Consider the following 57,671-nt stretch of genomic DNA (forward strand, 5'->3'; position numbering starts at 1 on the left):
GAAGGAATTCTCCTTCCAGTTTCGGTTCAAGAAACTCGTATAGATTAAAATAAGTTATTGTCATAATTAACATTGGCAAAATTGCTCCGAGAATCCCAAGCCACATACCTTCAAAGAGGAATGGAATTCGGACGAAATTTCTTGTTGCACCGACAAGCTTCATAATTTCGATTTCCCTTCCTCGTGCAACAATCGTAATACGAATCGTATTCGAAATGAGGAACATTGCCGTAAAAAAGAGCGCAACGATAAGAACGAGACCAACATTACGGCCTGTATTCAACACTTTAAACAATTTCTCGATTTTTCCTTCACCGTAAATAACTTTGTACGCATCATCGTACAATCCAATTTCCTTTGCGATAGTTGCCGTTTGCTGCGGATTCGATGCTTTCACGTAAAACACATGACGAAGGGGGTTATCTTGTTTATATAAACCAAGTTCGTCTCCATATCCTTTGATCATCTTTTCTAGTTCCTCAGCATTAGAAATAAATTGGATGCTTTCTACACCGTTTGTCTCAATAATCTTTTGTTCAAGTACCGACACCGCCGATTCATCAGCAGCAAGATCTATTAAAACTTTTATTTCCACATCTTTTTCAATATCATCTGCCACTTTATTTAAATTCATCATAAGGACAATAAAGACACCGACGAGGAGAAGTGTGACAGTAACTGCGCTAACAGACGCTAAAGTCATCCATCTGTTACGATCTAGGCTTTTGAAACTCTCCCGAAGATGTCGTCTGAATGTTCTAGCTTTCATAGCCATAGCCACCTCCGACTTCATCTCGGGTGATTAATCCACCTTCAATCGCAATGACTCGGTGCTTCATCGTATTGACAATCTCTTTATTATGAGTAGCCATCACAATCGTCGTACCGCGGGCATTAATTCGTTCAAGCATCTCCATAATCTCCCATGATATGGCTGGGTCGAGGTTGCCTGTCGGCTCATCTGCAATAACGACTTTTGGGGTGTTAACAATTGAACGTGCAATGGATACACGTTGCTGCTCTCCGCCTGACAATTCATTCGGAAACATCCGTGACTTATGCGTAAGTCCGACAAGTCCTAGAACATCATTCACTTTTTTTCGAATTTGTTCTGGCGATTCCTCGATTACTTCAAGTGCGAATGCTATGTTTTCATATACATTGAGTTTTGGCAAAAGCTTAAAGTCTTGAAACACGACGCCGACTTTTCTTCGCAAATAAGGAACCTGACTATTTCGTAGCGTCGCTAAATTAATATCATCTATGATGATGTCACCACTTGTTGGCACTTCTTCACGGTACATCATTTTTATAAATGTCGATTTTCCAGCGCCACTGGGACCGACAACAAATACAAATTCTCCACGTTTAATTTCTATATTTATGCCGTTTGATGCAACGACACCGTTCGGGTATTTCTTGTAAACCTTTTTCATTATAATCATCCTAATACCGCCTTAATATTAATCTACATCTTTTAAACAAGCATTATGTTTAAGTTTCTCCCCCACTGATGCACTTGCGACTAATAACTATTTTTCAAGACTATCTCTCCTCCTTACAGAATTTTATTTTACTCTGTATTTATGCACTTTTAAGGGAGAAGCTAAGATAAGTTCGTAAAAAAGAAATTGCGAGAGCCCTTAATAGCTCCAAAAGGAAGTTATCAAGGGCTCTTTGAGTAAAATTAATATTAATGACCAGGGTGTCCGGCGCCGATGCCGATTTAGAAAGCCGGAATTACTCATATTTTTAAATTTTTGACACTTGGATCATGTATGTTTAATCCTATTTAAACTAATTAAAGAACAGTGTTGAAAAAGCGATACTTCAATGTCTGATTTTGTCCTATTTAAGTAAAACTTGAGAGACAGCCTTTGCAAGTACAGCCGTTGTCCTATTTAGTTCTGCTTCATCATTTCCAATTCCACCTATTTCAACGAGCATAAGACGTTTATGAAGATCCTGATTATATTTTCCATCTACACCATGCCCTGATTTAAATACGATTTTCTTAGTTATATTTGGAACGATCTGTTCCATTTCGAGCATCAGTCTTTCAGCTAATTCCTGATTCAATTTGAAATTAGCGTGATCACCACCGATAACGAAAACAACTTGCGCAAACTTTTCTCCTTTATAAGTGACTGTCGTCCTATCCGCTTTAAGCGAATCCCGATGAATGTCGACTATTATATCGTAATCCCCATCATTCAAGGCTTTCTGTACATATGGCCGAACAACATCATACGATTTATGATACGGAATTCCCGCTTTATTCATTTCGGCCGTAACATCAACGTCAATAATATCCGTCCCCACTCCATTAACCTCCAACTGGGTTTTTACTTTTTCACTGAGAGCCATAATATTCACTTCCTGATGGGAAACAGCAATTTTCCCATCATGCTCTAGAGTGATCGGTTCAAATGCTTCATGTGAATGAGTATTATATAAAAGGGCACGCATGTCTGTTTGTACTTCGGATTCTGTTTCGAAGATGTTTGCTGCATAAACTAATTTTCCCTCATCGGTATGAACAACTACTCCCTCTTCAGGTGTTGTCTTCGGAATCATTTCCAAAATGATAGGGAATAAGAAGAGGATAAAAATGAGTGAGCACCAGATTTTCAACGATTTTTTCATGGACAACCCTCCGTCAACCAATATATGTAGCTTGGGTATGTTAAAGTATTTAAGCTACAATAAATCGTCCAATCATCCCTAATTCCTCATGCCCTGGAATCGTACAATAAAATTCATAAATGCCAGATTCAGTTAAAGTAAATGTTAATGTCTCCGTTTTTTCAGGTGCAGCATGTAGATGCAACATATCTTTATTTCCCCCATGATTGTGTTTGGTTCCCTTTATCATGCTAAAGGAGGAAGTCCGGATTTCAATGTCGTGCTCAACCTTATCCAGATTTGTAAGAGCTAGTGTGACTGGTTTATTTTTTTCTACAATAATTTCATTTTTTGAGTACTTCATTTCAGCAGTTTCTATAGCAATAACTTGGCTATTCTGATTAAATTCCTCTGTATTATTAATTGTCGGTGAGTGTCCGCTATGATGTAAATCCGAATTCATCAGTTTCTCGTTCCCTTCCGCCAATGAATTTCCCGCTATCATATACACTACGATTAAAAATGAAAGCAAGAGTGGTTTTAACAACCATCTTTTATTTTTTATTTTAGTTTTTTGAGGAGTTTTTAAAATGATAATCACAAAAACTGTACTAATGGATAGAAATAAAAATATCTGTATTAAGTTGATTGACTCGCTTACATTAATCATTTCACCTAACATTGCCCCCATCATGCCACCCATCAATCCGGCCATTACTCCTTCTAACACGGAGAGGATTCCGAAACAAAACCCACACAAAGCACCCGCAAGTATGCCTATGGCAATTGATAGTATTGTTGAAAAATATAAATTCCCTTGATAGGTTACACCTAATAGAACGCCGGCGGTCAAACCAACATTCATCCCAAAAAACATTGATATAATCATTCCTTGCATAGATCGAAATGTTTTTTTCCAGATTATCGCTAGCGTAACGACGACAAATGTTAACAAACCAAGCGAACCTAATATAAATAATTCATAGTTCCCCATCATACCCCACCTTTTTTAAGCTATAAAATATTTATGTTTACCTAGTGCAACGAAAGGTTATATACCTTATAAGGGTATGTAATATGAACAGTCTAAATGACTGATATGCGGGAATATTTGTGTGTTCCATAGGATAAAAACTACTTAGGTTGTGCATAATTTCTGCATCTTTAATGAGTATACTCAAGAAATACTGGTAATTAGATAAATCAGAAAGGAGTTAATTGTATGTCAAATCATTCACATCATCACCATGAAACTAATGGGAACCATCATCACGAGGAAATAGATTCTCATGAAGGGCATCACGGACACCATGATCATCACGCACATATGGTAGAGGATTTCAAAAAGCGATTTTACATTTCACTAATTATTACAATCCCTATTTTGATTCTGTCACCGATGATTCAAATGTTTCTTAGTGTTGACTGGCGCTTCGCGGGAGACTTGTACATTTTATTTGCACTCTCAACATTTGTATTCTTTTATGGAGGATGGCCTTTCCTTACAGGGGCAAAGGACGAGCTGAAAGATAGAAATCCCGGCATGATGACGCTGATTACATTGGCTATAATCGTGGCTTACGTATACAGTACAGCTGCGGTATTTGGTTTTGCAGAAAACGATTTCTTTTGGGAATTGGCTACACTAGTTGATATTATGCTTCTTGGTCACTGGATTGAAATGCGTTCTGTAATGGGGGCTTCAAAAGCTTTGGAAGAGCTTGCCAAGCTGATGCCTTCTGAAGCGCATCTGATTGACGAGGACGGCAATATTAAAGAAGTTGACGTAACCGAGTTAAAACATGGGGATCATGTACTCGTCAAGCCTGGAGAGAAAATACCGGTGGATGGACAAATACTTGAAGGCAAGTCAACAATTGATGAGTCAATGCTGACAGGTGAATCGGTTCCAGTTGATAAGGAAGCAGGTTTGGAAGCCATTGGCGGATCAATAAACGGCGAAGGTTCGCTTGTCATTTCCGTTATGAAGATAGGGAGCGAGTCTTATCTCTCACAAGTAATTACCTTAGTTAAGGAAGCTCAAGAATCCAAATCACGAGCCCAGGACCTTGCCAATAGGGCTGCAAAGTGGTTGTTCTACGGCGCACTGGCGGCAGGTCTGATTACTTTCTTGATTTGGACTTCACTTGGGTATCCTGTTTCATTCGCTATGGAAAGAATGGTGACAGTTCTAATCATTGCGTGTCCACATGCTTTAGGGCTAGCAGCCCCGTTAGTAGTTGCCGTCTCAACATCCATTGCAGCTAAAAATGGACTTCTCATACGAAATCGAGCAGCTTTTGAAGGCGCCCGAAATATTGAAGCTGTCGTTTTCGATAAAACAGGTACACTTACGAAAGGTGAGTTCGGTGTAACGAATATCTACACATTTGGAGATTTCAGTGAAGAAAATGTCATTTCCTATGCCGCCGCAGTCGAGGCTCAATCCCAACACCCCCTTGCAAAAGGTGTAACCAGGAAAGCCGATGAAATGGGCATCTCTCTTCAACGAGTGGAGAATTTCCAATCATTGACCGGTAAAGGTCTTGAAGGGACAGTAGATGGAAAGCAGGTCTTAGTCGTCAGTCCCAGCTATGTAAAAGAACTGAACCTTGAATTTGATAACGTTCAATTCGATAAGTGGTCATCGGAAGGAAAAACTGTGGTATTCACGTTGATTGACAGCAAACTTTCCGGGATGATCGCCCTTGCAGATATTGTCCGCGAAACAGCTGTAGATGCCATTAACAAGCTAAAAGAAATGAACGTCAAATCAATTATGCTGACAGGCGATAATGTAAAAGTGGCACATTATGTAGGTGAGCAACTTGGAATGGAAGAAATTTTTGCTGAAGTCCTTCCGCATGAGAAGTCTGAGAAAATTGAGCATATCCAAAATGTTGAGCGTCTTCGAACTGCAATGACTGGAGATGGGGTAAACGATGCCCCCGCTCTAGCGAAAGCAGATCTCGGTATTGCGGTAGGCGCTGGAACTGATGTAGCCATTGAAACAGCTGATGTCGTTCTTGTCAAAAGCAATCCGCTTGATGTTGTAAATATTATAAAGCTTTCGAGGGCTACCTATCGCAAAATGACGCAAAACTTGTGGTGGGCTGCTGGTTATAATATTCTTGCAATTCCGTTGGCTGCGGGTGCTCTCTACAAATTCGGAATTGTTCTGAGCCCGGCAGTCGGTGCTATATTAATGTCCCTAAGCACCGTTATCGTAGCGATTAATGCACGCTTGTTGAAAATCTGATGTAGTGATAATAATTGTATAGCATTTTCCGATACAAAAACTCCATGGATATTCTCCATGGAGTTTTGTCTGCTTCTTTCTCAATTGTGTAATTTTGTTTATTGCTAATAAAAACCTGGTTCCCCTCTAGAAGCGATTCTAATTACAAAAGTACTTTTCTAATCATCTTGGTAATTTACATCCACTTTCTGGATATAACGCCTGATAATAAAAATGACGACTGCGGTGACAACAGCTACTACAGACACAAGCTGCGCCGCCCGAAGTTCACCTAAGACATATAGGCTATCCGTCCGGATCCCTTCGATGAAGAACCGCCCGATGGAATACCAAACGAGGTAAAACAAGAATATTTCGCCGCGCTTTAAGTTCACTCTGCGCAACAAAATAATGATGATAAGCCCCACAAGGTTCCATAGCGATTCGTAAAGGAATGTCGGATGATACGTCACGCCTTCAATCGTCATTTGATTCATGATCCAATCCGGAATAATTGTCGTCTCAAGAAACTTTTCGGAAACGGGGCCACCGTGCGCTTCTTGGTTCATGAAATTGCCCCAACGGCCGATTAATTGGCCGATCAGAAGCCCAGCAGCAGCAATGTCGACTGTTTTCCAGAAGGAAATGCCCCGGCGTTTAGTATAAACATACGTCGTAATAAATGCACCGATCAGCGCACCATGGATAGCGATGCCACCTTCCCAAATTTGAATGATTTGCCCCGGGTTTTCTTTGTAATAATCCCAGGAGAAGATGACATAGTAGATCCGTGCACTGATGATTGAAATCGGAACCGCCCAAATAAGTAGATCCGTCAGAAAATCTGGATGCATCCCACGTTTCACCATTTCCTTCTGGACAACAATAAATGCAAGGACTATACCGAGCGCGATTAGAATCCCATACCAACGAATCCCTATGGGTCCAAGTGAAAATGCGACCGGATTAATTGTAAGTAGATTAATCATGTATCAACCTCTCTCCTCCCGATTTGATTTATCTGAGGTGTGTCTTTGTCATGCGTATGAATGCAGTCCCGCAATAATCAAGTTAACAGCAATTAAGTTGAACATGATGATGATGAAACCAATGACTGCGAGCCATGCCGATTTCTTGCCTTCCCATCCACGGGAGAGCCGTAGATGAAGATAGGCTGCATAGAATAGCCATGTAATAAGTGCCCATACTTCTTTCGGGTCCCATCCCCAAAATCTGGACCACGCTTCATGTGCCCAAATCATTGCGAAAATAAGCGCCCCAAGTGTGAAAACTGGGAATCCGATTAAGACAGAACGGTAACCAATTTCGTCCATAACTTGAGAATTTGCCTTTTTCGCAAACGGCTGGAACAATGTCGCGACTGGACGACGTAAAATAAGTCTAAGCAACAAATAAAGCACAATACCCGTTGCAACCGACCATACAAGCGTCGTTAATGTCTTTCCGTTGACGATTGCAGGCATTTCCGCAAGTGGCGTCATTTTATCTGGTGTAAGCGATTCGTACTCATTCATACCGAATAACGGCGGATAATTATAGACAACTTGGGCTTGTTGTTCATTTTGATTAACATAAGTGAATTTCGCTTCATATCCCATAACAGCAAATGTCGAAGAAGATAAGATGAAACCGACAACAAGTATTAGTGTGAACATAACTGATTCCAACCAAAACCGCTGCTTCGACTTTTTCGTCAAGTCGATATTTTTCAACAGGTACACGAGTCCTGCCACTGCACTGATTGCAAGAATCGCCTCACCGATTGCAGCTGTAATTACGTGAACCGTCAACCAATAGCTTTGTAACGCTGGGATGAGCGGTGAAAGTTCCCTCGGGAACATACTTGCATATCCGATGATAATGACTGCAAGTGGCAACGCGAACAAGCCAAGCGATGGCGTTCTGTAAATGAAAAACAATAAGATGAACGCCCCAACAATCATCATTCCAAATGCAGTCGTAAACTCAAACATATTACTAACTGGGGCTTGTCCGTGTCCAGTAGCTATCCAACGTAAAACAAAGTATCCCAAATGCGATATGAATCCAATGATTGTAATTACAATCGCAATATTTCCCCATCGGTTGTTTTGATAGGTTGCTTCCGAATTTGTACCTTTTACCGCTCCACCAAAAAACATCGTGGCAACAAGATAGGCAATAAATGAGACTAGAAGCAAATTAGCACTTAAAGACGCAAGTTCCATTATGAATTGTCCCCTTTCACTTCATCCGAACTGGACTCAGCATCTTGCCTATCTTCGTACAGTGGCAGGTTTGCAAAATCTTTCACTTTATCCAGATCCTTTTTTAACCCAAACCAGTTTTTATTTGTATGGCCAGCAACGAATAGTTCATCACCTTCGCCTTTTTGAATCCATATCCTTCTATGATTCCAATAAGATCCTTGAGCGACTCCAATCATAAAAATAATTCCTCCAAGAAGTAAAATATATAATGTCTTGTCTTTACGGATTACGAGTCCGGTAGCATCACGTGTTTCAGCACTAAGAAACGTTGCTTTGTAATCATTCATTTCCGTTTCAAGTGTATGACGTATCTCTACAAAACTCATTTCACCATCCGGTTTTGCAGGTGTTACCATTTTGAAAATGAATGCAGGATTGTTCGGTATTGGTGACTTTGATTTCGGCTCACCATCTTCCATGCCATCAAAATCCGGATAAAAATCCTTCAATTCCACATACGTGCCTTCTCCTAGACGGTAAGTTGGTTCGGGATTGATAAGGTCAACAGTGAATTCCCCAAGTGATGTATCCGATGCTTTTTCTGTTAGCTGGAAAGTCATCGATTTCAGTTCATCGAGTTGATAATCCATCTGGAAAACATTAAATCCGTCAAAATTAAGCGGTTTGTTTACGATGATTGAATAATCTTTGACAAACTCCAACTGTTCGGACTGACCTGGAAGGCCACTCTCCGTTTCTTTATATAACGTGACATCCGATTGGTAATTACTCACGATTGTTCCAACTCGGTCTATTGCCTGACTGAAAACAGCGTCGTCTTCTTTTGAATAAGTATCGAGAATGAATTGATTGTTTTCTAAATAGTATCCCGGTGCACCTGGGATAGCACGTGTCTCTCCCTCGCGAAGCCACAGTGTTTCATCGACATAAAAACCCGGAAGGCCTCGCAGTAGCACACCAAGAAGAAAGATGATTAGCCCAGTATGGTTGACGTATGGACCCCATCTTGAAAATCGACCTCTTTCTGCTAAAATCGCCCCATCTTCCGTTTTCACTTTGTAACGAAGCGCTTTTAGTTTCTCTTCCGCTTTTGTCATTGACATATCGGCATCAGCAACTGTGCCTAAACCGTAAATCCGTTGTCTTCTCATGAATGAGACATGGCGCTTCGTGCGTTGCTTTTTCAATGATTTGTATAACGGAATCACCCTATCAATACTAGCAATGATGATGGAAATACCGAGCATTCCAATCAACGTAATAAACCACCAGCTGTTGTACATATCATAAAATCCAAGTTTATAATACAGAACGCCGGCAGTACCATAATGCTTTTCATAATAGGCCGCGATGTCCACTTCTCTTACAGCAGGAACAAATAATTTTTGCGGGAACAGTGTTCCAATTGCTGAAGTGGCAAGAACTACAATAATAATACTAACGCCTATTTTAACACTAGAGAAAAAGTTCCAAATTTTATCGACAATAGACTTTTTATATGTTTGGGATCTTCTTGCAGAACCTTCGTATCTCATGTCGATAAGCTTACTTTTTTTCGCCTCTTCTGTTTGTGGCCTTCCACATCGCTCACAAAGTACTGTACCAAATGGGTTTTCGTGGCCACATTGGCATGTGATTTTGCTCATTTTGAATTGACTCCTTCATCTTTTTCATATTTATGAATGAGAGTATCTAGCGGTATATTAGAACTCCATAATCCTCCTGAATCTAATGGTACAGAAAAATTATGCAGTATTAGTGCAATGCATTAGACAAGTATGTGAACGACTTTAATCAAGACCCTCTTATTTATAAATTCCTTCAGCAATATATAAAAGTCCATAGAAAAAAGCCCGTACATGCGACGGACTTTAAATGTGAACTATTACATAATTGACTGTACCTTTTATAACACGATAAAAACCAATTATCCTTAGGGCTAATTTCATCAGAATCCCATAAATCCACCGAAAAATGGGCTAATCCATATAATGATGTATGTTAAACCATCGAAGAAAAGGAGAATACCGAGTGCAATCATTAAGTAGCCCCCGACTTTCGTTATTATTCGGTTGTATTTCTGGATCCATTTAACACGAGTGATAAAAATTGAGAGCAAGAAAAATGGAATTGCAAACCCTAAAACATAGACAAGCATATACCACATTCCAGACCCCGGATTTTGTGCGGCCATCATGAAAACAGCTCCCGTGATAGGTCCAGTACATGGAGTCCATCCCGCTGCAAATGCAAGTCCTATAAGGAATGTGCCAAAATAACCGGCCGGTCGATTCTTAAATTGTAATTTCTTCTCCTTCATAAGAAACTTAGGCGTAAAGAAACCTAAAATCATCAAACCAAAGATGACAATAAAAATCGCACCTATCTGACGGAGTAAATCTTGATACTGATAAAAAAACGTACCGACAAGCGATGAGCTATAACCGAGAAAAATGAAGATAACCGAAAAACCGACTAGGAAAACAATCGTATGGAGGATTCCACTTTTCCGAGACTTCCCTTTATCCGTGTTCATCTCATCAAGTGACATTCCCGTTATATAAGATATAAAAGCTGGATATAACGGTAGTGTGCACGGGGATATAAAGTTTAAAAGACCAGCGCCAAATGCAAGAAACAAGTTCAAATCTGCCAACATCTATATTAATCTCCTCTCTGCCGAATACCCAAAAGTTGTAGACAATTTCCCGCTTGCCCAGTGCAAGAAACTTTATCGATCAAATTCCCCAATAAGTGATGGTATCTGCTATTCCTATGATGATAAGGATAGCACCAGCCAAACGTTGCACAATTCTTCCTGCCTTCATGCTTTTCTTCATAATGAGTCGCTTCGCATCAAAGAGCCATATTAAAAGAAATAGGACAATGAGCGGAAGCGATGTTGCCACACCGAAAACAACGGGCAAGACAAGACCATAGGAAGTAGTCACAACCAAGGGCATAAGCCAAACGAAAAAAAGTACAAACATAGTTGGACAGAAGGCAAGCGAAAAACTTGCGCCCAACATAAAAGAACCTAACTTCCCATTCCGTAGACGCATAGGAATGCGCATCGTTATTTTTTGAAGGAATCCTAGCTTAAGGATACCAAGCAAAACAAGACCGGTAATGATAATAAGCGGACCTATCACTTTACGGAACAATGGAAAGTATTCTGTTAATGAATTTTCGAATGATTCACCAAAGAACCATACGAATAGTCCAAGAAAACTGAACACGACTACTTTCCCAATAATAAAGGCCACAATTTCTCCCATGTCATTCTTCATTTGAATGGTACGGTTTCCATATAAAGTAATTGCGCTCATATTTCCTGTAAGCTGGCAAGGAGCGACAGCCCCAATCAAGCCCAAAAGAAGCGCAACCACAAGAGGATATTGTTCAAAGGAATTTATAAGAATGGTCACCGGTTCAGTTATTACTTGACTGATTTTCGACATCAATCCATACATTTAGTAAGCACCGTCCATTTTCTTATTTCATCAATTCACTATTTTCAGCAAGTGTATTCCAATTGGCCCCTTCATCCATTGTCAAGAAAATATCATTATTATACGTTGCGATGACAATCTCTTTCTCATCCTCCGGATTAACTGCAATAAAAACGATAGGACTCATTTTTTCATCGGGAAGTTGAATCGACATTTCTTTATCGTTCGCAAATGAGAATGATTGGAGTTGTACCGTTTCATTTTCATAGCTCGAATAGTACCCTCCACCTTCAGTCAAAGTTACAGCTAGAACCATTTTCGCATCGTTAAAAAGTGCAAAATTTTCGCCGTAGTCACTCGAAAGGAATATACCATCTTTACTTCCGATGGCAATCATCTCTTTCTGTGACGGGTGAGCCGCCAAATTCGAGATGAATTCCGAGTTGAATTCATTCATAGAGGCCTCATTCCAAGTGGATCCTTCATCCAAAGTATAATGAAGTCCTCCTGTCATCTCTTCTGTAGGCATTTCATTCAGTACATAGATAGCGTTTGAGTCATAACCTGCTGCAAGGTAGTGAAAATCAATTTCCCCATAGAATGCTAATTGTTCAAAGCTAGCACCCCTATCCGTACTTTTGACAAGACCAAGTGGATTTTTATAGTCAGATCCTGGCTCTGGATGACCACTTGAGAAAAAACCTTCACGTATGGCTTGGAAACCCATATAATCGTGCTTTTCGCTGTTTGCTTCTTTCCAACCTTCTTCATCATATTCATAAAGGCCATCATGAGTAGAAATTACAATTTTTGGCCCCCCATTTATATATCCCAAGCCATGTAAGTGTTCAAATTTACTATTTTCCACTTTTTCAAAAGCATACGGTTCACTTTCTTTGCTACAAGCCGAGATGACGACGAGCAGTGATAGTAATCCGGCGACAATTCTCATTTTTTTCATCATGATATTTCTCCCTTAACTCCATTTATATCCAATTCCCCATACTGTCTTTAAAAATTCATCAATGGGAAATCCAGTAGTTTTTAATTTGTCTCTCAGGTTACGTATATGCGAGTCCACTGTCCGGATATCCGTGTACGTGTTATAATCCCATGCAGCATGTAATAATTGTTCCCGTGTATAAGTCTTTGTTGGCCGCGAGATCAAAGCTTCAACAATAAAAAACTCTTTTAGCGTCAGCGGCACTTTCAAGTCCCTATATTGTAATGAATATGTTTCTTTATCTAGCCTAAAGTCACCATAAATAATCATTTCTGTCTCTTTTTCTTCCTTGGGAAAACGGCGCAACAGTGCATTTACCCTTGCCGACAATTCTCGTTCATCAAAAGGTTTTGTAATATAATCGTCAGCGCCGCTCTCTAATCCTTTTACCAAATCAAGCTTATCGGTCCTAGCCGTCAACATGATGACAGGGACATCAGAAAACTCGCGGATTTTTTCGCACACCTCCCAACCATCCATTTCCGGCATCATAATATCCAAAAGTACAAGACTAACTTTCTCCTTCTTAAGTATTCCTAATGCCTTCTTTCCACTTGTCTCTTTGATACATTTGAAGCCATGGGGAATTAGAAATAATTCAATGAGATCTAACATCCTTTGCTCATCATCAATTAGTAAGATTGTTCTCATGTAGGTGTATCCCCCTCATATTATGATGGTGAACGTACTCCCTCTTCCTAAGGTACTTTCCACTTCAATGCTTCCATTGTGGGCATCGACAAGTTCTTTTACGATTGCCAGACCAATACCTGACCCACCTGATGTACGAGAGCGTGATTTTTCCACTCGATAAAGTTTTTCAAAAATGAACGGGGTCTCTTCGGACGGGATTCCGATTCCGAAATCCGCAACGGAAATGGCTACTTTCTCCCCTTTCTTGAAAACCTTTATTGTGACTACCGATTGCTCTATTGAATATTTCAAAGCATTATCAAGTAAGTTCAAAATTATTTGCTCTAATCTCAAAGGATCTGCATGGATTTCGAAATCCTCGTCACAAATTACCTCTAGGCTCAGTTTCTTCAAATTAAAAGAAGGTCCAACAAGCTGGAGGATATCTTCAAAGAACGGACATACCTTAAAATATTCCTTCGACACCGTGAAAGTATTTTCATCCATTTTCGCTAAATCCAATAAGTTTTTAACAAGTTCTTTCATACGGTCCGACTCTTCCGCGATAATTTCAAGATAATGTTTACGATCCTTCTCATTTACCCCTTGTCTCATAGCCACTTTCGAATAGCCGATTAAGTACGTCAACGGCGTACTTAATTCATGAGCAATTGAGGCTAAGAACTCATTACGTTCCGTTTTTAATCGCTCCAAGTCGTTCGCAAGCTTTTGAATAGAACCTGACAATTCGCCAAGCTCGTCATTACCAATGAACGGAAGGCTTACATCGAAATCTCCTTCGCTCAATTTCTCCGTCGCTTCCTTCATTCGGATTAATGGACGTGTAAGGAATTTGGAAAGAGCAGCGTAAATAATAAGTAAAACGACTATACTCGTCACACCTGCCAAACCAAAATACATGTTCAACTTACCGACTAACTGTTCAATTGGACGTGTACTTTGAAACATGATTATATAACCTGAATGGCTTGAATCTACTTTATATGGATGTGCACTAATGATATATGGCAACCCTTCCCAGTCCGAAGCTAGAATCTGATCGTTCTTCAAATCAATATCTTTTGCTGTAGGAAGGTATTTTTCCAGTACCTCTATGTTTTCTTCTGAGCTTTGAATGATATCGCCTTGGCTATCTGTAATTATGACTTCCCGATCTCCGCCTTTTTCCATCAATACAATATGTTTCATTGTTGTATCTGAATAATGTTCGATAAGTACATCCCGATGATTTGAACCCACTGCCAATAATCGGGAGAACTCCTCGTCGATCCGTGAATGAATGATATTCTGATGGAGATATCCAATAAGGGATATTTCCATGATCAGTACAGCAATGAAAAAATAAGCAGTTAGCTTGGTAGAGATTCTGTTCAATTGAACATTCGCCCCTCTCCTGAAATTTAGTATAAAGAACAATTATGAAATAAATATGCAGAAACGGCTGAATATGACGAAAAGAAATGATTCTATCTACAATCATGACAGATTTGTGACTGCATAGTTTTTTGATAGATCTTTAGTATAATAATAATCATAAATAAAGACAGTCCAGGTATGCCGTTCATATCCTGCAAGTTCTTGAAGGGAGCAACCGTAAGTTGAATAACAAAAAGAAGAATCGTTTCATGATGCGGTTAATTGTTTTAATCGTATTGACAAGTGCTATAGTATTTACAATATACAACAGCTTAACAAAAGAAAAACATGATGTATTAAAAGTTGGAGATGATGCGCCTGATTTCGCATTAGTTGACTTAAACGGTGAAAGCCATCAACTCTCTGATTATAAAGGTCAAGGCGTCTTCCTAAACTTTTGGGGGACTTGGTGTGCACCGTGTAAAAAGGAAATGCCTGCGATGGGGCGACAATATGAGGTTTATAAAGATCAAGGGGTTCAAATATTAGCTGTCAATATCGCAGAGTCTGACTTGAAAGTTCGAACATTCGCCGAACAATACGGAATGGTTTTCCCGACCTTAATTGATAAAACAAAAGGTGTAATGCAGTCTTATAACATTAAACCTCTGCCCACTACTCTCCTTATCAATCCAGAAGGCAAGATTGTAAAGATTATAACAGGAGAAATGTCCGAAGAGGACATTAAAGGATATATGGAGCAAATAAAGCCTATTTAAAACAGGCATAAATCATTCTGATATTGTCACGGGGTATTAGAAAAAAGGCAATCATTCCATCAACGTGATTATTGCGGATGAATTGAGCCACTTGTGCGGAGTTTTGAGCCAGTGATTGCGGAAGATAGAGCCACCGTTTGCGGACGGGAGAGCCAGCAATATAAATAAGAACAAACTCTTGTATAATAAAAGTTGCATGCAATCAAGCAGGACACTATTGTGGATTTAAAATAAAGTCACGACGTTTATAAAAAAGTTGCGAAACTTTACCCCTTTGGATTTTTTATCTAAAGGGGTATTTCCTTGTAAAAGACTTACTTAATTAAGTAGTTCAGTGTAAACTGAATTTATAGGAATAATTGAAATGATATATGTAATTTGTGAATGATTTCACTTAAACTAACTGGCAGTAGAGTTGAACAAGGACTAAAAATCACGTAAAACACAAAAAAGGACACCCTATGCTCCTTTTGGATGTCCTTTACTAAACATCTATCTACTTGATTCAAACGTACGTACTCGATGTGCAGATTCTTTTTTGCCGTGTAGGAAGTAGTAAAGGACAGACATTGCAAAGACGAGGATACCCAAAATTGCATACAGTCCATTAAAACCAGTTATTGGAATGACTAATCCAAGAATAGTCGGACCAAATCCATTACCTAAATCAAAAAAGATAAAGAAGGTTGCTGTGGCAAGCCCCATACGGTGGGGTTCAGCCAAATTAACCGCTATTGTCTGACTGACTGACGAAATGTTACCAAAACCAAGACCGATTAAAGCACCTGCCAATAAGAAGGTTATGCTATTGCTTGCTGAACTGAGAAGTAGCATTCCGGCTCCAAACAGGATAATGGCGGGATACATGATAAAGTTTGCTCCTTTTTTGTCCATCATCCGGCCGGTGAATGGTCGTGAAACTAATACAGAAGCCGTATATACAATAAAGAAAAAGCTTGCCGTATCCACCAAATCCAACTCGATAGCATATAAATTTATATATGAAAGAACGCTGGAGAAACTGAAGGTCATCGTAAGGATAATGATGGCAATGGGAAGTGCTTTAGGCTCAATGAAGCTGGAAAGCTTAAATCCTGCATTTGATTTCTCCACTTTCGGTGTTTTTGATACAGGGATATTAACGAAAAATCCGGTTACTAAACTAATAATCCCTAAAACAAGGCCAAGACTAAAAATCATGTTGAAGCTTGTATGCTGAGTCATGTAAAGGCCGATGAATGGACCGAGTCCAGTAGCCAGTGCTGTACTTACAGCAAAGTAGCCAATTCCTTCCCCTCTCCGCGATTTCGGGAGTGTAAGGGCGACAATCGTACCAATCACGGTAGTCGCTATCCCCACTGTAATACCGTTTAAAAGCCGGCTCATTATGAGAAAGGAAATCCCGTAATCTATAAAGTATAACAATGTAGTTAATGTGAAAAAGATTAACCCGATGATTAATATTCTTTTTTGTCCAATTTTATTCATTATAGGACTAGTAAACAAGCGACCGATTAATGCCCCGATAATGAAAATCCCGGCAACAAGACCAGCTTGACCTGTAGATGCATTGAATTCATTTACGGCATAAAGGGCGATGGTTGCATTTAATAAAAAGAATATTAACGTTAAGAAAAAATTCACTAAAGAAAGAATGATAAAATCTTTCGTCCACAATCTAGGTTTTGTTTCCATTCGTTTATCTCCTTTCTCTAAAATAACTTGTCCATTTTTAAAACTAGAAGGAGTATGATTCGCCGTCCTCTGGTACTAAAACATGGGTAGACATTCCCTTTTCCTCAATAAAACCTTTTAATTCTTCTCTGGATAATGTCCAATGATTGACGGCTTCCATATGGACAGAAATAATTTTTGCGTTCGGTGCAGCTTTATGCACATCATAGATATCCTCTTTCCCCATAACTAGGGAACCACCTTCAAGGAATTGATTATCTCCACCATTTACTACAATGATGTCTGGATCATGTGTATTAATTACTTCTTGGACGCCTTCATACCAAACTGTATCACCAGCCACATATAGAGTTTTTTCAGTTGGGTGTTTGAAGACAACGCCACAGACCTTGCCAGCAAGTTCTACCATTTCTCCTCTTCCATGCTCGCCTTTCGTTTTAATTAAATGAATGTCCTCAAAGATTGAGTCCTTCTGTAAAACTTCTATATTTTGGAAACCAGCATTTCTAATCTCTTTCTCATCTTCTTCATTTTGCACAAACATTTTGATCTCTTTTGACAATGCCTCCTTAGCAGCATCATCCCAATGGTCATAATGTAAATGAGTAATAATGACAGCATCAACATTAATGATATTCTCAATGGATGTGGGTAAGCTGACTAAAGGATTGTTTTGAACTTGTCTTGCTGAATGTGGAAAAGGTGGGTAAGCCCCCTTTTCTGCTAAAAATGGATCTATTAAAAATCTTTTGCCTGCATATTCGACAACTAATGTTGCATTACGAATGTGGTGTATATTCATGATTGATTAACTCCTTTTCTTTGAACTACGTATATTATATACTGTAATCAAATCACGAATACATAGATGAATTAAAGTCTTTTCACCGTTTGACTTTACTATTGAAAGGAGTTAAATAAATGTTAGATAAAACAGATATGCTTATCTTAGATGAACTATCTCAGAATAGTCGAATCACGATGAAAGGATTGGGTGAAAAAGTCCATCTGACTGGACCTGCTACTTCGGCTAGAGTTGCGAAGTTAGAAGAAAATGGAGTGATTGAGGGTTATTCAATTAAAGTAAATAATGTAAAATTAGGTTGTTCTATACATGCCTTTATTACAATTTTTAACAAAAACGATTATCACCAACCTTTCCTATCATTCATAAAAACACAAGAACAGTACGTATTGAATAATTATAAAATCAGTGGCGATGGTTGTTATCTTCTTGAATGTAGATTTCCGTCCAATGAACTATTAGATAAATTTTTAATGGAATTAAATAAATATACAAATTATAAATTATCTATTGTTATTAATAAATCATAGTTAAATGAGGGTTTGTGAATAAATGTACTTAAATTAACTGGTGCTTTAGTGGAATATTCGCTTTCCGAAATAATCAATCTTTTTTTAAAAAAACCAAACTTAAATCTGCTGGATAAGAACCCATTTTGATCAATCTTTTGTTATTAAAATGGGTTCTTATTACTTATTGTAAAATAGGGTTTGGGAGGTGCTTATGATCAAACCTCTTTTTAAAGCTACACAAGTGGCTCCCTCACCCGCATTCACTGGCTCTATTGTCCGCAACTCCGCACAGCTGGCTCAATCTGTCCGCAATACTCAATCAACGGAATGATTGCCTTCCTCCTTTTATAAGAATCAATTAACAACTTGCACGCTAAAGACTTCTGACACTTGTATTCTCTTTATTCCAAATGGATTTTCGAGAATAACAACATTAGATTGTAAATCAATATCTTCAACTATCCCTTGATGTTGAATGATTAATCCGTTAGCCCATGTTTTAACTAGGGTTTCGCATTTCTTCTTATATGCTAATTCGAGCTCTTCTTGAACCAATTGAAAATCCCACTCGTTCAGTTCCGGTCTTTCAGTATAATGATCCTGATCCATCCATTTTCGTAATTCGACTACATGCTCAGGTAGCATCATTCCCTGCCACTTGATGTTCCCACGGTCGCGAATCATACTACTATCACCTATCCTTTATGTCCACCGACTAATTTTGATCTTTTAATAGCCGTCCCTGCATCTGTTAGTGAAACAGCCCTTAGGATTGCTGTTGACCCATAACGAGTCCTGATTTCATCCATAGTTGTACCAAGTTGTCGCACTTGCCATTTTTTCGTATCAAATAAACTCAATTGCATCGAATGCTCATCTTCCAATTTTGTAATCGAAACGGATATTTGACGAACTGCTCGCTTATCATAGTTTTCATTCAATAAAACCATACAGACTTTGTAAATTTTCATTGTATCGTTGGTCGCTTCATCAATCGTGCGAGATCGTTGAAACCCGCCACCAAAGGCATTTTTACTATAGCCGATACCGAGCGATATTGTGCGTCCAGCCTGGTAATTCTCTCTAGCTCTTCTTGCTACGTCCTCACACATTTCTAGAAGAACCGCATTCACTTCTTCTCGCGAATTATAGTCCCTAAGAAGAATTTGGCTCTTCCCATAACTAACTTGACCTTCGAGGATTGGTGCACCCATCTCGGAAAGGTCAATTCCCCATGCGTGATGGTACAATTGATTTCCCAATACGCCAAACTTCTTTTCAAGATTTTGTAAATTGGCATGAGCCAAGTCGCCAACCGAAAATATCCCCATATTGTTCAAAGACTTTTCCGTTTGGCGACCAATCCCCCACATTTCACTTAATGGGGAAACTGACCATAGTTTTGTTGGTACATCCTCAAAGGTCCATTTCGAAAAGCCTGTTTTCTTCGCTTCTAAATCAAGTGCAAGCTTTGCCATTAACATGTTCGGTCCCATACCAGCCGTGGATGGTAATTTTAGCGTCTCCAATATTTCTTTTTGAATATCTTTAACAGTTTGTACTGGGTCTCCCCACAACTTCTCGGTTCCTGTAAGATCAATGAAGCTTTCATCAATACTATATACGTGGATTGCTTCAACAGGAACATATTTATGAAGTATGCGGGTAACAGCCATCGACATTTCTAAAAAATAACCCATTTTTGGATCGAATAACTTAATGTCCGGGTGGTGTGGGATTTCGTACATACGAGTACCTGTTTTCACGCGAAATCTTTTTTTCATTGAAGGAGACGCTGCAAGCACGACAGAACCTTTTCGCTCTAGATTACCAACGACCGCAATCGGCACTTTTTGAACATCCAAATTATGCAGTGAAGCCATACAACTAGCGTAAAAACTCATCATATCTATACATGCGATGTTTCGGTTTGGAAATTTATCGTAGTCAATCATACAACCATCCGCTCTCTTGAAGTGACGGGAACGAGCGCAAGGATGTTATCAATTTTAAATGTACGATTGGATTTTCGTAAATAGCAATAAGCCCTGAATGAAACCTCGCCAACCTGCATCACTTTGATTCTTCGCTTACTAATTGCACCGCCTTTCGACATGTATATCATATCTAAGATGTAATTCCGTTCCACCGACTTAATCAACTCAATACGCATGTTTGTTCCCTCCTCTTTTAATCAGTATACGGAATGTACGTTCGTAACACAACGAAAAATAAACACTTAACAAAAGTTACCAGAAGTGGACTCTTTGTTAAGTGTTGTACTCGATTGTTTTCTTTTCTCTCAATACACTGGAAGTTAATTAATAAAAATATTACTATTGAGAACGTTAAATAAACTGTAAGGTTTCCCTTTCTCAATAGCATTTTTCCTTCCTTATGCTACAACTTTATTCGTTTGGGGCCTCTTCGTTCGAATCAGATGATATTGTTATATCATACAAATCCTCGATACTGTTCAGAATCCTGACGCCAGGTCTTCCTTCTCTTCCGATGTCACCAAAATGAAGGTGAAATCCATTAGGATTATCATCAATGAATTTGCGATCAAAATTACGGGCAGGTGTGTAAATCCTTAACTCTTGTTGATTATCAAAGTTCTGACGTCTTTTAACCGCATACCCTAATTCTGGATGTTTGTCATACTCCGTTTCCGAATATAAAGGTGCATCATCCAAACCTTTATATTCTACCGCATGCATCCATCCCCCCTTAAATCTAGGATCGTTTTCTAGTAACCCTTGTTCCAAATCTTTTACACCATGAAAAAAAGCAATTCTTCTTCCTTGAAATTCATTTTTGAAGGAATCTATGATATCTGAAGGAATTCGTTTTTCTTGAAACTGATCAACCGTAATGTAAAAGAAACAACTCATGTAAACATCAAGCATGTCCCGATCAATTTTCGCCAGAAACTCCCGGTCAAATTTTCCCTTTTGTCCTCGTCGAATGTTCAAGTAATTATTTCTCGGCTTTGGAGGATGAATATAATATCCATCTAATCGATCTCCAAATGCTCCATTTACTCCGTCTTCTCCCCATTTGCGGAAAATATCAGCGTGAGAAAAGTAAAGGTTATGTCTTTCCTCGATATCATCCACATGTTGAGGATCATCCCTGATGGCTTTCAGAAGTAATAACGGCGTGTTTGATAATGCGGGTTTTCTGTTCAAATTCAAATCGGTTACCCTATTTCATCTAATTTGCAAAATGTTTTTTTAATGCCTTTATTAAATATTCAACCTTCGAAATCTTTATTAAACTTAAGCATCAGTAAAAGTGTACAACTAAGCAAGTATCCTTATTAAAGACGATTCATTTTCTCCAACATTTCTTTTTTTGTGGGGTTTGTATATAACATCGTCGTATGAATATTTGAATGTCCGGCTTGATTCGCCACTTCATGAATACTCATGCCTTTCTCAATCGCATTTGAACAGAAAAAATGCCGTAGATCATGTGGAGTTATATCTTTTCCAATCTTGGCTGAATAAGTATTAAACAACCTATTCACAACAGTACGATCTAACCTTCTGTTTCGATTGCTTGGAAAAAGGAATTCGCAATCTATTCCTTTATCTTTTCTTTCCCCCAGCCAAGACTGTAAGGCAATTTTCACTTTCTCCCCCATAAAAACTGTTCTAGATTTATCTCCCTTCCCGTCTACAATAAGTATTTCACGGGATACCAAGTTAATATCAGTTACTTTTAAATTGAGTGTCTCTGAAATGCGTAATCCGCCATAGGCTAGAACAGTTACGATTGCATAATTTCTTGCCTTTCCACTATCCAGTACTAACTGACGAAACATTTCTGCATCCTGAAATTCAACTTTTGCAAGGGACGCATACTGCTGCTGAACTTTAACGAAATCACTTTTTTCAATAACCAGATCCGATTGTTTTTTTGTATGAATTAAAAACTCGTTGAATTTTACCAAACCGCTTAATTTCGTGTTAATCGTTTTAGGTCCTACGGCTTCAATTGTTTTAAGATAAGATATATATTCCCGCATATTTTCCCGGTGCAACTTTGTGAATGAAACGCCTTTTGATTCATCGAACCATTTTATATATCCATTAACGGATTGAGTGTATCCTTTGATGGTATTTTCACTTAGGTCACTTGAATTTAAATATTCCTGGAAAGCTTCCATCATAATATCATCTCCTGTAAATTATGTTGCATTTATTTTTCATTATAATTTATAAACTATGTTGCATTATAACCTTAATCCTATCTAATAAAACACAAAAATACAACATAATTTATTTTATGTTGCAAAAATAAAACACTCACTATTTACTCTGAATGTTTATGATTATCTCTTCCGATACGCCAAAGCGATTTTCGAAAGTATATTTCATACGCATAACCCTCTCTTTAAATAAAAGAGTTGAATGTTTATCAATGCTAGATAAGGTATACAAAAAATTCAAGAACTTCATTATAAAACTTAGATAGACAACTGAATGAGCTGGAAGTATATCTAAAACATTAGCTTAAATGGATGTGCGGTCTATTGTTGTTTTGAATAAACTTTGATTATAAGAATTGTGGAAAGCCATATTTAGTAGCAAAGAACCCATTTTTAACAAAGAATGATCAAAATGGGTTTAATGTATTAGTTGATGACTCTTTTTAAAAAAGCTTGATTACTATTTATAATTTATAATTCTTTTGAAATTAGGGCATTATTAAATTCGTTCCAATTATAATACTTAAAATTAAAATCATTCGAAGTTAAATAGAAATTTTCTCGTGCAGTAATAATTAATGATTCTACCTTATACTCATCATCGTAATCTATTTGCCAAAAACGTGTTACAGATTTTATATTTAATTCTAAAATTTCATGTCTAGCATTTACCTTCTCAATAGTTTTCTTACTAGTTAACCGTCTTGTATCCTTACTTATCATTTCTTTAAATGAAATTGCTGGCTGATAATACTTAACTTCAATATTATAAATAATCTTTTTGTCTTTATCAACAGCTAGAATATCAATATCACCTAAATGGTATAGAACATTCTCTTCACTATCATTAAGTATACTTTTTATTTCAAATCTGGGAAGAGTAACTCTTTCACCTTTGATTCTCCTTTTCTCAACAGGTAAGGTATACCCATTTTCTAACAAAACGTCTGCGACACTCGCTACAAAGTAACTTGTCATATGTTGATTTATTTCATTTAACTCACTATTCATTAATTCTAAATTATTTTTATAGCTATCTATAAAGTAATATGTGAAGTGACTTGAATGATGAAGTGCTTTAAAAATCGCTGCATTTTGAAATAAATCATATGCCCCAAAAATTAATAGGTTATCCACAATATTGATAGATTTCAATTCATAAAGTATTCTCTTAGAATTTAGATCTTCTTCGCTATTAACTTCTTTTAAGGAAAATAAGTCTATTACTTTTTCAAACTGTGAGTATTTGATTTCAAATGATTCTTTAACAATTTCATAGAATTCCCGTTTGTCTATTATAATTAACTGACATGAATGAATTTCAAATCTATAAGAATCAAATAACTTGTTGTTTTTAAAAGCAGTAAGGGAGACAGCATTAATTTCTTCTGAAGTCAGACCATATTTTTCATTCAAAAACTTATCTACTTTATTTTTCAAAGTTGCTAAATCCTTATCTTCATCTATTAACTTTAGCTGCAACGCTTTGTTTTTTATTGTATAATTTTCAGGTTTTTCAATATGAGGACTAGATCTTGCTTTTTCATAATATACATCGATTATTTCCTCTTGTTTTTGACGCTTTAAAATTTCTGATATAGTAATTTCTTCACTAACATTTTTAAAAACACCAAATTTCATATTCTCTAAATTGGTTAATACTCTTGCTAAAGAAATGGCTGTTATTAGATTACAATACCCATCTTCACGCTCCCCAATTGATGCCCCCCTGTACTCGATAATTTTATGAGCTAGCTCTATTAATAAATTAGCTACACTGTACTCATTCATTAATAACCAATAGCTTTCATCGGCAGAATCTATTCCAGCTCTAAAATATTGACGTTGCATAAGTATTACCGCTAATAAATCTCCACGTGTATAAAATGATAAATGTAATTTAATAATACTTCTTATTTCTTTGTAAAGATCCTCAATTGTTGCAGTACTATATGTTCTTTCTGAAAAACGTAGTTTTAGATATTCTTCTGTTTTTATAAAGAGAACACCTTCTTTTTCTATTGAATCAAACCATGATATTAGCCCATTAGAAAGAGAGTATTTTAAAAACTCCCGATTGCAATCACTACAATATGGTGTGTTGGAACTTATTGAAATTACATTTCGACATTCTAAACAATTCATATGCGATGCGCCTCCATTTGTATAAATTGATCATTTCTACTTGACGGTTACACAAACCAATCATCCCACCCAATTGCTAAACTATCTACCAAACCCTGACTAACTTTTTAATTATGATCCTAATATATGACACCCTAGGAACCTATTCTTTGGCATCTCCGATTGAGGCGTCAAAACCCAAAAGTATGGCACCCGAAAGTGTTTTAGATAAAGACACAGTTCAGGAGTACTCTATTTTGGAATTTGTAAATATTGTTGCTTTAGAATAAAGTTTGATCAAATTGATCCTAATAACTTTACTAAATGAACAAAAGGAAAGAGAGTGTTTCGAAAAAAGAAGAATCACTTCTGTGACCCTTCTTCTGTTAAAACACCCTTTAATGGAAGAATACTTTACTGGTATAAGTTAGTATTATTCTTAACTAATTTGCTCAAATATCAGTTGAAAACTCAATGGTATTTGCGGTACGGTTAGACATTGATTCATCAAAGAGTTTCTTTACTACATGTAAGGTCATATTTATACCTGCTGAGATTCCGGCTGCAGTTACAACATTTCCTTGATCCACATATTTTACTTCCTTGACGACGTTTATGTCTGGATAACTTTTCTCTAAAAAACTTAATGCTGCTTTATTGGTTGTTGCTGACCTTTCTTGTAATAATCCAGCTTTAGCAAGAAAGAAAGCTCCTGTGCACACTGATATAACTAATTTTTCTTTACCATAACTCGCAATCCAGTTAATAATACTTTGATTTTCTTGAACAGTTATTATAGCCCCTAAAGGACCACCCGGAACAACTATTACATCAAAATCTGGAGCATTTTGAAAACTAAAATCTGGTTGTACTATTAAACCATTATGTACCTTAATTGATTCACCATTTTCTGATATAGTATTTACTAAGAATGGTTTTTCTTTCAGATCTAATTGATTCATAAATAACTTTCGTACATCCTCATCCTTGTAAGTAGACATGTTAAAAACTTCGTAGGGACCTGTAAAATCTAAAGCATCAACATCATCAAATAATAATATCCCAACACTGAACTGTTTCATAATTCCGAAAACCTCCTTTTAACAAGCATATACCCGCCAAGGGTAATTGTAAAAGATTATTTCCACCCGCGGTTATTCAATAATATGATCCTGTACCACGATTGGGGTTTTACAACCCCAACAAAGGAATAAAAGAAAATCCTATTTAATTTAAACCAGATTTTTGGTCAAACTTTATTACAATTCATCAAACTTTTTCCTTAACGATTAGACATTTTCATAAATTATAAAACTTTATTTCAAAGCCACAAACATACAGAAAAAGGTCGTATTGCTAAAATGACATCCTAAAGAAATTGATTACGCACATGCCAAAGAAGTTAAAGCTACATATGAAAATACACCTAAGATTTCGACTGAACAGTAGAGTATCAGTAACAAAATCTTAGGTGTATAATTTTCGGAATCTTGCTATATATGTAATTAATACGGTCCTAAGAAACGTACTCCATTGAAATGAATCATATGGGAAGGCGCATCAGCAACCCAAACTTCTGTCTCCCAAGCTATGTCGCTTAAATACCTAGCCATTAATGCTCGGCTTGGAAATGCCGTTACATAGACAATACCGACTTTTGAGTCTTTGAATAACTTCTCTAACTCACCATGTCGTTTTCCATCAACAGGTCCATGACTTGTTACTGATTCTACTAATATCAACCACTCTCTTTCAGCACAGTAGATTATTACATCAGGCATCTTACCATGAGCATTTACCTCTATGCCCAATTCTTTAAGACCTGATTCATCGAAATAACCTAGCTTCTCACCCGTATCCCCCGCATATATGAGGACACCGCCGGGTACGAAACGAGGTCCAAAGTCTTCGATGATTGATTTAATCAACTCACTATGTTCACCCGGAGTAATAAGTATTTCCTTTCCTGGTGCGATTTGAACCGGAATTTTGTTTTGCTCTCTTTCTTTTGCATACCTTTCCACTAACGTCTTTCGACCTTCAAGATACTCTGAAAGTGCCAGCTCCCACTCAACAGTACCGTACTTCTTAATGAGTTCTAATGTTTCTTCCTCAATTTGATAAACTGCCTTGGGGCTATTTACAGGTCTATCCGGTTTATCAGGGTTGTATCTTGCAATTCCCGCATCCACGAATTGATGCATTGAAGCTCTTCTAAAGGTCTCACGTGTATTCGGGGCATATACCTTACCGTACTGCTCTTTACTGAAGTCCATCATGGGCGTGATTCCAATCAATCTTTTTTTTGATTGATGCCACATCTCCTCTGGACTAAGATCTAGTAATGCCAATAAACAAAGGCCTGATCTTTCGTTCTGTTGGGCTTTTGGTAAACCAAGTTCCTTTAATATTTCCATTGCCTGGGTGATATTTGAATGTATTGTTTCCACTACAATACCTCCTTCAACTTATTATCAATGTCTTCTTGTGTTATATCATCTTTTGAAGATAAAGACCAACTTCCAAGAAGAACCAAAATTTCAGTTGAAGGGAAAAACATTGCTCTAAGATCGGTCGCATTCACTTGTGTATGCCCATTAAATAATCTAAAATACTTATCCACCAAAGTAGAGCTTAAATAAACATCTAAGCCAAAAGCCAGTTCCCGTTGCATACCATTTTTCTCTTTATGCAACACATTTAAGCCATTGTCAAAACCGAGTACGGGCGAGTTAAATATATCTGGAATGACAACCCCAGATATCACTCTTTTACGCTCTTCCTTTGAAGAACGTCTTCTAATGATGGTATAAAATCCATTTGGATAAAACATTTTTTCAGTATCGTCATTTCTTACAATCGCATTAGGCTTTTTCGAATTTTCTTTTACCCATTTAACACCGTCTGGCTCGATATGTGTTGGATAGAGCAAAGGAACAGTTCCATCTTCTGGCATCATCCGTAGATTTTCTTTTGTTCTGAAACCTACAACAGGTCCAGTTGATACACTTATACCCAAATCCTTTAATGAGTACTTAACGGACGGGAACAATTCCACAATACTTTCCTCCTGTGATGTAGGAATGTGGAAAAAGCTCTCTTCATCACCTTTTTGAACAACCTTATCAAATGGATAATAGGTCTCATTATAATCGGTAAAGCTGTCGTCCTTTGATGTGGAAATCTTCACCTGACCCTGATTCCCTCCACGCTCTAACATCATGATCACATTTTCTTGTAGAACTGCATCGTCTTTGAATGCTTTATCACGGGATTCAAATAAGTGGAGATGTTTTATTGTTGTTTTTTCTAATATTAATTGTCTAAATGGCTTGTAGTACGGTCCGTTACAGAAACTACGGGGGATAATTGCTACAACTTGCCCACCTTCAGCTAACAATTTGATTGCTAGACTTACAAAGGCCGAATATAAATTGACTGTCTCAATCTCTACACTTCTAAGTAATTTGCGATGTAATGAATTACTTCTAATCTTCCTGTATGGAGGATTTAAAATCGCGTGAGTAAACCCAAAATCCAATTGACGAAACATACCGAGTTGTTTATCTAATACGCTGACTCCCCATTCGATAAAATCTTCGGGTACTTCTAGTGACTCAAGAGCCAATTTACCACGAAAAGGAGAAAGTGTATCTTGTATACGATGTCCTAAAATATTGTCTACCTCGACTAATGTACACTCCGCACTGAAAGTTTTCTGTTCCGATACTAATCTCTCCATTAGTGCGGCTGTTAGTGTTCCAATCCCCGCACCTGCATCTAATATCTTAGGGTTCTCTAACTTATCTTTATCAAACAATGATGCCATGAATCTTGCTACAGAAACTGGCGTTAGATACTGACTATACTCCGCTTTATTGACAAGCAAATTATTTAGTTCTATACGCTCCCTATCAAGCACTTCAATCGTTTCACTCATGACTTCACCTTCTTTATGTTTTTATGATTTAATATATCTCTTTCCATTATAACATCGAAATCAAGCTTCTTTGTTATTTAATGCAGTTTGCTTCGAGTTTAACGGTTACCTGAAATCGCTTGTAACATTTTCGACTCTATTTGTTAGCTGTTGTAGTATAGTTTTATTGTTTTTACAAAGCATAAAAGTATAGATAACAAAAACAGAGGGAACTTGGTATGAGTCCCCTCTGCTGAGTATGCTGTTTTACAATTTACTTAATATTTTCAGAAACGCATCTATCGTTAAAGATTTTGTAACAATTTTAAATCATTACCATGTCCAGTCTTATCCCCCCACTAAATTGTCAATACTCTTCGGGTAACATTGCGATACAGACTAACTCATCACCGTAGTCGTCAGTTACCAACCAAATATTTTCAGGTATGTTTAATTCAGTTAGATCCAATTCGCCAAAGATATTTTCATTTCCATCTGTTATGATCACTTTATCGCCTTCCTTTTTGAAGGTAATAAAATAACTTTGTTCGTAAAACTCTCTAGCAATCCGAAACATAACAGCAAGAATATTAGTGTATTTTCCGTCCTCTTCAATCAAACCATTTATTCCTCTTGTTAGCAAAGGTCTGAATGCCTTCTCCATATTTGTTTTCCTCCAATTTTATTAACACCCATATTTTTCATCTGTTAAAACTGGCTACTCACTTCGCTAAAACCGTCCATGCCTTCATGTCATAGTCGTCTAGTTCTTCCACAGTCAATTCACGTTCGTATGCAACGATCCCGTGTCTCCCTTCAGCTTCAATCACTTCTACGAAACCCTTTGGCTGGCATCCAATTGATACAGGACGTAGCAGCATTTCATACCAATACTTCATACAAATCATCCTTTCAAATGTATTAATAAAAAAACAAAAGACGTTCCATTGAATACACAAGGAACGCCTTTCACATAAATTTAGTCAATCATACCAAATATGTTTTCTTTGATCTAAAGCTCTTACGCAATCTATCGTTTGACACTTTCCAATTTCCTTAGTCAATCCACCGGTACTTTCTCCATCTCGGCAAGTTAAATAAAGTACCTCTACCCCATTGGGGGTATTTAAGATGGCTACCCACGACGAGTCATATCCTTGACGTAATTCAGTTCGGAACAAGTGCAACAAGGAAATACTTTCTGTCGGAACTTGAATCTGCAATACCATACCCTTTATTTTTTCATCCATAAGGCTTTTTGTTTCCATTACCTTTCTCTTGGATTCATTTATTACATATTGCAAATCCTTTTTTCTTTTTCCAACTTCACAATTCTTTTCTCCCGATACGTTGATATAACCCATTCCACGTTGTACGAATTAGTTAACCGGAAATTTTCTTGATCAAGTGCTTTATTTGCTTCCTGTAATTTTTCAATTTCTATGTTCTTTCTATTAAAATGGTTCCATACTTTTGAAAATAAGTTTTTCATTTTGCATTCTCCTCGGATCTAATTTTGATGAAAAATAAAGAGCGTAAATTAATACGCTCTTTGTCAGATTTTATTTACATATACCCTTTTTCTTTAAGTGATAAGAATTGATGGTCTCCTATAATCACATGATCTAAAAGCTCGACTCCCATCACACTGCCAGCTTCAGCCAGTCTCTTAGTAACTTCAATGTCTTCCGGTGAAGGATCTGGCGATCCGCTGGGATGATTGTGCCCGCAAATTATGGATGCAGCACTATGTTTTACAGCTTCGCGATAGATCTCGCGTGGATGTACTATCGAGGAATTTAAGCTACCGATAAAAATCGTCTTTTTATGAAGCACTTCATTTTTTACATTTAAAAATAATACTACAAAATGCTCCTGCGTAAGAGATGTCATGTCGGCCATTAAATAAGACGCTGCATCTTCAGGCGACCTAATTGTATAACGTTTTTCATTCTTTCCAGCATTCCGTACTTTTTTAGCAAGAAGCATTCCCGAATGAACCTTCAGAGCTTCATTATGTGTCATGCCTTCCTCTTCTAATTCCGAAACAGTCATTTCGACTAAGGCTCTTATCCCGCGCCCCGCTAATCGACCTGTAAATTCAGGTGTTGAAGATGGTCCGATTAGCACGGCAAGAATGTCTTGCAACTCTATGACGCTTTCTGAACCAATTGCATTGTATGTTGCGACTGCTTCACGAGCAGAAGTAATATATTTTATTGTTGTCATTTTTGATAGTCCTCTCTCACACAAAGCTAGTACCGAGTGGCACTAGCGTTCATGTGCCACTCATTCCTTGCCCGGTGGAAGGCTTTTTATGTTATAATGAATCTACATTGTTTTAAAGAATTACTTTTTACGAGACGAGAATCTTCTTGTCTCTTTTTTTTCGCCCATTTTTGCTACAATGGCATCATCCCAACCCAACTTTTTCAGGTTAGAAGCAGTAATGTTCAACACTTTCCATGGATTAACACCTTCAAGAACCATGTTCTGCGCTAATTCTTTCAGCCCTTCTTCATTGAAACTCCATGATGCAGATATGCTATAATCCCAAATCACGTCACCGGTATCAATTGGACCATTAACATCAACGAATGCTTTCAATTCAACTTTCATTGCTTTCGCAGCTGCTTCGACCCGTTCAATTTCCTTACCTAGTTTTATTGCATAATCCATGCTTTTAACTTCTTCTGTTTTTGCGAGTACCATGATTAAACTCCTCCTTTAAATTCCAATACTTCCGCTACCAATAACCTTCACATCACCGTTTTCAATGGACAAGAAAATATCTTGAATATCGGTAAGCAAATTCAGCTTTTTAACTTCTCCTTTGCCATCCAGTTGGTAGATACCACCAAACTTAAAGACAAGAAATTTCCGTTCTTTCTTTTCATCTATATAACAGATGAAAGATTTCTTCACACCTCCTTTTTTAACATTGGAAATAAGACTCTCTAATTGTTTTCCAACCATTTAAATCACTCCATTCCCTCTTTATTTTTAAAAACAAAAAAAGCCGACCGCATCCCGAAGGATTCAATCGACTTTTAATATATATCACGCAAAAATGCGTAAATACCCCATGTGATTATGCCCGAAAGCAATTTTTTGACGTGCAATTACATCTGCCTAGCTTTTCTCGAAATGAGAATTCAAAGGCTGCAACATTTGTGTCGAATCTCCTTTTAGAAAATTAAAAGGTATAACGACTTTCATCAAAATGCGATGACTTGGAAACTAATAGAATATAGATTAAGTTTATCAAATCAAAGTAGCAGTCGCAACACTTTGGAATACGTGTATCTAGTAACCCCCATAGATATTGTTTTACTAATGACCTTATGAGAAAAAGAGGCTGGCTGAATGGTAGTCAATCAATTCGACTTTGATTTTTAATATTTCAAAACCCATTCACTTTTCCTAAACTCTAAGTTTACGAACCGTCAATAAACCTGCTGAGTATTTCATTCTTCTTTTTAAAATCAGGATTACTTAGGATTGTATCAATAAAGGCAGTATCAGTTAGATTAAACAAATTAATTCTCTGTAATCCATAATCTCCCAATGGAGTAGGGTTTTATATCTGCATTAGTTCTTAACCATTCAGCAAAGTATCTTGATTCATCATTGGTACTTTTCACACACTCTAATTTTGTTCTCTGTATATATAACTTAGATTTAGAGATATTCAGTGGTATTAATTTGCTCCATTGAATTTTGTATAACAGAGGCATCATTTGGCTCAAACAGAACTAAATTTGTACCATTTTGATGAACAGTACTTCTAAATATCATTCCTGCATACCCTTGCTCATTCATATAATTAGCAAGAGCATGGAAAGGAGCATACTCATATTTTTTTACTTCTTGCTCATTACTATTAATAGGTTTAAAAATCTGGTCATTAGCAAACATATTAAAGTAAACATTAGCTAGTATATAAGATAGTTTTTCTTTATCTACTGAAAAGCCATTCACTGCATGTTTATATATGTATTCAATTAACCCTGCCTCTGAATTAGGAATACTGCTGTCACCACAGATATTTATTACTTTCTTGTTTTTTGCTGATTCATTAATTTTAAACTTACATATTGTAGCTACAGAATTTTCAGTTGCTCTAATTTCTTTCAAAACAGTTTTTACTGAATGTTTTTTAGTTATATTTTCATCTTTGCCTGAAATACCTGCATAGAGAAATGCTTTTCCTGGGGGATTCATTCTGTTATTACCTTTTGCAAATTCAATTTTAGGTACCATTCTTTCATAATTATCAAGGTCAATGTCCTCTGATACTCCTCTATACATATGTTTTATGTCAGAAAGATTAACCTCAAAGAGTTTACAAGTCACCTTGAAAAAGTTATCAAATACTTCAAAGAAAATATAGTCATTTATTAACCTATTCAAATCATCATATTCAACTACACCATTATGTAAGTCCTCTTTTAAACTGATCCATTGCTCAGTCATTAGCTGAACATTACTATCAAAATCCTTTTTAGCCACTTATCTAACCTCACTTAGCTTTTATATATGTCCATCAGGAAAAGCCCCGTAAAAATCAATGGTACTTTTTATATTTGGTATTTCTTCTAGCAATTCGAAAGCTCTCTCAACAGCATCCTCAGGTAAAGCATTATAAAAATGCTGCCCTAAGTGTCCTTTTTCTTCATTTAATGTTGAAAGCAATATAACAAGGTCCTGATATTTCTTTTCTACTCTAGGTAAAGCATTTTTATATGCCCATTGGATTGCTTGACTATATTTAAAATTAGCTGTAGATGAATCCAATTCTAAATGATTAGACTGATTTACCCTTTGGTAAAAAACATTTCTTTCATCCTCACTTAAATAATCAGCTACTTTATTTAAAGCACTGGCTTTTTTTATTTTTAATTTATTCTCATTATCCTCATATTTTCTTATGTTCTCAATCTCAATAGTTACTTTCTGAGCTTGTTCTTCTGTTACACCGTAACCTAAGTACTCTATTGCCTTTCTTACAAAGTTATCTGTCCTATACATATAAAATTTCTGTTGGGTTTTATTTAGAAACTCCTGAATTAGTTGAGGATGAGGTCTTTTAATTTTACCTCCATGTATCTCCCACCAATCCTCTTTCCTATCCTCAGTAATATAAATTATAGGTTTTGGATTTTCCTCAGTTTTTGCTTTGTCAATCAACTGATTCCATACTATTAAATCACCATATAACTGCTGATACCTAAAATCACCATAGGTTCTATAGACTTGTTTATCATCAGTTTTGTCTTTAAATCCCGGAGGAATATTATGTTGGTATCTTTCTTTCCCCTCTTTCTCAATAGCATTAATTTTTTCTTGAGAGTATGGTTCACCAACAATTCCATCAAGCAAATCCAATAAATCCTGTTGAATAGTATTAGAGTTTGGCAATTCCCCAATTTCTCCCTCTATCATTTCTTGGAGTTTCTTATTTGATTGTTCCATGTCATCAATAAAAAACTCGTATTTTTCTGTCATTATGTAAGGATGTTTACTTTTTACTTTACCTAAAGTCTTTTTAGCTTCCTCTTTTAGTTTCCTTAAATCTTTTTCTAATAAATCATAGCCCTCCTTTTGTTTGTACATATTGTCCTCATAATTAAAAAAGTATTCTAGGGCTACTTGATGAGGAATCCATAACCTTTCATTTACTTTTAATTTCTTTAATATATCTAATAAGCTCTTAGTAGACTCCTTAGATGTATATTTGTAAAAGTTTATCAATATATTTGTATCAACTACAATGATTGCTTTTTCCCATAAATCTTTAAATTCTTCTTCTGTATAACCAATAAATCCTTTAAATTGCTCTAACAAAGATATTCACCCACTTATTTTACCATTTACATAATGATAACAGAAAAAGGAAGAGCTTTGACACCTCCCTTTAATTAATTCTTAGCTGTTTTCCATAACTACCTTTTAAGTGAAATGTAGAAAATGAGGACTTATATTTGTCATTCACACATTTAAACTTTACCTTTTGCATCTCATCATTTCCATTGTGTTGGAATGATGTTAGCTTAGGCCCTTGAAATTAATCACAGAGAGGACATTTTCCTTTAACACCATCCTAGTTTTGTTAGTAATATTGACCACAGCTTAAAAGCCTTGTAAAACCAGCGATGTAATGAGGATGTACTGTAATTATTCCATTATTGTAAGCATAGTCATGTAAATACCTCTCTCCACTATTTATTGGTCAAAGAAAAAACACCGAAGGGAATAATCCACATCGGTGATACCTCTATCCTATTTTCATCTTTTAATAACTACTAAACTTTCGATAGCATTCAATTACAAACGGGCAATGCCTACAATGGCTAGAAGGTGTCGATAGGAATAAACCTTCCGCTTCTTCCGGTAGAATGTCTAAAATCTCACGTTTGGAATTAATTTCATTTGCTACCGCCAAAGCCCACTGTCTGGACCTTTCCATATCAGTCTGATTGAAAACGTGTTTGCTCGCTCTTCTAAATCGAAGAAAATACAAGTTGCCTTCAACCCGTGTTCTGTTCTTTAATTGGCCTACAGCCCACGCGTACAATCCTAATTGGTGATTATCATGAACATCGTATCTAACCCTGTTCGTCTTCCAGTCGACTATTTTACTTGCATCTGGTGATACAAGATCAATATAGCCTTGTAACACCGGGGCTGAATCTGTATCAGAAAGGGAAAGTTGAAAATAAATCTCCGTTTCACCCATGTTCTCTTTAATCGGTGCATGACTAACCAAATCTGACATTTCATCCATGGTCACTTCTGGATGAAACTCGGCTTCAATCATCCCGTTTAAAACGGCTTCTGAATGAGACACTCCATTAATTTTATCCTCGATTGCTTTATGAACCCCTTTACCCAAAGCTAAAGGGTATGTGGTCGGTTCTTCGTATCCCGCGATGTATTTCTTGAAGAATCGATAAGGACAGGTTGTATAAAGGTTTAAACGTGAAAAAGAGTAAATCAATATGACCTCTCCATTCTTCTTTCTGTTTTCAAAAAACAAAAAGGAGACCGGATACCCAATCTCCTTCTACTAAATTTCCATTAGAACGGCAAGTCATCATCGCTTACGGCAATAGGACCTCCACCCGTTTCGAATTGATTACCATTTTGATTTTGAGCGTTACTGTTGCCAGCGTATTGATTGGATTGTTTCTGATAGTTCCCCTGTCCTTGCTGTTGTTGAGCGCCTTGACCTTGTGGTTTTGGATCTAGAAACTGTACAAAGTCAGCGACCACCTCTGTAACGTAAACACGGTCTCCCTTGTCATTCTCGTAGTGTCGAGTATTAATACGACCATTTACAGCCGCTTGACTACCTTTTCTAAGGAAGTTCGCTGCATTTTCAGCCGGCTTTCTCCATACTTGAATCATGATGAAATCAGCTTCATTTTCACCATTGGCATTTTTAAAGGGACGGTTAATAGCAAGCGTAAAATTACAAACAGCTACACCATTTTGCGTGTATTTCAATTCAGGCTCTTTTGTTAAACGACCTACTAGACTTACGTTATTCATATTGATCTCCTTTTCTCGTAACTGATTTTCAGTTACGTCCCCATTTTTCCTCCGTAAAGGGTGACGGATATTTTAATTAGCGAAAGACATTTTGTCATTCACGATGGCTTGTTTTTTATGAGCACCTTTTATGGGTGTTTGCAGTTTATCCATTTCTAGCATGTGATAAAGAAAAACGACGTTGTACACGACTTTATCCATTCCAAAGTCATAGGTTGATAATGATGCTTTCCACGCCGCTCGCGCTATCTCAGTTCCTTCTTTAGCCCAGCCAGTACGTTCATCTTCATCCTTCACGTATTCAGCCAACAGTCGATTGAACAACAAATAAATTTGCGTTTTATGACACGACTGAATGACATATTGAAGAAGTTCATTTTGACGTGCTGCTTGATTTTCAATGTGAGCAATCACCATAAACAAGGCAAAGTGTTTTACAAGCCCTTCATGCTCATAATTTTTCCAATCCATTAAAACCGATTCTCGATTCTTTTTGAAGTCGTTATGGTCTTTTCGTTTGTATTCAGCCCATCCGATTAATCGAAGCTGACGTGCATTCAAACTTTCAGCAGGGTGTACAGGTTTCATCCTTTTACTAAAGTATTTTTCACGCACTTTGTTATAAGGAAGACCTGATAACTTTGCTTCAAAGTCTAAAACGCCTCCTGAAACGCCACAATACCAACATTTATAGACTTGATCATGCGTATTTAAAGATAGATAAAACTTATTTCCTTTACCTGGCTTAGAATCCTCTTCGCAAAATGTACATTTGCAAAGCGTTTCCTTTTTACCGTGATATCGGGGATTGAACGTAAGTCCATATTCCTCAGCAACTTTTAGAATCTCTGGGAGCATAATCAAGCACTCCTTTTATTTGCATCTCTCAATTTCACGAAAAACGTAAATCCATTTTCAATACGTGTCTGCATTGCAAATTCGCTACCTTCGGAAAGGTGCTTTGTTGTCTCAACTGCTTCATGACCTTGTGCAAACACCATTGATTGCTTATTATCCGCGATATTTCTCACATACATTTTTGCAAAAGATACGCCAGCTGGTGTTGTCCCCGGTTCATACTTTTCCATGATGAATGTATCAAGCGGTTCAGTAGGCTCGGAAGCCAGTTGATTTTCCTGTTGAATAGGCTCTTGAACAGATTCTGTTTGTTTTGATTCCGGTTCAGTTTGAACAGTTTGCTCATCCGTCTGAACATACGAAAACTTTTCAAGAAAATTAAATCCACTTTCATTTTTAATGACCAAAGACAACTCTTGCCCCGTTTGAACACGGCTTAGAGAGTCAATTGTTTCTTCCTTCTCTTTTACCAAAACAAGACTTACTTCATTGGTCGCTTTGTCCATTACGTTCAATTTTGCAAACGGAACATTTTGTGGACTTACCCCTTTTTCAAAGCTTTGTAGGACGAATACCCCTTCAATACTGTTTTCCTTTGACTTTTGAACAGATGCTATAGGAGAATGCTGATTCTCTCCAACTTCGCTTTGTTTTTGTGGGGCTCGATTAGACTGATTCGGAATGTCCGCATTGCCACTATTGCTATTAAAGCCTTCATCAATCGACATTTCCTCACGAGTGTATAAACCACCTAATGGGAACTGACGACGAAGGACGAAGACTTCAGCTATTTTCTGGATCATAGCAGAGGGCATTTTATCCCAAACATTTTTATTTTTATACTTCGAGTTAAGTTCACCTGAATTTGCATGAAAGTATTCCAGAAAATCCACGAAGACGGCAACCGGTCTAAAACGTTTATGATGCATGACTGCATAAGCACCAAGTATAGGACCACGTTTCTGACCGAACTCATGCCGTACACTTCCCTCCGAAGGGATGAACTCGAATGTATCTCCTTCTCTAACCACGTTTGCGTTAGGAGGCCCTACATAACCTTCTTGCGTAGTAGCAACACGGAGCAACCCATCGCGAGTAGTAATGAAAGATGTATTTGGGCCGTTCTTCGTTTCGTAACGTTGAAAAACGATGTCGCCAAGCAAAGGATTCAAGCCGAATGTTTCACACACTTCGATGAAATGGTTCGCCTCTTCCTGAGTTCCATTTGCTGGCTGAACAAACCTATTCCAAATCAACGACTTTTGTTCGTTTGTAAACGTTAATACTTTTTCCACTTAAACCATCTCCTTTTGTATTTTTAATAAATAAAAAAAGTCGACTTCACCCTTAAGGGATCAATCGACTTTTATGTAACCCACCGCGCCAGAAAACGAAAGATATTTAGTTCTCTTGTCATTTCATTGCAGCACTCCTTTCGAATTTTTGAAATAAAAAAAGCCGATGTCACCCATAGTGGGATTAATCGGCTTTTAATATATATATCACGCAAATAATGCGTAAGCATCTAGTGTGCATACAGCAATCTTGGGACGTAATACGTCTGCCTAAATTTTCTCAAAGAGAATGAAAATACAAAGGCTAAACATTTGTGCCGAATCTCCTTTAATGAAAATTAAAAGGTATTACGACTTTCACCTGGAAAAATGGTGACGTGAAAACTAATGAAATATGTATATATTATATCCAATTCAAAAATAGATAGCAAATGGATTGGATACTTAGTATAAACATTCTGATTAACATAGCAAAGCTGATGTTTAAAAAACTGAATTGAAGCAAAATGAATTAATTTGGCAATCTTAATTTTACAAGTTTTTTGCTGCATTATGATTATAGAATTTATCTGTAAGTTGATTTATCGCTTGGCAATGGCTTGTTTCCCGGAATAATTACTACCACAATATTATCGGGGTATGTGTTTTTCAATTCATATAATGGTTCTATATGATCTAAATACACCAATTCTCTAAGATCATTAACTGGTTTATCTTTTTCATTTAAATCTAATAAAACGAAAACTCCTAATTGATCATATGAGTATACGTATGAATGAACTTGCTCCAGGTATTTATCACGTATACTGGCTTCAGTGATTTTTTGTTTTGTCTTTTTTAATTCGATTGGAAATGTATAATTATTGATTTTATAAACAATATCAATTCTGCCTCCGTCTGCAAAATTAATCTCTTCCTCCGATGAACCATATGCAATTCCTGAGTATTGAAAATGCTTAAATAAACTATCTTGAAGATCTTTTTCAGAAGCCGTAGCTCCTTTACCTTTATGCTTTTCGGTATACAAAAAGTTAAACACTTCATCTCTTTTATTTCTAACAGTTAATATTAGGTACCTTATTATCTGCTCCATTATTTGCATAAAGATATGAAGCTTTTCACTACTATAGTTCGGAACTTCTTTCTTAATAGAGCTATACAAACTATTAAAAATTTCTTCTCCTATTTGAAAACCCGTAATAAATTCGTAGTTACTTCCATGACTAGCCATTGTATATTCTGCTATCACTTCCAAAACATGATCTAAGTCTTGGATATCATGGGTTGTCTTAAACCTTTTCACTAATTCAGCAACATTCCCTCCCCGAGTAACACTGTCTATTTTCACACAAGCTTCAATAATTGAATCATCGTCCTTTTTTTTTTCTTCTTTTTTTATTATTTCTAAAAGGTAGCTTAAAAAATTGCTTAATGATTTATCATCAGAATAACTGGAAATTATAGTGTTTATTCTTATCTCATAATATGAAAAGTTTTTAAAATATAACTTTTTGAGTATATTTTCATTAACTTGCGATTGCAATCTAGAAAGTAAAGTTTGTTGGAATCCACTGCCAGAAAGAGAGACATTCAAAAGCTCGTAGTGGTATTCTGATAACTTCTTAAATTCAATGAAAAAGTCTATCCACAGATTGTGATTATTTGTTGATTCATATATACTTTTCAAGTTGTAAAAAACCTTGTTTAACTTATATTCAATAGCGAGCAGGTTTTGATTATAGTGATATGCAGATCTAACAGATAGAAGATTAAATATAATTTCAAAGGAATCATCCATTTCTTTTTCATTTGTTGTGAAAAAGGATTCAATAAACTTACTAACATTATAAAAATAATCTGCGTCCGTTCTATTTTCGATTTGTGTTCTTGCATAGTTGAATAACGTAGAACTCCTATTTAACATATCAATAAATTCTGCTTTATCATCAGAAGTATTACACTCCAAAAACTTCAATAAACCCAATCTGTAATAAGCCTCCGAAGAAACCTCAGGATTCTGATGTTCTATACAACTTTCTAACTTTTCACTTACGCCCTGATCATCGAAGAACATGGTTAAATATCTTAACGAAGTAATTAATACAAATGGATCTTCTTCATTTTCAATATCTAATAACATGTCAAGAGTAGAGCCTCTTCTCACTTTATTGATAATGGTTAAAAAAACAAGCGCCTCAATAGTAAGGGTCTTTATATATGCATTATTTTCGTTTTCAAGAACTTTTCTAAAAAATCGCTTTAATTCTCTTTCTGAAATATGTTCAATATTATCCCGTTCAGTAATCCAATCTTCCATAAAAACAATTTTGTCAGGTACTTCTTTGTCGGAGAATTTTTCGTATAAAGTTCCCATCTATTTCACCCTATTTTAAATTTAAAATACGCTTATACCTGTTTCTCTTGAATCAACTTTTTCAGCTACACTTGCATTCTTTAACGGCTCTAATGCTGTCCCGATAATAATTTGCAAATCATCACCATAGTTTTTTTCAATTTCCTTAAATAGTAATGATAGCCCCTCTAAATCTTTACTTATTACCTCCTCCTTCCCTGGGGAATCAATAATAAGGAGCCTTGGATGTCGACCAGCGGAGAATACTATGTCTAATTGGATGAGGCTTATGAAAAATGCAATCTTTGCACGTAGCTGTTCACCTTCATTTAATTCACCAAACCTAGTTAACTCACCATTTTGAAGATATTGAACTTCTAAGTTGTCAGTAATAATAATATCTGTGACTGTAACTAATCCAAATACTTTAATTTGGTTTAATATCAAACCCTTCAGACTCGCCAGGATACTATCGCTTTCCTTAATTCTCATAACACTTAGTTCTTTGATTGCAGAATCCAATACTTTGATTGTATCATCTAGCTTTTCTGTAGAAGAATCTTCATTCTGTGAATTTAATCGGCTGATCCGATATTCTAACTCTATCTTTTTTTCAATAAAACTTGATAAGGAATCGATATCTTCTTCAGTAAATTCAATCAAGCTGAGCGTTTCTTCAATTTCTATTAATTCGCTTTTGTTCGATTCTACCTCTTTTTCTTTTAATATGATTTCTTTATTTAGTACTTCAAATCCATCTTTCAATTTCTGTTTTTGACCGGTTAATTCTATTAACTTTAAATCCAAAATTTCTTTTTGACTTACATTTGTTTCTGTTAAAGTATTTTCACAAAGCATACATTTGTGGTCAACCTGTTCAACAGATCTTCTTTCTGTTTCAATTTTTTGTTCACATCGTGGACATGCTTTTACTTCCAAATTACTAAAAAACATACCAAAGCTTAATTCTTCTTCTAATCTATTAATTTGTTTAGTAAAATGATTAATTTGTATTGCCATTTCTTTTTTATATGATTTCAGACTCATTAAATCTTCATCTAAGTCCTTGATTTGACTAACTTGATCATTATATTGTTTTAAATTAATACTTTTCTGAAAAGCACTTTTTTGATTTTGTTTCAATAACTCGATTGCTTCATTTATTTTATTTAGTTCACTTTCAATATCTGTATTATTAAGTGGACTTTCTTTTGAAACTGAAATAAACTTTTGCTTTTTTAAATTGTTTACTAAATGATCTTTATGGTGACTTAAAGAATTAATTGCGGAAGTAAACTGAAGACCAAGCAGCATCTCCATAACTTTCTTCCCTTGCGCTCCAAAATCCTCATTTAAAAATAAAACATTGTAATCTTTTGATTCGAGGTAAATGGATTTATAGTAGGTCTTCCAACTGGTCCGATTTTCTACTAAGTCCAGTTTTCTTTTATCGCTACTAGTCCACTTTAAATTATAATAGGATAACTCTTTGAAGAAGAATTCTTCCATAGCATTTTTGAAATATTTATCTGTATTGGATTCAAATTGAATTAAATGTGACTCAAGATCTTTTTCCTGCTCCTTATAGGTTAATAATTTTTTTAAATTAACCCTATAAAGACCACTAGAAGTTCTTTTTCCTAATAGATTAATATAAATCGTATAAGTAACATTTCCAATGTTAAATTCAAGAAAAATTTCATGTAACCAACTTAACACATCTTTTTTAATTGAATTCTTATCACCAGTTAGGGCAAACTTCATCACTTTGAAAAGTGATGATTTCCCTTTACTGTTATCAGCAAACAAAACATTAACACCACTATCAAATGTTTTTTGAAAGTTTATTTTTTCACCCGTATTTTTTTGTCCCTTAATCTTTATTTTATTTACTAATAGTCTTTTCCCAATGGAGAGGGGACTATCCTTTTCATAGTCACTTATATAAACTATTTTTTTTATTTCTTCATTACTAAATTTATCACTATGTATATTATGCAATCGAGATACAAAACCTTCGAAATTAAACATTAAAGTTCCTCCCCAAATAACTGAAAATATTTCCCTTTAACTTCCTGTTGAATCCCTTTAATATATTGATTAATTGGTGTAGTTCGATATTCATCGTATTCATACTGTTTTATTTTTAATTCCGTCCCTGATAAATCACCAAAATATTCTTTTATTAGCAACAATCTTTCTTCATACCATTTTGCTTTTTGAATATTTGTCAATATATCTTTTTCAATTTTTCTTATTCCTAAACTACTTAGATAATATAATTTATCAAAAACTTTGCCGGTTACACTTCTTCTGCTTTCAAATTTTATAAAGCCAACCGATACTAAAAATAATATAATATGATCAATTTCTTCGTATGCTCCAAAGAAATATCTCAACATGTCTTCCCGTCTCAACTCTGGTTCATTAGATTTAAATATCGATTTTACATGTTGTTGAATTTGATCATTACTATATCCCTTTTCTCCCACTAAATTTAGCAATTCATTTGCTAAGTAATCTGGATATCTAATTAGGAAATCTATTTTTTGTATTTTCACTTCACTCTTAAATACCTTTAAATATTCAGGATGAAGTTCAGATGTTTCTTCTATATCCTCAGATATAAAATAAAAAATTAATAATATTCTTAGTTTCTCCCTATAATAACCTCTTTCCTCCATGTTGTAGCCACCTCGAATTAAATTTATACCTTTACCTTATCATAATTCAGACTATTAACATATTAGTTACACTGATTAACCTGTGTAATTTGTCCTTATATGGCTATCTATTACCACCACTTTGTGCTTATAAGTTTGATTAGCACCTTTGTTTGTAAGACCAATGGTGCCTTAATAACGGCAACTCCTTTTGAAATTATTATAATACTAATTTTACAAGGAGTTGATTGAGACACTTTTAGTTATTCCATAGTTGTTGTTTTATTTTGGACAGAACTTCTGGTATCAGATTAGAGATAAATAATATCTACTCTAGAACTAGGTATTTATAATCTAAGGCATAGTTAAATTCTCGTCCCGCTATTTTTTGTAACTGATATTACTCAGGATCCTTCCTAGGATACTTTTACTTCTCTTACAAACTCACCGGATTTATCCAAGAAATAGAACAGCTTTTGAAGGTCACCAATGTCCTCTCTTAAATCCACGTCTACAGCCACCCTTACCTTTAGTTTTTCAGCATTTATCTTTAATGGTTGCAAGTGTCTAATTGACTCAGTAATAATGATTAGACGCTCGTTGAATTGTTTACCTTTCCATTTTAAATACATAAGCAAATCATTTACATCACCGCGTACCACATACACATAGATTGTCTTGCCTTGAAACTGAATTGCACCACTGAATGGTTCTTGTGTCGGCAAAACTTTTGATTCAGGAAAATGTTGAAACAGTTGGAAAAACAGAAGACGTTTCAAAACATCCTCTATTTTGTATTCGACCCAGTAGTTACTTTCATTACAGTCATTCAGCCCAGCAATAACTGCTCCATTTATTCCTAGTGAGTAAATCGGTACGATTTGTTTCTTTCTATGGATTTCATGCCGTACTATTTTCTTTTCTGCTACCATTCGTTTTAATCGTTTCTTATCCAAAGAAAATAACCGGAAGAGTTGTGCTCCCCCGATTACCCCTACCGCTGCTAATGCCTCCAATGCTTTCCGCTCTTTCTGTGATTCTCCGTTGACAAAATCTGAACGTTTTATGTTTGATGGTATTCGTGTCCAGTGCAAGCTCCATTCATGAGATAAAGAAAATGGACTGGTTGACATGGATTTCTCCTCCTTATATTAGAAATAAGGGGTCCAGGTCATTTTGACCCAACCCCTCGGTATTTTTACAGTACACGAGTAATACGCGTTCGAATCTGTTCCTTCTTTGCATCCGTTTCTAATACACGGACCAATACCCGGTCACCTCTTTTAACATTTTGGAACTTCAAGTGACGGGCCAATGAATCCACACCGGCTTCCAAGTTGACAAATACACCGTATTCACGGACTCCGGAAACTGTACCGACGTATTCATTACCAGACGAGTATCGACCAATTGAACGCAACCACGGGTTCTCTTGTGTCGCCTTTGCACTTACAACGACTTTTTTCTCTTCTTTATCAATCTCCAAAACTTTAACTTTCAGATGATCGCCCTGCTTTACTTCTTCTGTTAAATCATCAATCCAACCGTACTTAATTTCTTCAAGTGGAAGTTTCACTTCAATTCCACCGATATCAGCGCGTACAAGCGATGGGCTTACACTACGAACAACGGCAATGATTTCATCATCAACATCAATTTTCTTTAGAGTAATGGATGCCATTTGTTCCAACGCGGCCAAACGTGATCCAGTGAAGACCTCTGCTTCACGGTCATAGTTCAAAACTTTGAACGCAACAGTTTGACCTGTCATGGCTCGAAGCTGACGGAGATTGTCAGCACCCGTAAACTCCAATGGGATAAATCCACGGATATTACCTAGTGTTACAACAGCACAAGGTTTATCAAGCAGCGTTTCAATTCCAGTCATCGAAGCCTGTAGAATCGAATTATTTTGGTAAGCGCCGTAAACTTTTTTCCAATCATTATTAAACTCATTTTCCACCTGTACTTTCGATGGGTCAAAACCTTCGATTAGAACCTGCATGTTGTTTTCTGTCATTTTATATTCTCTCCATTTCAATAGTTTATTTTTGTTTGAAATTAAAACCTGTTTCGTTTTTCATTCTGATCGGATTACCCTTTACGAATAAAATTAGCAATAAAAATAACATCACCCATTAATCGACAGTACCGATTAGTGAACGATGTCACCCAATTATAAAACTTTTAACTAATCCCAAAATCCATCATTGGACTTGACTACATTGCTCGTTTCCTTCTTTCTAGGATTTGAATTCGGTGGAACAATACCCTTCTCTTCATTGGAAGGAACGGTAACAGCTGCTGGCTTATCCGTGACAATTGTCTGATTGAAGTCATGTTTAACTTCCTTCTTATGATTGCACGAACGCTTATCCTCTTTAAAGTTACAGGCAAGTTTTTTCTTTGTCTCAAAAAACTCCATTTCCGCTTCTGGTGCAATTTCTGGACTTTCGACAGTAGACGTTTCTAACGAATGAAGCGATTCTAGTTTGGGCTGGATATTAGATTCAATTGGGGTAGCAGTTGTTTGTTCTGTTTGTTCAGCCCCCTTCTCTATTTTTTTATTCACCCGTTCCCGAAAACGATCAAGCAGCCTATTCTTAGTGACCACCTCAGACTTTTTACTCTTTGCCTTTTTAAAAGTTGTTTTGTCTTCCCATTCCCTAAGTTCCTTCCAATTTCGTGGAACAAAATGACCTTTTGCTAAAGCGGGTTTCTGTGGTGTGCCATCTTCTAAAAGTTTATGGACAAAGTTGAATTTTGGTATGCCATCCATTAAATCTGTTGGATCAAAACGATATTCTTCATCCTCTGTATCCCGATAAGAGTCAGGAAATAGTCGGGGCAATAATATCCTGTTCTTATATGTGCTTTGCCTCATGATGACTTTATCTTTACCAAATTCATCCGCAAAATCTTGGGCATCCTGCGCGGATATACCGCCAAAACAGATTTTGTTTCGACAAGACGTAAGAATCGCTTGTTTCATTGCTTTTGGACCAAGATTCCCCGATTCGATTTCGAGTTGGCCAAGTGATTGTGTCGCAAAAATACCCGCTACCCGGTATTCGGCAGCGAGTGACAAAAAGATTTCTACATCCGGATTAATGTAACGACTGTATTCATCGACAATCAAAAAGTGCGGGATACGTGTATCTTCCGTTCCCGGTCTCCTAAACGTGCCGTTTTGCAAGTGCATGATAATAAATTGGCCGAAGGCATCCCCGGCTTTTCGTAGCTTACCTAGTGCCGTGTTAACTGCAAGAACGCCGCCTGTTTCTAAATGTTCATCAATATTCACATCACTTTTACCGGTCATAATTGTTCGCAGGGCCTCGTTACTGACGATATTTTCTAATTGTGCTCTTAAACCAATTACGAATTGCTGATATTTCTCACGCATACTTCCAAGTAGTTCCGCCTCAAAGAAATGGACTAAATCTGTCATCCCATCACGATGCTTTAATTCTGTAACCTTTTGTTCCAATACATTTTGATCACGCAACGTGTTCATTACATCGACGATATCCATGTTGTTGCCATGCAGTTCTTTAAGCAGCTTCGTGACGTTACGCGCCGATAGTTCCTGTACGGTTGCGAAGAACGCATCCTGTTTTCCGAATAATCCTTTTAATACAACGACCGTTGCTTCCGCAACTGTATCCGTGTCACCTTCCATTGGATTGAATCTTGCAGAGCCCGTTTTATCAGGATCAACGTGAGTACATGGGATATCCATTTCTTCGCACATTTCAGCAACCATTGCCGCAACATCTCCTTTTGGCTCTACAACAGATATACCTAAAGGGATACCTCGTTTCTTTTGCAATAGTAATTGGTATATCATCGGTTTCAATATTGTTGCAGTCTTCCCGCAACGTGTAGGGCCAACAGCAAGCATATGTGTGAAACAGTCGCTCCCTTGCCAAACGATTGGCATTCCCATCTGCAACAACTCCCTTCATTATCACCTCTTTATCCAATCCCACTTTCCAAAGTACACATGTATCTGTTCCATTTTGAATAGCGCACAGTTATTTTCTTCAAAGCTGAACAACGTCTGAATGGTCCTGGAAATCTTATATCTGAGTAATTCTAGATACTCTTTATTCTGTTTTCGTATCTTCAGTTGATTTGCATATTCACCTTCCTCCCACAATAACTCGGGTAACGCATGAACATTATGCGAAATGCGTTTCAGCCAAAACCTCATATCCTTTTTGTAGTTTCGGGTATTCATCATCCTTAATAGTAAGAGGGATGTTTCTAGGACGAGAAAACCCAACTCGATTAATTCCGGCGGACTTTGCTTCGCTACATGATCATCAACTTCAGGATAGACATACAGCTTATTTCTACAGATTTTAGTCTTGAAAAACACTTTGCAATTTTCCCCCTTCAGTATAAATGGAAATAAAAATAACACGCTACATTCAATGGCTGAATGAAACGTGTTTTACGTATCTTGACAACTAGACTATTTATTTTACACATCTAAAAAAGCACTAAGATTATCTAAAAACTTACCCTTGTTCAACTAAAGCTCCCAGTTAGCTTGATTTGTTAAAATCCCATAATTAATGAGTATCGTAGAAATAAAATTAAATTCTTCGCTTAACATTTTTGATCACTACTTTACTGTGGGGAATGCTTGGTATGCTGACCATACTGAAACTTAAATCCTGGTCAGGAACTTCATAATTCATTCGATTCGCTAGATAATCGAGGCTCACTTTCATGACTTCAATGGTGACCCACTCACCTGCACATCGATGTCCCATAAAGTAATCGCCACCACCCTGTGGAATGAAGCTGAAGGGGCTTCCTTCCCATTCGGCAAACCGATCCGGACTGAACTCATCAGGATTGTCCCAAATTTCAGGATCATGATTGGTGCCATAAAGATCTAGCAAAGTTAATGTGCCTTCTTCAAACTTATAGCTGTTCCAGGTGAAATCTTTTTTCACCAGTGCCACGACAAACGGAAAAAAAGGATAAAATCGGCGGACTTCCTGTACAAACATCTGAGCATATTTTTCATTGCCCGTTTCAAGTTTCTCCCTTTCTTTCGGATAATGATGCACTGCAAGCGCAGTGAAATTGATGAATATAGCAATCGCCACAATTGGTCTCAAGATATTGATTATTTCCACAGCAGTGGTCTCAGTATCCAGAAGATTCCCTTCCAGATCGCGATGCCAGGCAAACCTGTGTAATGCAGTATTTTCAGGGGGATTCACTTTCCCATCTCGAACCTCATTAATTAGTTCTCCGATCCACTTTTCTACCCGATTCCGTGCATTTCTTCCTAGCCAATGTGCTGGACCAACAGTAGCTGGCGACTCGAACATCGCTGCCAAATCTTTTGTCAGCTTCTTCACTTCGTCTTCCTGTACCGGTACACCTGCCCACTGACAGGCTGTCCTGCACATAATTTCCTGCACTTCTTCATAAAGAACAACCTTATCCATCTGTCCCCATTTATCCACCGCCATTTCCCACTGGTTTTTTGTAAAGCCAGTCAGTTTTTCAAGTCCGTCAGGAGACATGATCGACATAAACATTTCCTTGCGGTGCTTATGGGTCTGTCCATCTAACGCCTGAACACCATTCTTGCCAAACAATGTTTGTACCGCCCGGTTTGGTGCTGCGTCTTTCCTTTTGAATTTCTCAGTGTCATAAAAAACTTCCGCAGCTTCCTTTCCTCCCATGCAGATTGCTTTCTTACCAAGCAATCGGGTCTCGAAAATATCAGAATTAAAACTGTGACGTCTGTTCAAAATGTACATATATCCTTCTCTCATAAGGCTCAAACTATGGTCTATTCCTTCTTCCCGAGGCATTTGATTTGTATTTGGCATAGGATCCATCTCCATTTTTCATGAGTAATGGTCTTATTCTGTGTAAACTCTTCCCTATTTATTCTCAAAAAACTTGGCCCCGAGCTAAATGGTGTACAACTTGATACAATTTCCAACCTTCTTAACGATCAGGACTTTCTAAACAGATTTCAACCTAAAAAAGCCGGTTCCTGTAATTTGAAATCGACATTTTATTTGTCTTGTTGAACAATCCTGCCCAGTTAGCACAGTAAGAAAAAATAGCTGTCGAGAGATACATTTATCTTCAATTTTAGTACCCTTTTGTCAATCTTGTATTTTTCTTAACATCACATATTCAAACAGTTGGCAAACGTCATAACCTTCGTCAAATAATCTATCCCGTATATCAGAAGCATCTGGGATGAATCTAAAATATAGTGTTGTTCTTTCTGATATTTCCCTACCTTCATATTCATCATATTGCGTAAACTCTACTCCATATTCATAAATCGTCATTTCACAATAACTCCAATCAACTTGTTATTATTCTCAATCCATCCTCGGTGTTTCTCAATTATCATCAGTATCAGTGGATGTGCCTAGAATGATTCTAACATCTCCCCGTTCAATTCTCTCCTTTTCTTCTTTCCGTTTTTCAAAATAGCTTTTGTGCGGTTGTTCCTCGATTCGCTGATTGCCACGCTTTTTCTTGTAGGAGATTTCCGCTCGGATAAAAACGACGTTCAAATAGACAGCGACTATCACAAGCAACACTAACGTCAATTTCATCATTGCGAAATGGGATAGAAACTTCTCCATCTTCCAGGAGGAATAAACGAAACTTGATAGCAGCATAACCCCGTATAATGTCAGAGAGAACCCCATCAGCTTGTCTAATTTCTTGTTTTTATTCGGTCGAATCCTACATACAATAAAATGGATGGCTATTGCCGTCAGCCCGGAAAATAAAATTAACTTTACTGATGGGATATAGACACCGCTGTACATACCGATGACTCCTATCGCTGCCAGTATAAAACTAATCGCCACAGTGACAATTTGCAATTGCATCACCCTTTCTTGATTCGGGCTTGCGTAACTTCTAAATTCAACACGAAGACAAGTTCATCCGCTAACAACTTACGCATTGTTCTATACATCCTCTTCTGGTCTTCTTCATCAAGATGGACCGCAATTTCATTGTTGAATCCCTTCTCATGTTCAGTTAATCGTGTCATCGCCCGTAGCTCCGGAATGATTTCATAATTTGTTTGCATGTTATTATCTCCCCTCAATTTTAGTTTAATTTGATTTCAAAATGTCTTTTGAAGGACAGTTCCTTCTATTATATAGTCATTTAGATTGCCGTCAGATAATCCACGAGATCCCCGGAATCAATTTCAAGGTAATCGACATGATGAATCTCTTCTAAAAGTTGCTCGTGCATATCCCGTGTATTTGGAGTAGTTACCACTAGCACTTTCCTTCCGTCTAATTCGTACATTTCTTTGCGGTATTGTTTAATGTTATAAACTTTGACCAAATCCGTGTCGAGCAGATTCACAAGATATTTTTCTTTCCCATTGTGTCTAACCACTCGCTCCAAACCATCGTATTGTTTCTTGCTTCCGCTAACAGAAGACGTTTTGAAGGACAGGTCATAGATTTCGTAGTCTTCCAGAAACTTCATCACGTTATTTTCATCTTCAAATAAGCGTAAATAGTATTTTGCAAATGTATAGGGGAAGATTTTTAAACTTTGACATTTAACGATTACGGAATTATTTGTTGAAAGCTGCTGGACAATGGTGCTGTAACTGGTCGCACTTTTAGCGAATAGTATATAGTTTGGATTCCCGAAATCTCTTATTTCCTTTGCTGTCTTCATCAAATTTTTCATTCCCACTCCATGCAAAAACATATAGAATAAATATTCCGACCCGCTTGGACTTGTCAACATGCCTTGCACATTTGCACCACGGTTTAACTCGAACATCTCTTTTACATCCCTGCTGTCCTTCATTTCCCAACCGTACCTTTCCAAATCAATCATCACATCATTGGTTGATAGTAAGAACGGGAGACGGCGAATATTCACTCTTAATTCATCTGCCCTTCGTTCAACAGCCACTCCCTGCTCTCTCAAGCAGGTAATGCCTATTTCACTAATTCGGTGATACGAACCTTGTCTATTTTGATTCGCAAGATACCCGCTAATCGGATGCGTGCTAATAAGTCTTGAATTACGCAGAATCCGTAATTTCTTATACGTATACCACCGTGACATTTCGTAGCGTCGCATGATCTGCTCCGTACTCAACACACGATGTTCGTACAGTCCACGAAGTATCTCAATATCACGAGCTTGCAGAACCTTCACCACCTGTTTATTGCCCGTCTTCGACATGCGTTCCCCTCCTAATTGATTGTTCGCCCCGGCTGTTTATTTTCGGTCACTTCTACACTGCGCTACGAATTGATTCAACTAAACCTCTCCGTTTTGCCCAATTCGTCTAGAATCTTATAAAACCATTAGCAACTAACGTTTAACCTATATATACCGGGTACAATTTTAGGTCTATATTGGGTACAATATAGGGGTTCCAAAAATCCCTTTATATTGCACCTAAAATACGAGGCTTTAACTTGGGTACAATATTCAAACGCTTTAAAACAATTAACCCCAAAAGTTTTCTGTCTTAGCATTTGATGAACGCTCCAACCGTTCATTATCCTTGATCACTTTTGCTTTCTTTTCCCTTTTAACCTCAGCTCTATATTCTTCAAATATTTCTTCTTGCAATGTTGATTCGGGGATGTGTGCTAAATGAAAATACTCTTCTTTTAAATAGCACATAAATTCCTCAAAATTGTCCTGCGATACTACAAAGACTTGCACATGATTTCCCCTTGCATCAAGTAACCCTATATCAAAGTTCCATACCCTCCACCAGCTATCATCTCCGATAAGTCCTGTATGCCGTATTGCATCTTGAATAAGCTTTCTATTTCGATTATCTAAATCACGGATAATCCTATTTTCAAAATGTTGAGCGATAATAATTACCGACTTATCAAATTGATAATCAATCTTTGAAAAGTCATATGAATCATGGGTTGCACGAAAATAATAATGTCTAATCATTGCTAGATAATCCCTATCAGATTCTTTATAGAGCGGTAAAGCACCTTCGTATGAAAACTGAAAAACTGGATAACCGTTGATAATCATTGGTTTCACTTTCGCCATTGGGTAGACTGACGTCCTTTTAATGGCAGCATCATTTCCCCCCAATTTATTTATTTGAGACATTAAATAAATTTTCATTTCCTCAAGTTTTTTTAATTGCTCGAAAAGCATTTTCTTTTCTGATTCCACCAAATTCATTCCTTTCTTTTTTGGGGACGTTATTTCACCAGTCAAACCCCTCATACATCTACATTCTAAAAACCCAACGTCGGACGTTTATAAATTTTTTTCAACACGAATAGCCTAACGTCAGACGTTAGAAAAAAGAATCCTTATAGCAGCACCATTTGGAGAGTATTTTCACGTCGGACGTTCATTTTCTTCAACGTCCGACGTTAGTAATCGGAAACACTGTCCTATCATCGTTTACACCTCATATTCGCGTCGGACAAATCATTTTCGTTAATTTACTACTTACCAACAGCCGTATATTCCGTTAAATACGGCATCGGATCTTCTTGGACACCCGCACGAATTATTTCAAAATGTAAGTGATTTCCGGTTGATGTTCCCGTTGAGCCACAGGTGCCGAGTACGTCCCCTTGAGAAACCACATCATTTATTTTTACTTTCGTGGAATTTAGATGGGCGTACAAAGTAGTGACTTCACCATGATTGACAATTACATGTAGTCCGTATCCATTAGACCAACCAGTTCCGGAAGCAAAAATAACATTACCACTTTGGGCTGAAAGGATTGGATCATCATTTGCACAAGCAAGGTCTACACCCGTATGCAGTCTTACATCGTCAAAAACGGGATGTGTTCGATAACCAAACGGACTTGTAATCCTCAATCCATTTAATACAGGAAGCATCCAGTCACCTACGACATGCACTTCGCAGTTCATCGTTAGGCCACCAAATTGTGCAACCAAAGTAGTAACATTCGGAGCCCAATGTTTATTTAATCCAGTCGGGTCATTGTCTGCTCCAATTGGCGCATACACACTACCTAAATCGGAAATCGTTGTTAAGCCGTCCTTAATAATACGATTATGCAACGTATTTCCCATTGCATTTAAACCATCTTCAATTGTTGAGAATGAATATAAATATTTACTTCCTGTCGCAGGATCCATCAAACCACCTGGGTTATTTTTTAAAATAACCGCAGATGATGTTCCGAATCCTGTTTCATGAAAAGCTACCGCGGACATCAACACTGGATCTATGCCATACCTTTCAGCAACATCAATAAATACTTGCCCTTTGCCTGTAAATTTACCAGCATCATTAAATTGCGAAAAGAATACTGTTTCACTAATTTCTCCATCTGCACGACATATTGCACCACCCCCAAAGTTCATTTGTTCATCGTCTTCTTCAGTAAAGATTACTAATATCCCAAAGAAAAGAAGAAGAGAAAGAAGAGAAAACATCAATAGCAAGATTGGGCTGCCTATGACTGGTACAATCCATAACAACTTTTTCATAATCATTCAACGAACTACTTGCTCTTAAAAGAGGTTTTGTTCGTTCCCTCCTTCCTATCTTTTGTCGTCGTAATTTAAGTAATACTCAACAATTTGGAATTTTCCACCGTCATTTTTTTCAAACATCAAACTGTAAACATCCGTATCTTTTCTGGTTTTACCATCGCTATCAATCACCTCACTAATGACAAAGGCATCCCATGAAATAGCAATTAATGTTGGAGCAGTAGGTTCAATAATTTCCACTGAAAGAACTTTTCTTGAAACGATTCCCATCACATCTTTTAACCCCGTAATCTTTTCTTCTTCGTTATCCATAAGATAGCTGATATAACCTTGATCCAACAGTCCCTCAACGGATTCCAAATGTTTAACAGGTAATGCTTTATCAAACTCATGAAACTTTAAAGCAAATTCATTTGCAATTTCCATTGTTTTCTTCAAATCCTTATTACTGAACATATCGCTTTGAGTCGGATTTTTTGAAACTTCTTCAGGTACTTTCAAATAGTTCTTTTCAGGATCCTCTTCTATAACCTCAACATTTCCACTCTTTTCTTTTTTGGAATCAGCCCCTTTGTTTACTCTTAAATTTTCTCCTTTAGTTTCTTCTTTCGAAGTATATCTCCATATACTTCCACCCACATTTCCATTAGGATTTTCTATTGAATTATCATCTGCATTTTTCTTTTTTCCTTTATCGACAAAACCGATAATAAAGCCCAATAATAAAAGCGTGACGGCTAGACCCATCACGCAATAAGAAACTATTCTTTTTGTTTGCTCACTCACCGAAAATGTCAACCCCTTTTTCTAGTAATTATGTTAGTTTGACAGAAGGTCATTTTACTACTCAGGAAACTTGTCAAACGATTTTAAATTATTTCCTTCCAAAATCGCTTTTCTTTCTTTTTCCAATTCGATAGCTCTTCTTTCATTTTCAATGTTGCTAGCAAACGTGTCAGCGAAACCGTTTTTCCATTCCCCTTGCTCCGCTTGTTCAACTACCAAATCAAAATGTCTGTTCATTTCACCTGGACTGACATTGTTTAAACCACGCTCGTTTAAAGTATCTAGGGTTTGATTAATCATTTCAGGTGGCACCCCTTTATTCGCAAGCTCATTTGTCACCATTGATTTATTCATATGAAGTTCATATTCCACTTCACCATATACATCTTGCTTTTCTTTCTGTAATTGAATAGATTTTCTTTCATCCGAAATTCCTTTTGCAAATGTTGCAGCGTAATCATCATTCAAGTCGCCTTGCTTCATCAATTTGTCGTGTTGAGTATGCAATTCTTTCGGACTCACATCGTGCAATCCTTGTTGATCTAAAGCAGTCATTGTTGCATCAACCATTTCTGATGGGATTCCTTTGTCGGACAGAACTGCTTTTGTTTGTTCTCGTTTTTGTGCCCTTCCAGCAAATAATAAATCTTTTTCTTTTTCGATTGCATTGCTTCTTCGATCATCTGAAATACCTTTTGCAAATGTTTGAGCGAAGTTACCATCCAAATCACCTTTACTACTAATTTTCTCGAATTGCTCATTCAGTTCTTCATCACTTAAATTAGTTACACCTTCTTTTTCAAGTGCTTCCATCGTCTCCGCCTTCATTTCTGGAGTTAGGTTTTTGTCATCCAAAAATCCGTCTAACCTACCCTTATCAGTAGAAGATAGCTTTGCGGCTTGCTGAGTTCTTGTCATCTTACCCAAATGGGCAAGATGTTGGGCTTTCATCGCAGAGCCAGCAACATCACTTATGCCACCTTCTCCTGTTGCAACCTTACCAACGGAACCACCAATTGCCGCACCTGTCATAGCACCAGCTGGACCTCCAACAACAGCACCCGCAGCAGCGCCACCAACTGTAGCAACGTTTTGTACGCCCTTTTTAAATGGAGCTGTGAACGTTCCCGAACTTTCTCTTAGGTCACGAATTGCATTCGATCCAGATGAGAATATATCTTTGATTCTGTTCCGTAAGATGAAAATTGTTCCGAACAATAATAGATTGAACGTAGCTGCTCCCACGTAACTATAAAACGGATTGGAAGCACCACTTATTGACTTGAAATTCCCAGCGTAAATAATATCCGAAATCACAAATACAATTAACGCTATGAATGAGACAAATATCTTCAAAGCTAGTGGAATACCTAACTCAATGAAATATCGTTTCAAGACATTAAATTGTCCTGGAATTGCACCAATTAGTAAAGCAAATGGTGCAAGAGCTGCAATGACCATAAACCAGAACTGAAATAGAATTAAACAAAGCGACAATAAATAGATGGGAAGTGAGACAAGCCCATTGATCATCATGTAGAAATACGAGAATGCTAAACGGCTATTTACCGCTGAATATTTCATCATGTGATTACCGTGTCCGTTTTTTGAAGCCTCATCTTCAATGACTTTAGTTAATCTCTCTTCACCAACTGGCTCTTTCAGGATGTTTTTTACTCGTTGTACACCTCTCTCTCTATCTCCTCTGCCTATTGACTCAACATCATGCGTCCCATACTGCATATAGAGATAAGGTCTATCAACAAACATTCCCCAAATACTATCTTTCATTTTCGTTCTCGGATCATCGATATTCGATTCTGAACTATCCGAATGACTCGGTAGACTCACAACAAAACCACTAAGTTCAGTTGTAACCTTGTTTGCCCCCGTCAAAAGAGCGGTGTAGTTTGCAAACATCAATATTGCAATGGTTAATGCTATAATCGTTTGAAAAACTGAAGAAAACGATTCGAAGAATGCTCGTTTAATAACGAAAACGTACAACGCATACATAGCCGTCAAAATCGCAACTAATTTCACCAAATTTCCGAAAAGCCCATTTCCTATACTGAATGTCCCGCCAGAAATACCCGTGATATTTGACATAAGTGATTCTAATTCAATAATTATTTTCTCAGTGAAATCAGCTGTATATGCCAAGTCATACATGACCAACATGGTATAGGTTAGAAATATGTTTATATTAAATACAATATTGCTTACAAGATTGACCATTTCACTTAACTTGTTTCCTACATTTTCCTTTACATCTGCCCAACCGAATAGCTTATCATAGGTGTCAGCCCAGAACTTTTCTCCTTCTTCAGAAGACTCTACGTCTTTATCCGATACGGCATCTAAATGATAGTAAGATTTTCCGTCATCTTTAAATTCACCATATTGATCTGTGATAATATCCATAATGTCTGTTTTCGGAGTAGAATCCTCTCCGTCGTCAGCTAATCCGATATGGGGTATACCTAAGGCGAAAAACAGCATTACCATGATAACTCCACAAAATAGTCTCTTATAGTTAGGTATCATAAAAGTTTTAGGCAATAAAAAATAACCCTATGCAATTAGCAAGGGTTATCGAGAGCCTGTTACCTCCTCTGGTATTTATTTAATCCTCTGGTAATTCATGAAGTACAGTGCCGGTTTCAGCATTACTATCATTAATCACTCCTGGTCTTTCACCGTAATACGATTCGATTTTCCATTCATTATCATCATCTTGTTTTATTATTATCCAACTATTAGTTAGAACTTCTTTGTCGTCAGGTGTACGATATCTATAATAGACTTCTCCCTTTTCATCGTTGTAGAAATTATCATATCTTCTCAATTCATACTTATCCTCAAGTTCTTCAAAACGATTTGGATACTCATGACTATCTAATAGATAAGATTTCTTTTCTTTCAGTTCATCAACACCTTCTGAAGACAAATACTTCAAAATTTCAGGATAGTTTTGTTCAATCTTCACAACCATAAATTCACGAGCAATCGCATCTGTTTCTTCGAATACCCCTG

54 protein-coding genes (2 of these 54 running past the window's edge) are annotated in these 57,671 nt (G+C 36.9%); 3 read left to right on the top strand and 51 right to left on the bottom strand.

Features of this window, described 5'->3' with window-relative positions; all coding sequences use genetic code 11:
• From ftsX to CSV67_RS03625, 4 genes are all read right to left on the bottom strand, one after another.
• Positions 1–769, bottom strand: the 5' portion of a protein-coding gene (gene ftsX / locus CSV67_RS03610; protein WP_099630259.1) for a permease-like cell division protein FtsX. Its footprint begins 116 nt before the window's first position; 769 of the gene's 885 nt are visible here — the first part of the coding sequence; the start codon lies at positions 767–769; its stop codon lies beyond the left edge, outside the window.
• Complete coding sequence (ftsE, locus tag CSV67_RS03615; protein WP_099630260.1) at positions 759–1,445, bottom strand: cell division ATP-binding protein FtsE; 687 nt, start codon at positions 1,443–1,445, stop codon at positions 759–761. The genes ftsX and ftsE overlap by 11 nt, the downstream gene beginning before the upstream one ends.
• A 403-nt stretch (positions 1,446–1,848) precedes the next feature.
• Positions 1,849–2,646 (bottom strand): stage II sporulation protein P, encoded by a 798-nt coding sequence (gene spoIIP, locus CSV67_RS03620; RefSeq protein WP_099630261.1) that lies wholly within the window; start codon positions 2,644–2,646, stop codon positions 1,849–1,851.
• 49 nt (positions 2,647–2,695) lie between these two features.
• The gene (locus tag CSV67_RS03625) at positions 2,696–3,619 is read right to left on the bottom strand and encodes a plastocyanin/azurin family copper-binding protein (protein WP_233192546.1); all 924 of its coding nucleotides are present in this window, start codon (positions 3,617–3,619) and stop codon (positions 2,696–2,698) included.
• 228 nt (positions 3,620–3,847) lie between these two features.
• Here CSV67_RS03625 and CSV67_RS03630 point away from each other — a divergent pair, with 228 nt between their 5' ends.
• A complete protein-coding gene (locus tag CSV67_RS03630; protein ID WP_099630263.1) occupies positions 3,848–5,884 on the top strand; it encodes a copper-translocating P-type ATPase in 2,037 nt (678 codons plus the stop codon).
• A 158-nt stretch (positions 5,885–6,042) separates the two neighbouring features.
• Here CSV67_RS03630 and lgt read toward each other — a convergent pair whose 3' ends face one another.
• The 8 genes from lgt to CSV67_RS03670 all read right to left on the bottom strand — a co-directional run bounded on the left by lgt (position 6,043) and on the right by CSV67_RS03670 (position 14,577).
• Positions 6,043–6,852: a prolipoprotein diacylglyceryl transferase gene (lgt, locus tag CSV67_RS03635; protein ID WP_099630264.1), complete on the bottom strand. Its 810-nt coding sequence runs from the start codon at positions 6,850–6,852 to the stop codon at positions 6,043–6,045.
• Positions 6,853–6,900: 48 nt separating this feature from the next.
• Positions 6,901–8,091, bottom strand: coding sequence for a c-type cytochrome biogenesis protein CcsB (ccsB, locus tag CSV67_RS03640; RefSeq protein WP_099630265.1), 1,191 nt, complete (start codon positions 8,089–8,091; stop codon positions 6,901–6,903).
• Positions 8,091–9,740, bottom strand: a complete 1,650-nt coding sequence (gene resB / locus CSV67_RS03645; RefSeq protein WP_099630266.1) for a cytochrome c biogenesis protein ResB — start codon at positions 9,738–9,740, stop codon at positions 8,091–8,093. The genes ccsB and resB overlap by 1 nt, the downstream gene beginning before the upstream one ends.
• A 302-nt stretch (positions 9,741–10,042) precedes the next feature.
• Entirely contained in the window at positions 10,043–10,753 is a 711-nt protein-coding gene (locus CSV67_RS03650; RefSeq protein WP_099630267.1) for a cytochrome c biogenesis CcdA family protein, read from the bottom strand.
• A 79-nt stretch (positions 10,754–10,832) separates the two neighbouring features.
• Entirely contained in the window at positions 10,833–11,567 is a 735-nt protein-coding gene (locus CSV67_RS03655) for an urease accessory protein UreH domain-containing protein (protein ID WP_099630268.1), read from the bottom strand.
• Between the two features lie 22 nt (positions 11,568–11,589).
• On the bottom strand, positions 11,590–12,507 hold the full coding sequence (locus CSV67_RS03660) for a F510_1955 family glycosylhydrolase (RefSeq protein ID WP_099630348.1): 918 nt from the start codon (positions 12,505–12,507) through the stop codon (positions 11,590–11,592).
• A 15-nt stretch (positions 12,508–12,522) separates the two neighbouring features.
• Complete coding sequence (locus CSV67_RS03665; protein ID WP_099630269.1) at positions 12,523–13,200, bottom strand: response regulator transcription factor; 678 nt, start codon at positions 13,198–13,200, stop codon at positions 12,523–12,525.
• Positions 13,201–13,215: 15 nt separating this feature from the next.
• Positions 13,216–14,577 (bottom strand): sensor histidine kinase, encoded by a 1,362-nt coding sequence (locus CSV67_RS03670; RefSeq protein WP_199173121.1) that lies wholly within the window; start codon positions 14,575–14,577, stop codon positions 13,216–13,218.
• Between the two features lie 224 nt (positions 14,578–14,801).
• On the opposite strand from CSV67_RS03670, the gene resA reads away from it, so the two are divergent.
• Entirely contained in the window at positions 14,802–15,338 is a 537-nt protein-coding gene (gene resA / locus CSV67_RS03675; RefSeq protein WP_099630271.1) for a thiol-disulfide oxidoreductase ResA, read from the top strand.
• 492 nt (positions 15,339–15,830) lie between these two features.
• Here the strand turns inward: resA and CSV67_RS03680 are convergent, their stop codons facing one another.
• Together CSV67_RS03680 and CSV67_RS03685 are read right to left on the bottom strand one after the other, a co-directional pair.
• A complete protein-coding gene (locus CSV67_RS03680) occupies positions 15,831–17,033 on the bottom strand; it encodes an MFS transporter (RefSeq protein ID WP_099630272.1) in 1,203 nt (400 codons plus the stop codon).
• A gap of 43 nt (positions 17,034–17,076) precedes the next feature.
• Positions 17,077–17,835 carry an MBL fold metallo-hydrolase gene (locus tag CSV67_RS03685; RefSeq protein WP_099630273.1) on the bottom strand — a complete coding sequence of 253 codons (759 nt, stop codon included), beginning with the start codon at positions 17,833–17,835 and terminating at the stop codon, positions 17,077–17,079.
• A 119-nt stretch (positions 17,836–17,954) separates the two neighbouring features.
• On the opposite strand from CSV67_RS03685, the gene CSV67_RS03690 reads away from it, so the two are divergent.
• Entirely contained in the window at positions 17,955–18,368 is a 414-nt protein-coding gene (locus CSV67_RS03690; RefSeq protein WP_099630274.1) for an Lrp/AsnC family transcriptional regulator, read from the top strand.
• Between the two features lie 336 nt (positions 18,369–18,704).
• On the opposite strand, the gene CSV67_RS03695 is transcribed toward CSV67_RS03690, so the two are convergent.
• The 37 genes from CSV67_RS03695 to CSV67_RS03880 all read right to left on the bottom strand — a co-directional run.
• Positions 18,705–19,034: a YolD-like family protein gene (locus CSV67_RS03695; protein WP_099630275.1), complete on the bottom strand. Its 330-nt coding sequence runs from the start codon at positions 19,032–19,034 to the stop codon at positions 18,705–18,707.
• A gap of 11 nt (positions 19,035–19,045) precedes the next feature.
• Complete coding sequence (locus CSV67_RS03700) at positions 19,046–20,305, bottom strand: Y-family DNA polymerase (RefSeq protein WP_099630276.1); 1,260 nt, start codon at positions 20,303–20,305, stop codon at positions 19,046–19,048.
• The gene (locus tag CSV67_RS03705) at positions 20,302–20,523 is read right to left on the bottom strand and encodes a WYL domain-containing protein (protein ID WP_099630277.1); all 222 of its coding nucleotides are present in this window, start codon (positions 20,521–20,523) and stop codon (positions 20,302–20,304) included. Before CSV67_RS03705 ends, CSV67_RS03700 begins: the two co-directional genes overlap by 4 nt.
• Positions 20,524–20,758: 235 nt before the next feature.
• Positions 20,759–21,547: a hypothetical protein gene (locus CSV67_RS03710; RefSeq protein ID WP_099630278.1), complete on the bottom strand. Its 789-nt coding sequence runs from the start codon at positions 21,545–21,547 to the stop codon at positions 20,759–20,761.
• A 125-nt stretch (positions 21,548–21,672) separates the two neighbouring features.
• Positions 21,673–22,527, bottom strand: a complete 855-nt coding sequence (locus CSV67_RS03715) for a tyrosine-type recombinase/integrase (RefSeq protein WP_099630279.1) — start codon at positions 22,525–22,527, stop codon at positions 21,673–21,675.
• A 510-nt stretch (positions 22,528–23,037) separates the two neighbouring features.
• Positions 23,038–24,711 carry a hypothetical protein gene (locus tag CSV67_RS03720; RefSeq protein WP_099630280.1) on the bottom strand — a complete coding sequence of 558 codons (1,674 nt, stop codon included), beginning with the start codon at positions 24,709–24,711 and terminating at the stop codon, positions 23,038–23,040.
• A gap of 431 nt (positions 24,712–25,142) precedes the next feature.
• Positions 25,143–25,772, bottom strand: coding sequence for a DJ-1/PfpI family protein (locus tag CSV67_RS03725; protein ID WP_099630281.1), 630 nt, complete (start codon positions 25,770–25,772; stop codon positions 25,143–25,145).
• A gap of 423 nt (positions 25,773–26,195) precedes the next feature.
• Complete coding sequence (locus tag CSV67_RS03730) at positions 26,196–27,140, bottom strand: BsuBI/PstI family type II restriction endonuclease (RefSeq protein WP_199173122.1); 945 nt, start codon at positions 27,138–27,140, stop codon at positions 26,196–26,198.
• A complete protein-coding gene (locus tag CSV67_RS03735; protein WP_099630282.1) occupies positions 27,140–28,630 on the bottom strand; it encodes an Eco57I restriction-modification methylase domain-containing protein in 1,491 nt (496 codons plus the stop codon). The genes CSV67_RS03730 and CSV67_RS03735 overlap by 1 nt, the downstream gene beginning before the upstream one ends.
• A 346-nt stretch (positions 28,631–28,976) precedes the next feature.
• On the bottom strand, positions 28,977–29,273 hold the full coding sequence (locus tag CSV67_RS03740; RefSeq protein ID WP_099630283.1) for a hypothetical protein: 297 nt from the start codon (positions 29,271–29,273) through the stop codon (positions 28,977–28,979).
• A 58-nt stretch (positions 29,274–29,331) separates the two neighbouring features.
• Positions 29,332–29,508, bottom strand: coding sequence for a defense against restriction DarA-related protein (locus CSV67_RS16625; RefSeq protein ID WP_233192547.1), 177 nt, complete (start codon positions 29,506–29,508; stop codon positions 29,332–29,334).
• Positions 29,509–29,592: 84 nt separating this feature from the next.
• Positions 29,593–29,973 carry a hypothetical protein gene (locus CSV67_RS03745; protein ID WP_143560675.1) on the bottom strand — a complete coding sequence of 127 codons (381 nt, stop codon included), beginning with the start codon at positions 29,971–29,973 and terminating at the stop codon, positions 29,593–29,595.
• 202 nt (positions 29,974–30,175) lie between these two features.
• On the bottom strand, positions 30,176–30,838 hold the full coding sequence (gene radC / locus CSV67_RS03755) for a RadC family protein (RefSeq protein WP_099630286.1): 663 nt from the start codon (positions 30,836–30,838) through the stop codon (positions 30,176–30,178).
• Between the two features lie 120 nt (positions 30,839–30,958).
• The gene (locus CSV67_RS03760) at positions 30,959–31,321 is read right to left on the bottom strand and encodes a hypothetical protein (protein WP_099630287.1); all 363 of its coding nucleotides are present in this window, start codon (positions 31,319–31,321) and stop codon (positions 30,959–30,961) included.
• A 15-nt stretch (positions 31,322–31,336) separates the two neighbouring features.
• Positions 31,337–31,585: a hypothetical protein gene (locus tag CSV67_RS03765; protein ID WP_099630288.1), complete on the bottom strand. Its 249-nt coding sequence runs from the start codon at positions 31,583–31,585 to the stop codon at positions 31,337–31,339.
• A gap of 705 nt (positions 31,586–32,290) precedes the next feature.
• The gene (locus tag CSV67_RS03770) at positions 32,291–33,121 is read right to left on the bottom strand and encodes an RES domain-containing protein (RefSeq protein WP_099630289.1); all 831 of its coding nucleotides are present in this window, start codon (positions 33,119–33,121) and stop codon (positions 32,291–32,293) included.
• 21 nt (positions 33,122–33,142) lie between these two features.
• Positions 33,143–34,456, bottom strand: coding sequence for a PIN-like domain-containing protein (locus CSV67_RS03775; RefSeq protein ID WP_099630290.1), 1,314 nt, complete (start codon positions 34,454–34,456; stop codon positions 33,143–33,145).
• 448 nt (positions 34,457–34,904) lie between these two features.
• A complete protein-coding gene (locus CSV67_RS03780) occupies positions 34,905–35,609 on the bottom strand; it encodes a PD-(D/E)XK nuclease family protein (RefSeq protein ID WP_099630350.1) in 705 nt (234 codons plus the stop codon).
• A gap of 80 nt (positions 35,610–35,689) precedes the next feature.
• Entirely contained in the window at positions 35,690–36,163 is a 474-nt protein-coding gene (locus CSV67_RS03785; RefSeq protein WP_099630291.1) for a single-stranded DNA-binding protein, read from the bottom strand.
• Between the two features lie 72 nt (positions 36,164–36,235).
• Positions 36,236–37,021 (bottom strand): hypothetical protein, encoded by a 786-nt coding sequence (locus tag CSV67_RS03790; RefSeq protein ID WP_099630292.1) that lies wholly within the window; start codon positions 37,019–37,021, stop codon positions 36,236–36,238.
• Positions 37,022–37,023: 2 nt separating this feature from the next.
• Positions 37,024–38,316 (bottom strand): RecT family recombinase, encoded by a 1,293-nt coding sequence (locus tag CSV67_RS03795; RefSeq protein ID WP_099630293.1) that lies wholly within the window; start codon positions 38,314–38,316, stop codon positions 37,024–37,026.
• A gap of 565 nt (positions 38,317–38,881) precedes the next feature.
• Entirely contained in the window at positions 38,882–40,690 is a 1,809-nt protein-coding gene (locus CSV67_RS03800; RefSeq protein ID WP_099630294.1) for a hypothetical protein, read from the bottom strand.
• Between the two features lie 21 nt (positions 40,691–40,711).
• Positions 40,712–42,700, bottom strand: a complete 1,989-nt coding sequence (locus tag CSV67_RS03805; protein ID WP_099630295.1) for a coiled-coil domain-containing protein — start codon at positions 42,698–42,700, stop codon at positions 40,712–40,714.
• Positions 42,700–43,353, bottom strand: a complete 654-nt coding sequence (locus CSV67_RS03810) for a hypothetical protein (RefSeq protein WP_099630296.1) — start codon at positions 43,351–43,353, stop codon at positions 42,700–42,702. The genes CSV67_RS03805 and CSV67_RS03810 overlap by 1 nt, the downstream gene beginning before the upstream one ends.
• Positions 43,354–43,748: 395 nt before the next feature.
• The gene (locus tag CSV67_RS03815; RefSeq protein ID WP_099630297.1) at positions 43,749–44,465 is read right to left on the bottom strand and encodes a hypothetical protein; all 717 of its coding nucleotides are present in this window, start codon (positions 44,463–44,465) and stop codon (positions 43,749–43,751) included.
• Between the two features lie 65 nt (positions 44,466–44,530).
• Positions 44,531–45,373: a S1 RNA-binding domain-containing protein gene (locus CSV67_RS03820; protein ID WP_233192548.1), complete on the bottom strand. Its 843-nt coding sequence runs from the start codon at positions 45,371–45,373 to the stop codon at positions 44,531–44,533.
• A 150-nt stretch (positions 45,374–45,523) separates the two neighbouring features.
• A complete protein-coding gene (locus CSV67_RS03825) occupies positions 45,524–47,275 on the bottom strand; it encodes a type IV secretory system conjugative DNA transfer family protein (RefSeq protein ID WP_233192549.1) in 1,752 nt (583 codons plus the stop codon).
• Between the two features lie 661 nt (positions 47,276–47,936).
• Positions 47,937–49,196 carry a CYP152 family fatty-acid peroxygenase CypC gene (gene cypC, locus CSV67_RS03835; RefSeq protein ID WP_099630300.1) on the bottom strand — a complete coding sequence of 420 codons (1,260 nt, stop codon included), beginning with the start codon at positions 49,194–49,196 and terminating at the stop codon, positions 47,937–47,939.
• A gap of 285 nt (positions 49,197–49,481) precedes the next feature.
• A complete protein-coding gene (locus CSV67_RS03840; protein ID WP_099630301.1) occupies positions 49,482–49,673 on the bottom strand; it encodes a hypothetical protein in 192 nt (63 codons plus the stop codon).
• Between the two features lie 54 nt (positions 49,674–49,727).
• Complete coding sequence (locus tag CSV67_RS03845) at positions 49,728–50,222, bottom strand: hypothetical protein (protein ID WP_143560676.1); 495 nt, start codon at positions 50,220–50,222, stop codon at positions 49,728–49,730.
• 5 nt (positions 50,223–50,227) lie between these two features.
• The gene (locus CSV67_RS03850; RefSeq protein ID WP_099630303.1) at positions 50,228–50,434 is read right to left on the bottom strand and encodes a hypothetical protein; all 207 of its coding nucleotides are present in this window, start codon (positions 50,432–50,434) and stop codon (positions 50,228–50,230) included.
• Positions 50,435–50,514: 80 nt separating this feature from the next.
• Entirely contained in the window at positions 50,515–51,564 is a 1,050-nt protein-coding gene (locus tag CSV67_RS03855) for a replication-relaxation family protein (protein WP_099630304.1), read from the bottom strand.
• Between the two features lie 270 nt (positions 51,565–51,834).
• On the bottom strand, positions 51,835–52,545 hold the full coding sequence (locus CSV67_RS03860; RefSeq protein WP_158232879.1) for a hypothetical protein: 711 nt from the start codon (positions 52,543–52,545) through the stop codon (positions 51,835–51,837).
• A 272-nt stretch (positions 52,546–52,817) separates the two neighbouring features.
• Entirely contained in the window at positions 52,818–53,849 is a 1,032-nt protein-coding gene (locus tag CSV67_RS03865) for a peptidoglycan DD-metalloendopeptidase family protein (protein ID WP_099630306.1), read from the bottom strand.
• 48 nt (positions 53,850–53,897) lie between these two features.
• Positions 53,898–54,635, bottom strand: a complete 738-nt coding sequence (locus tag CSV67_RS03870) for a hypothetical protein (RefSeq protein ID WP_099630307.1) — start codon at positions 54,633–54,635, stop codon at positions 53,898–53,900.
• Between the two features lie 57 nt (positions 54,636–54,692).
• Positions 54,693–57,137, bottom strand: coding sequence for a CD3337/EF1877 family mobilome membrane protein (locus CSV67_RS03875; protein WP_099630308.1), 2,445 nt, complete (start codon positions 57,135–57,137; stop codon positions 54,693–54,695).
• Positions 57,138–57,261: 124 nt separating this feature from the next.
• Positions 57,262–57,671, bottom strand: the 3' portion of a protein-coding gene (locus tag CSV67_RS03880; protein ID WP_099630309.1) for a hypothetical protein. The gene runs 124 nt beyond the window's last position; 410 of the gene's 534 nt are visible here — the last part of the coding sequence; its start codon lies beyond the right edge, outside the window; its stop codon occupies positions 57,262–57,264.

Source organism: Sporosarcina sp. P2 (assembly GCF_002743255.1).
In the GTDB taxonomy this organism is placed as follows: Bacteria; Bacillota; Bacilli; order Bacillales_A; family Planococcaceae; genus Sporosarcina.

Coding starts and splice junctions, on each gene's coding strand:
- ftsE (WP_099630260.1), bottom strand. CDS start 1,445: ATGATTATAATGAAAAAGGTTTACAAGAAATACCCGAACGGTGTCGTT.
- spoIIP (WP_099630261.1), bottom strand. CDS start 2,646: ATGAAAAAATCGTTGAAAATCTGGTGCTCACTCATTTTTATCCTCTTC.
- CSV67_RS03625 (WP_233192546.1), bottom strand. CDS start 3,619: ATGGGGAACTATGAATTATTTATATTAGGTTCGCTTGGTTTGTTAACA.
- CSV67_RS03630 (WP_099630263.1), top strand. CDS start 3,848: ATGTCAAATCATTCACATCATCACCATGAAACTAATGGGAACCATCAT.
- lgt (WP_099630264.1), bottom strand. CDS start 6,852: ATGATTAATCTACTTACAATTAATCCGGTCGCATTTTCACTTGGACCC.
- ccsB (WP_099630265.1), bottom strand. CDS start 8,091: ATGGAACTTGCGTCTTTAAGTGCTAATTTGCTTCTAGTCTCATTTATT.
- resB (WP_099630266.1), bottom strand. CDS start 9,740: ATGAGCAAAATCACATGCCAATGTGGCCACGAAAACCCATTTGGTACA.
- CSV67_RS03650 (WP_099630267.1), bottom strand. CDS start 10,753: ATGTTGGCAGATTTGAACTTGTTTCTTGCATTTGGCGCTGGTCTTTTA.
- CSV67_RS03655 (WP_099630268.1), bottom strand. CDS start 11,567: ATGTATGGATTGATGTCGAAAATCAGTCAAGTAATAACTGAACCGGTG.
- CSV67_RS03660 (WP_099630348.1), bottom strand. CDS start 12,507: ATGAAAAAAATGAGAATTGTCGCCGGATTACTATCACTGCTCGTCGTC.
- CSV67_RS03665 (WP_099630269.1), bottom strand. CDS start 13,200: ATGAGAACAATCTTACTAATTGATGATGAGCAAAGGATGTTAGATCTC.
- CSV67_RS03680 (WP_099630272.1), bottom strand. CDS start 17,033: ATGGAAACAAAACCTAGATTGTGGACGAAAGATTTTATCATTCTTTCT.
- CSV67_RS03685 (WP_099630273.1), bottom strand. CDS start 17,835: ATGAATATACACCACATTCGTAATGCAACATTAGTTGTCGAATATGCA.
- CSV67_RS03690 (WP_099630274.1), top strand. CDS start 17,955: ATGTTAGATAAAACAGATATGCTTATCTTAGATGAACTATCTCAGAAT.
- CSV67_RS03695 (WP_099630275.1), bottom strand. CDS start 19,034: ATGATTCGCGACCGTGGGAACATCAAGTGGCAGGGAATGATGCTACCT.
- CSV67_RS03700 (WP_099630276.1), bottom strand. CDS start 20,305: ATGATTGACTACGATAAATTTCCAAACCGAAACATCGCATGTATAGAT.
- CSV67_RS03705 (WP_099630277.1), bottom strand. CDS start 20,523: ATGCGTATTGAGTTGATTAAGTCGGTGGAACGGAATTACATCTTAGAT.
- CSV67_RS03715 (WP_099630279.1), bottom strand. CDS start 22,527: ATGATGGAAGCTTTCCAGGAATATTTAAATTCAAGTGACCTAAGTGAA.
- CSV67_RS03720 (WP_099630280.1), bottom strand. CDS start 24,711: ATGAATTGTTTAGAATGTCGAAATGTAATTTCAATAAGTTCCAACACA.
- CSV67_RS03725 (WP_099630281.1), bottom strand. CDS start 25,772: ATGAAACAGTTCAGTGTTGGGATATTATTATTTGATGATGTTGATGCT.
- CSV67_RS03735 (WP_099630282.1), bottom strand. CDS start 28,630: ATGAGTGAAACGATTGAAGTGCTTGATAGGGAGCGTATAGAACTAAAT.
- CSV67_RS03740 (WP_099630283.1), bottom strand. CDS start 29,273: ATGGAGAAGGCATTCAGACCTTTGCTAACAAGAGGAATAAATGGTTTG.
- CSV67_RS16625 (WP_233192547.1), bottom strand. CDS start 29,508: ATGAAGTATTGGTATGAAATGCTGCTACGTCCTGTATCAATTGGATGC.
- CSV67_RS03745 (WP_143560675.1), bottom strand. CDS start 29,973: ATGGGTTATATCAACGTATCGGGAGAAAAGAATTGTGAAGTTGGAAAA.
- radC (WP_099630286.1), bottom strand. CDS start 30,838: ATGACAACAATAAAATATATTACTTCTGCTCGTGAAGCAGTCGCAACA.
- CSV67_RS03760 (WP_099630287.1), bottom strand. CDS start 31,321: ATGGTACTCGCAAAAACAGAAGAAGTTAAAAGCATGGATTATGCAATA.
- CSV67_RS03765 (WP_099630288.1), bottom strand. CDS start 31,585: ATGGTTGGAAAACAATTAGAGAGTCTTATTTCCAATGTTAAAAAAGGA.
- CSV67_RS03785 (WP_099630291.1), bottom strand. CDS start 36,163: ATGAATAACGTAAGTCTAGTAGGTCGTTTAACAAAAGAGCCTGAATTG.
- CSV67_RS03790 (WP_099630292.1), bottom strand. CDS start 37,021: ATGCTCCCAGAGATTCTAAAAGTTGCTGAGGAATATGGACTTACGTTC.
- CSV67_RS03800 (WP_099630294.1), bottom strand. CDS start 40,690: ATGGGAACTTTATACGAAAAATTCTCCGACAAAGAAGTACCTGACAAA.
- CSV67_RS03805 (WP_099630295.1), bottom strand. CDS start 42,700: ATGTTTAATTTCGAAGGTTTTGTATCTCGATTGCATAATATACATAGT.
- CSV67_RS03810 (WP_099630296.1), bottom strand. CDS start 43,353: ATGGAGGAAAGAGGTTATTATAGGGAGAAACTAAGAATATTATTAATT.
- CSV67_RS03815 (WP_099630297.1), bottom strand. CDS start 44,465: ATGTCAACCAGTCCATTTTCTTTATCTCATGAATGGAGCTTGCACTGG.
- CSV67_RS03825 (WP_233192549.1), bottom strand. CDS start 47,275: ATGCCAATCGTTTGGCAAGGGAGCGACTGTTTCACACATATGCTTGCT.
- cypC (WP_099630300.1), bottom strand. CDS start 49,196: ATGCCAAATACAAATCAAATGCCTCGGGAAGAAGGAATAGACCATAGT.
- CSV67_RS03840 (WP_099630301.1), bottom strand. CDS start 49,673: ATGACGATTTATGAATATGGAGTAGAGTTTACGCAATATGATGAATAT.
- CSV67_RS03850 (WP_099630303.1), bottom strand. CDS start 50,434: ATGCAAACAAATTATGAAATCATTCCGGAGCTACGGGCGATGACACGA.
- CSV67_RS03855 (WP_099630304.1), bottom strand. CDS start 51,564: ATGTCGAAGACGGGCAATAAACAGGTGGTGAAGGTTCTGCAAGCTCGT.
- CSV67_RS03860 (WP_158232879.1), bottom strand. CDS start 52,545: ATGAATTTGGTGGAATCAGAAAAGAAAATGCTTTTCGAGCAATTAAAA.
- CSV67_RS03865 (WP_099630306.1), bottom strand. CDS start 53,849: ATGATTATGAAAAAGTTGTTATGGATTGTACCAGTCATAGGCAGCCCA.
- CSV67_RS03875 (WP_099630308.1), bottom strand. CDS start 57,137: ATGCTGTTTTTCGCCTTAGGTATACCCCATATCGGATTAGCTGACGAC.